General features: G+C 51.6%; 49 protein-coding genes (2 of these 49 running past the window's edge). 43 read left to right on the top strand and 6 right to left on the bottom strand.

What is annotated here, in order from left to right; translation table 11 throughout:
• Positions 1-2044, top strand: the 3' portion of a protein-coding gene (locus tag AC0LWM_RS19290) for a LuxR C-terminal-related transcriptional regulator (protein WP_474676615.1). Its footprint begins 104 nt before the window's first position; only the last 2044 of its 2148 coding nucleotides appear in the window; its start codon lies beyond the left edge, outside the window; it ends in the stop codon at positions 2042-2044.
• Between the two features lie 178 nt (positions 2045-2222).
• Entirely contained in the window at positions 2223-2480 is a 258-nt protein-coding gene (locus tag AC0LWM_RS19285; protein WP_474676614.1) for a response regulator transcription factor, read from the top strand.
• A gap of 169 nt (positions 2481-2649) precedes the next feature.
• Here AC0LWM_RS19285 and AC0LWM_RS19280 read toward each other — a convergent pair whose 3' ends face one another.
• From AC0LWM_RS19280 to AC0LWM_RS19270, 3 genes are all read right to left on the bottom strand, one after another.
• A complete protein-coding gene (locus tag AC0LWM_RS19280; RefSeq protein WP_474676613.1) occupies positions 2650-3054 on the bottom strand; it encodes a hypothetical protein in 405 nt (134 codons plus the stop codon).
• Positions 3047-3661, bottom strand: coding sequence for an ImmA/IrrE family metallo-endopeptidase (locus AC0LWM_RS19275; protein WP_474676612.1), 615 nt, complete (start codon positions 3659-3661; stop codon positions 3047-3049). The genes AC0LWM_RS19280 and AC0LWM_RS19275 overlap by 8 nt, the downstream gene beginning before the upstream one ends.
• A 164-nt stretch (positions 3662-3825) precedes the next feature.
• On the bottom strand, positions 3826-4275 hold the full coding sequence (locus tag AC0LWM_RS19270; protein WP_474676611.1) for a helix-turn-helix domain-containing protein: 450 nt from the start codon (positions 4273-4275) through the stop codon (positions 3826-3828).
• A gap of 278 nt (positions 4276-4553) precedes the next feature.
• Between AC0LWM_RS19270 and AC0LWM_RS19265 the strand changes: the two genes are divergently transcribed.
• The 23 genes from AC0LWM_RS19265 (at position 4554) to AC0LWM_RS19155 (ending at position 26880) form a co-directional block, all read left to right on the top strand.
• Positions 4554-5036, top strand: coding sequence for a sigma-70 family RNA polymerase sigma factor (locus AC0LWM_RS19265; RefSeq protein ID WP_474676610.1), 483 nt, complete (start codon positions 4554-4556; stop codon positions 5034-5036).
• Positions 5037-5218: 182 nt separating this feature from the next.
• Complete coding sequence (locus tag AC0LWM_RS19260; RefSeq protein WP_474676609.1) at positions 5219-5665, top strand: phage tail terminator family protein; 447 nt, start codon at positions 5219-5221, stop codon at positions 5663-5665.
• A gap of 3 nt (positions 5666-5668) precedes the next feature.
• A complete protein-coding gene (locus AC0LWM_RS19255) occupies positions 5669-6736 on the top strand; it encodes a phage tail sheath subtilisin-like domain-containing protein (protein ID WP_474676608.1) in 1068 nt (355 codons plus the stop codon).
• A gap of 57 nt (positions 6737-6793) precedes the next feature.
• On the top strand, positions 6794-7240 hold the full coding sequence (locus AC0LWM_RS19250) for a phage tail tube protein (RefSeq protein ID WP_474676607.1): 447 nt from the start codon (positions 6794-6796) through the stop codon (positions 7238-7240).
• Between the two features lie 80 nt (positions 7241-7320).
• On the top strand, positions 7321-7743 hold the full coding sequence (locus AC0LWM_RS19245; protein ID WP_474676606.1) for a phage tail assembly chaperone: 423 nt from the start codon (positions 7321-7323) through the stop codon (positions 7741-7743).
• 20 nt (positions 7744-7763) lie between these two features.
• Positions 7764-7928 carry a hypothetical protein gene (locus AC0LWM_RS19240; protein WP_474676605.1) on the top strand — a complete coding sequence of 55 codons (165 nt, stop codon included), beginning with the start codon at positions 7764-7766 and terminating at the stop codon, positions 7926-7928.
• A 12-nt stretch (positions 7929-7940) separates the two neighbouring features.
• Positions 7941-9980 (top strand): phage tail protein, encoded by a 2040-nt coding sequence (locus AC0LWM_RS19235; RefSeq protein ID WP_474676604.1) that lies wholly within the window; start codon positions 7941-7943, stop codon positions 9978-9980.
• Positions 9981-10004: 24 nt separating this feature from the next.
• Positions 10005-10628 (top strand): LysM peptidoglycan-binding domain-containing protein, encoded by a 624-nt coding sequence (locus tag AC0LWM_RS19230; protein WP_474676603.1) that lies wholly within the window; start codon positions 10005-10007, stop codon positions 10626-10628.
• Between the two features lie 10 nt (positions 10629-10638).
• On the top strand, positions 10639-12021 hold the full coding sequence (locus AC0LWM_RS19225) for an XkdQ/YqbQ family protein (protein ID WP_474676602.1): 1383 nt from the start codon (positions 10639-10641) through the stop codon (positions 12019-12021).
• Between the two features lie 4 nt (positions 12022-12025).
• Positions 12026-12292, top strand: coding sequence for a hypothetical protein (locus AC0LWM_RS19220; protein WP_474676601.1), 267 nt, complete (start codon positions 12026-12028; stop codon positions 12290-12292).
• The gene (locus tag AC0LWM_RS19215; protein ID WP_474676600.1) at positions 12285-12713 is read left to right on the top strand and encodes a DUF2634 domain-containing protein; all 429 of its coding nucleotides are present in this window, start codon (positions 12285-12287) and stop codon (positions 12711-12713) included. The genes AC0LWM_RS19220 and AC0LWM_RS19215 overlap by 8 nt, the downstream gene beginning before the upstream one ends.
• Positions 12706-13758, top strand: a complete 1053-nt coding sequence (locus AC0LWM_RS19210; RefSeq protein WP_474676599.1) for a baseplate J/gp47 family protein — start codon at positions 12706-12708, stop codon at positions 13756-13758. The genes AC0LWM_RS19215 and AC0LWM_RS19210 overlap by 8 nt, the downstream gene beginning before the upstream one ends.
• Positions 13755-14315 (top strand): YmfQ family protein, encoded by a 561-nt coding sequence (locus AC0LWM_RS19205; RefSeq protein ID WP_474676598.1) that lies wholly within the window; start codon positions 13755-13757, stop codon positions 14313-14315. The genes AC0LWM_RS19210 and AC0LWM_RS19205 overlap by 4 nt, the downstream gene beginning before the upstream one ends.
• A 12-nt stretch (positions 14316-14327) precedes the next feature.
• Positions 14328-15836 (top strand): hypothetical protein, encoded by a 1509-nt coding sequence (locus AC0LWM_RS19200; RefSeq protein WP_474676597.1) that lies wholly within the window; start codon positions 14328-14330, stop codon positions 15834-15836.
• A gap of 543 nt (positions 15837-16379) precedes the next feature.
• The gene (locus tag AC0LWM_RS19195; RefSeq protein ID WP_474676596.1) at positions 16380-16820 is read left to right on the top strand and encodes a phage holin family protein; all 441 of its coding nucleotides are present in this window, start codon (positions 16380-16382) and stop codon (positions 16818-16820) included.
• Complete coding sequence (locus tag AC0LWM_RS19190) at positions 16820-17455, top strand: glycoside hydrolase family 73 protein (protein ID WP_474676595.1); 636 nt, start codon at positions 16820-16822, stop codon at positions 17453-17455. The genes AC0LWM_RS19195 and AC0LWM_RS19190 overlap by 1 nt, the downstream gene beginning before the upstream one ends.
• Positions 17456-18036: 581 nt before the next feature.
• Positions 18037-19608 carry a methyl-accepting chemotaxis protein gene (locus AC0LWM_RS19185; protein WP_474676594.1) on the top strand — a complete coding sequence of 524 codons (1572 nt, stop codon included), beginning with the start codon at positions 18037-18039 and terminating at the stop codon, positions 19606-19608.
• Between the two features lie 271 nt (positions 19609-19879).
• Positions 19880-21634 carry a glycoside hydrolase family 35 protein gene (locus tag AC0LWM_RS19180; protein ID WP_474676593.1) on the top strand — a complete coding sequence of 585 codons (1755 nt, stop codon included), beginning with the start codon at positions 19880-19882 and terminating at the stop codon, positions 21632-21634.
• 257 nt (positions 21635-21891) lie between these two features.
• The gene (locus AC0LWM_RS19175; protein WP_474676592.1) at positions 21892-22950 is read left to right on the top strand and encodes a Gfo/Idh/MocA family protein; all 1059 of its coding nucleotides are present in this window, start codon (positions 21892-21894) and stop codon (positions 22948-22950) included.
• Positions 22951-22992: 42 nt separating this feature from the next.
• Positions 22993-23844, top strand: a complete 852-nt coding sequence (locus tag AC0LWM_RS19170; RefSeq protein WP_474676591.1) for a sugar phosphate isomerase/epimerase family protein — start codon at positions 22993-22995, stop codon at positions 23842-23844.
• Between the two features lie 4 nt (positions 23845-23848).
• Positions 23849-25309 carry an arylsulfatase gene (locus AC0LWM_RS19165; protein ID WP_474676590.1) on the top strand — a complete coding sequence of 487 codons (1461 nt, stop codon included), beginning with the start codon at positions 23849-23851 and terminating at the stop codon, positions 25307-25309.
• 389 nt (positions 25310-25698) lie between these two features.
• On the top strand, positions 25699-26109 hold the full coding sequence (locus tag AC0LWM_RS19160) for a hypothetical protein (protein WP_474676589.1): 411 nt from the start codon (positions 25699-25701) through the stop codon (positions 26107-26109).
• Between the two features lie 384 nt (positions 26110-26493).
• Positions 26494-26880, top strand: coding sequence for an AAA family ATPase (locus AC0LWM_RS19155; RefSeq protein ID WP_474676588.1), 387 nt, complete (start codon positions 26494-26496; stop codon positions 26878-26880).
• Between the two features lie 961 nt (positions 26881-27841).
• Here the strand turns inward: AC0LWM_RS19155 and AC0LWM_RS19150 are convergent.
• Positions 27842-29284, bottom strand: coding sequence for an amino acid permease (locus AC0LWM_RS19150; protein ID WP_474676587.1), 1443 nt, complete (start codon positions 29282-29284; stop codon positions 27842-27844).
• Positions 29285-29555: 271 nt separating this feature from the next.
• On the opposite strand from AC0LWM_RS19150, the gene AC0LWM_RS19145 reads away from it, so the two are divergent.
• The 3 genes from AC0LWM_RS19145 to alr all read left to right on the top strand — a co-directional run bounded on the left by AC0LWM_RS19145 (position 29556) and on the right by alr (position 33254).
• Positions 29556-30803 (top strand): PucR family transcriptional regulator, encoded by a 1248-nt coding sequence (locus AC0LWM_RS19145; RefSeq protein WP_474676586.1) that lies wholly within the window; start codon positions 29556-29558, stop codon positions 30801-30803.
• Between the two features lie 110 nt (positions 30804-30913).
• Positions 30914-32047, top strand: coding sequence for an alanine dehydrogenase (gene ald / locus AC0LWM_RS19140; protein ID WP_474676585.1), 1134 nt, complete (start codon positions 30914-30916; stop codon positions 32045-32047).
• Positions 32001-33254, top strand: coding sequence for an alanine racemase (gene alr / locus AC0LWM_RS19135; protein ID WP_474676584.1), 1254 nt, complete (start codon positions 32001-32003; stop codon positions 33252-33254). The genes ald and alr overlap by 47 nt, the downstream gene beginning before the upstream one ends.
• Positions 33255-33308: 54 nt before the next feature.
• On the opposite strand, the gene AC0LWM_RS19130 is transcribed toward alr, so the two are convergent.
• Entirely contained in the window at positions 33309-33863 is a 555-nt protein-coding gene (locus AC0LWM_RS19130) for a helix-turn-helix domain-containing protein (protein ID WP_474676583.1), read from the bottom strand.
• A gap of 275 nt (positions 33864-34138) precedes the next feature.
• On the opposite strand from AC0LWM_RS19130, the gene tdh reads away from it, so the two are divergent.
• From tdh to AC0LWM_RS19095, 7 genes are all read left to right on the top strand, one after another.
• The gene (tdh, locus tag AC0LWM_RS19125; RefSeq protein WP_474676582.1) at positions 34139-35185 is read left to right on the top strand and encodes an L-threonine 3-dehydrogenase; all 1047 of its coding nucleotides are present in this window, start codon (positions 34139-34141) and stop codon (positions 35183-35185) included.
• Positions 35186-35210: 25 nt separating this feature from the next.
• A complete protein-coding gene (locus AC0LWM_RS19120; protein ID WP_474676581.1) occupies positions 35211-36386 on the top strand; it encodes a glycine C-acetyltransferase in 1176 nt (391 codons plus the stop codon).
• Between the two features lie 325 nt (positions 36387-36711).
• Positions 36712-37761, top strand: a complete 1050-nt coding sequence (locus tag AC0LWM_RS19115) for a LacI family DNA-binding transcriptional regulator (protein ID WP_474676580.1) — start codon at positions 36712-36714, stop codon at positions 37759-37761.
• Between the two features lie 265 nt (positions 37762-38026).
• Positions 38027-39322, top strand: coding sequence for an ABC transporter substrate-binding protein (locus AC0LWM_RS19110; protein WP_474676579.1), 1296 nt, complete (start codon positions 38027-38029; stop codon positions 39320-39322).
• A 127-nt stretch (positions 39323-39449) separates the two neighbouring features.
• Positions 39450-40319: a carbohydrate ABC transporter permease gene (locus AC0LWM_RS19105; protein WP_474676635.1), complete on the top strand. Its 870-nt coding sequence runs from the start codon at positions 39450-39452 to the stop codon at positions 40317-40319.
• 12 nt (positions 40320-40331) lie between these two features.
• Positions 40332-41168, top strand: a complete 837-nt coding sequence (locus tag AC0LWM_RS19100) for a carbohydrate ABC transporter permease (protein WP_474676578.1) — start codon at positions 40332-40334, stop codon at positions 41166-41168.
• A 42-nt stretch (positions 41169-41210) separates the two neighbouring features.
• Positions 41211-42482 carry a Gfo/Idh/MocA family protein gene (locus tag AC0LWM_RS19095; RefSeq protein WP_474676577.1) on the top strand — a complete coding sequence of 424 codons (1272 nt, stop codon included), beginning with the start codon at positions 41211-41213 and terminating at the stop codon, positions 42480-42482.
• Positions 42483-42905: 423 nt separating this feature from the next.
• Here the strand turns inward: AC0LWM_RS19095 and AC0LWM_RS19090 are convergent, their stop codons facing one another.
• Positions 42906-43790, bottom strand: coding sequence for a transposase (locus tag AC0LWM_RS19090; RefSeq protein ID WP_474676634.1), 885 nt, complete (start codon positions 43788-43790; stop codon positions 42906-42908).
• 786 nt (positions 43791-44576) lie between these two features.
• On the opposite strand from AC0LWM_RS19090, the gene AC0LWM_RS19085 reads away from it, so the two are divergent.
• From AC0LWM_RS19085 to AC0LWM_RS19050, 8 genes are all read left to right on the top strand, one after another.
• Positions 44577-45725, top strand: coding sequence for a GntR family transcriptional regulator (locus AC0LWM_RS19085; protein WP_474676633.1), 1149 nt, complete (start codon positions 44577-44579; stop codon positions 45723-45725).
• 296 nt (positions 45726-46021) lie between these two features.
• A complete protein-coding gene (locus AC0LWM_RS19080; RefSeq protein ID WP_474676576.1) occupies positions 46022-47428 on the top strand; it encodes an ABC transporter substrate-binding protein in 1407 nt (468 codons plus the stop codon).
• A 99-nt stretch (positions 47429-47527) separates the two neighbouring features.
• Entirely contained in the window at positions 47528-50479 is a 2952-nt protein-coding gene (locus AC0LWM_RS19075; RefSeq protein WP_474676575.1) for an extracellular solute-binding protein, read from the top strand.
• Between the two features lie 11 nt (positions 50480-50490).
• Complete coding sequence (locus AC0LWM_RS19070; RefSeq protein ID WP_474676574.1) at positions 50491-51408, top strand: carbohydrate ABC transporter permease; 918 nt, start codon at positions 50491-50493, stop codon at positions 51406-51408.
• A 5-nt stretch (positions 51409-51413) separates the two neighbouring features.
• Complete coding sequence (locus tag AC0LWM_RS19065) at positions 51414-52280, top strand: carbohydrate ABC transporter permease (RefSeq protein WP_474676573.1); 867 nt, start codon at positions 51414-51416, stop codon at positions 52278-52280.
• A 16-nt stretch (positions 52281-52296) separates the two neighbouring features.
• Entirely contained in the window at positions 52297-54360 is a 2064-nt protein-coding gene (locus tag AC0LWM_RS19060; protein WP_474676572.1) for a YIP1 family protein, read from the top strand.
• 27 nt (positions 54361-54387) lie between these two features.
• A complete protein-coding gene (locus AC0LWM_RS19055; protein WP_474676571.1) occupies positions 54388-56988 on the top strand; it encodes a DUF5696 domain-containing protein in 2601 nt (866 codons plus the stop codon).
• Between the two features lies 1 nt (position 56989).
• Positions 56990-57671, top strand: the 5' portion of a protein-coding gene (locus tag AC0LWM_RS19050; RefSeq protein WP_474676570.1) for a carbohydrate ABC transporter permease. The gene runs 218 nt beyond the window's last position; only the first 682 of its 900 coding nucleotides appear in the window; the start codon lies at positions 56990-56992; its stop codon lies off the right edge, out of view.

Below are 57671 nucleotides of genomic sequence, written 5' to 3'. Positions count from 1 at the left end.
GGAGCGTTCGGGATATCGAGACTTAAAGGAAGCTCTGTTCGATGCGAACGCCGTCAATGACAGCATGATGAAGCTGCTGGGGCAGCTTCGCGAATACCCCAGAATGGTGTTGTACGAAGGCAGATTCGGGATGAAATATATTGTGTCGCCGATCTGGATTGAAGGCAAACCGCAATATTACATATGGTCCGGTGTTGTGATCGAAAAATGGACAAGGCCGCTTATGAAACGGAATGCTCAGAGCTCTATGCCGTCTGAAGAATTTGATCGGTGGGAGCAAGCCGCCGAGTTGATTGCCGACACAACGGAAGAGCAAAAACGCAGTTTAATGGATCAGATCGCCCATTTGTCGGAAATCACGGCTTCCGTCATTATGGAGAAGAAGCTGGAAGGGAAGCTTGTATCGGCCTTCGGCATTCTGAACGAGCATTCGGCTTCAAGCAAATCGAACGAAAATGTTGTTGCTTCATTGACCTTGTTCTCCGAGGCGGTTGGACTCGATATCGCGGGGCTTGCCATACAGACGAAATCGGATTCGTTCGTGATCCGCTACACCGTCGGCAAGCAAGGGCATGAGCAGCTTGTCGATTCGCTCGTGATGGCGGGGGAAGGTTTTCTCGGCCAGGTTCGACTAACGGAACAGATCGGATATTGGGAGCATGTCGGCAATGATCCCCGGTCGGCTTTCTTTAACCAGTTCGGTTTGTTTCCGAAAACCGTCGTCGTTTATCCCGTTAAGTTCAAGGACAAGATGACGGGAATTTTATTCGGACTGTCGGAAGCCGAAAGCTTGCCTCCGTTGTATGTGGAATTCGGTAAGCTGATCGCAACGATGAGCGGAACGCACATCGGAGTCAGCGAGCTGGATGAGCTGAGCCAGAAGCAATCGTTTCGCTTGATTACATTGCTTGAGGTTTGCCAGGTCATGAAGGATATGAAGGACTTGCTCGGGATCGCCATCACGCTCGTCGACTTCGCCTACAACTCCTCGAGCGCCGTTTTCTCCTATGCGGTCGTCAAACGACCGGGCGAGGACGCACAAGCCTTCTACCGGGGACTCGCCGAAGAGGAAATGGATGATTTTGTGGAAGAAGTGAACGCCAGAGTATTCGAGGGCTCTACGGCTCGCGCCTCATCTCCGCAGCAGCCTTATATGCACATGACGGAAGATGGAATCACCATAATGGAGTTTCCGATGAATGTTCGGGAGAGGGTCGTTGCCGTACTTGGCGTCGCCGTGCGAGGAGAAGCGAAGGCCGCCGAATTCCGGCATTTCCTCAGCGCGCTTGCCTCAATCGGGGAAATGCGCATTCAATATTTGCACGAGCTGCAGCTGTCGCAAACGATCGAAAGCGTCGATATGCTGCATCAGATCGTGCTGGAGCGCAATCGGGACGAATTCGTCTATGCGGCCCGTGCCAAAGGACTCGCCGTTCAGTTCGCAAGACGGCTTGACCTTCCCGCCGAGGACATTGAGCAGCTTGGCATGGCCTGCCTGCTGTTCAAATATAGCGACGATTTCATCGAGCGTAAGCTGCGTTTGCCTCGGGTGGCTCAATTGCTGGGCAGTGCCAGGCAGCTGATGAACAGCAAAGATAACCCCGGACTAGGAACAAATTCCTATGACATGATCACCCTCATTTTTTGTATCGTCACGCATTATGTTCTTCAATATGAAACGATCGAATCGCTTGAGGACTATAGACCCGTACATGAGCAATTGGTCGGACAATTCATCGAATTCGTCGGAAAGAATGAACCGGCGGCGGATGAAGGCCCGTCTCCGCTCCTGAAGTGGACGGTCGAACCGATGCAGTCCGAACCGCCGCTTGAACTCGGTGCGCTCACCCCTCGCGAGAGAGAAGTATTCGATTTAATTATCCTCGGATTAAGCAACCAGGACATTGCCGCAAAGCTTCACATCAGCGTACATACGGTGAAAAACCACTCGACGAAAATATACGAAAAGCTTGGCGTCAGTGACCGGACACAGGTGATGGCCAAAATGTATTTTGGGGACTTTTACGCGAAACACAGAAATTAACTGTCGGTTCAGAACTTGTATAGGAAGCATATCCTATACTTGTGCTCGGAAAAAAGTCTGAGGAAATAGGAAACGCAGGTGATAGGAAAAATTACCTCAATGCTGCAAAATGGAAGTAACCAAACGGACAAATCGTTTCGTTATGAGAGAAATTTTGGACAGCCAGGGGTGTGGGACATTGATCGCAGATCAAAAGACAAATGAAATCAATGGGGCGTGCATGCGGATGGCGCGTGAATTTCATCTCACAACAAGAGAATTGGAATTGATCATGCATCTTACGATGTATGGTTCCAGCAACAAAGAGCTGGCCAACGCATTAGTCGTGACGGAAAAAACGGTGAAAACGCACATGTCCAACATTCAGCGGAAAACGAACACAACTTCGACAAGAGAGCTGTTGTCTCTTGTGATCAAGTCGGCATTGCACGCGTAACGAAGCTTGTAGGATCGGTCATGAATCGGGGGCACAATACGAACGGATGAAAAACTTTCCTTCAGCAGAAGAAGGAAAGTTTTTTCGCATTTCTAACGCGCATGAAGTTATGCGGCAAGGGGTTTAAAGGCTTAATTGAAAATTATTGTAAAGACGTAAACGATCAAGCCTAGTGCTCCAGAATCATCGTTTTATTTCGTTTCGGCGCATTCCAGGCAAATCGATCCGTAAGCTCCACCTGCAGCACCTCCTCGATGTCCTCCATACGGATCATCAAACGGCAGACATCGGTAAGATCCAGCCCGGTTTCTTCGTAACGACGCTTCATCGAGCTTATATCGATTCCGATCGTATGCGGCAGGTCGCGGCACACCGTCAAATCCTCCAGCAGCACGGAAGCATGCAGCGATCCATCCATATAATCGTCCCTGCACATCGGGCGGAAAGGCGCCGTCAGCGGAAGCCGGAGCATGCGACGATTCCAATCGAGCTCCCCTCTTCGGCAGAACAGCACCAGCGTTTCCGCCTTCATCCTATCTTCATAAAAATCGTACAGCACCGTCAAATTAGCCACGCTTGCGGCTCCCCCTCGCTTGAAGCTGATGATACAGCTTCTCCATAATCGATTTTGTTTCCTCGCTCCAATTGGCTGGGTCAAATTTCCTACGCTTGTTGCGGGCGACCTTGGCCGTCTCTTCCGATACGATGCACTGCAAAACGCGCCGCTGAATCCCTTCAAGCCTTCGCCGGGCCAAGTCCGGCGTTACTTTGAACTCCTGCGTCAGCAAATCGATGATTTCGCTCTGCTGCCGGGGCAGTTCCAGCTTGCGGAGCATGGAATACGGGATGGCCGCGTACAGCTGAAAGTTATTTGCCTCCAGCTCCTGCATTTGCGTGTAGGCCGCCGGCATTTGCATCTGGTTGCCCGCATGGCGAAGCACGTGGCACAGTTCGTGCAGGAAATCCTCCCACTGTCTCTCGGGGCTTTGCCTGCTGTCGATGTTCATGCTGAACATGCCGTTGCGTTCAATGACCTGGCTTCCGATTTCGAGATAATACACCCAAATGTTCAGCCTTGCCGCAAGCTCGGTGATGGTCAATTGATTCGGCTCCTTGATGCCGATGTTCCGGTACAACCGCTCGATCCATTCTTCCAACGGCGTCAAAGGATAATTTTGCATGACAACACCCCTACGATTACGAATATATGTTTGGTTACTCGCGAAAAAGAAAAGCCCTACATAAAGGGCGTACATATTGAGTCCGTTCTATGATATGCTGCATTGGCCGAATATCCGAGCCTTGGATCCAGCGTGCCTTGCCCGGCTTTCGTGCGGATAAAGCATTATTGTGGGTCTTCCGGCTTGCGGCCGGACTCCTGAAGCTTCAGAAACTCCCAGAACTGCCGCAGTTCGCGGCGCCTTTGCTCAGGTGCTTCCTTATACTCCTTGAAAAAAACGTTCATCTCCGGATCGTCCCACTCGTGGCCGCTTTCGTCTTCAGCCTTATTGTTCTCCGGACTCTCGGCGGCTTCTTTTTCGCTCGTGCTCAACTGAGCGGCCAACACGTGAACGGGCCGGGGCTCGTCCGTCTTGCCGAGCAAATAGTCGATCGAAACCTGGAACAAATCCGCCATTCGATGCAATGTTTCTTCTCGGGGAATGCGGTTCTTCTCTTCCGACTCATAACCTGCGATCGTCGACCGCGATACGCCAAGCGCTTCGGCTGCTTGGTCTTGTGTCCAATGTTTACTGTCTTCTCTAAGCTGCTTGAAGCGTTGCGCGAATGCAGTCACTTGATCACCACCGGAATGTGCTGTTCCTATTTTACATCAAGTATTGGAAAAAAGAAATAACAAAACAGAACTTATGTTCCTTAAAAAAAATTCGAAAAATAGGAACAAACGTTCTTGACATTCCATTTGTTAGAGGGTATATTGTTAGCACAAAATGTTCCTAAACGGAACAATCGTGCAACTTTTGATAACTTTAAACCATCGAATTATTTCTAATACCGTTTATTTATAGTCCGAATGTTCCTTTTAGGAACAAAAATCATGAATGGAGGGATTACATGTTCGATTTATGGATTCAATATCAGCAATCGAAAAAAACGTTGGACGAGCTTCTCCCGAACGTGGCGGAAGCGGGCGAACGGCAAATCGTTGCCGGCATGGTCCGCGAAGTCGAATGGGTCATGCAGTGGATTTCGACCGGACGGCAGCCGGGCAACCGGCGCGGTGTCGAGCGAAGATCCAGCGTGCAGCGGGAGCTGCTGACAGACCCGATTATTTTGCAGGCGGTAATGGAATCGCCCTCGTATTCGGGACAACGGGACGTAGTGCTATCCAAGCAGCAGTTGGACAAGCTGGAAGCGGCGTTATCGCTGCTGAGCGCGAGGGAACGAGAGTGCTTCGAGCTCGCCCATGGCCGAGGATTTACGCTTTCGCAAATCGCGGAGCTGCTCTCGGTTAGCAAGGGGACGGTCAGTATTTATGTTCGTAGGGCGAACAAGAAGCTTGCCGTACTCCGAACGGAAAACGCATCGCAGCGCTGATTTCCGGCCTTGTCTTCCGATTGCCACCTATAGATGATAGGAACATATGTTCCTGTAATGAGGAGGCGATATCAAAATGAAGGCAAGCTTACGCTGCGTCGACCGCACCTCCCGCGTATTTGGAGAGTCTGTTCGATCGTCGATCGGATTGCCGGAAGAAGCGGGTCGAGGGGGCGAATCGGATGTTAATCGAAAGCTTAGGCGGCATTCATGAACAGCTCCAGGCATTATTTCCTGAAGTCAGCACGATTTCGATCAATGTCGTGCCCGATCCTATGGTAAGGCCGTCCTGTTCCGTTGTTCTTGCGGAATGCGGCGACACGCATGAAGGCAGCTCCGGTTATTCGTCCCAAGTGAAATGGGACATCGTCTATTACGCCACGCTTGGCGAGGACGGAAAGCCGTCCGCCATGGAGCAGCTGGCTGCGGCGGATCGCATTCGGCAAGCCTTTATGGATTTGCTCGTTCTGCCGTGTCCCGGCGGGGACAAGTTCCGAATCGCCGGTGCCGAAGGCGGCTACCGTGACGGACAAGCCTACATCAGGGTTACGCTTGAGAACGAATACGGACGTGCCGCCGTGACACATGAAAAGGTGCAATGGATCAACATGAAAATGAAGGAGGTTTAAGGGATGGGATTACCAAGTGTAAACATCGTATTTAAACAAAAAGCGGCTGCTGCGGTGCAGCAGGGAGCTGTTGGCGTGCTAGCGCTCGTATTGAAGGACACTTCCGTTACCGAGCTGAAAGAATATGCGCTGGACAGCGTCGCCGAAATTCCGGCTGCTCTCGCGGAAAACAACCGCGGATATATCGAGATGGCGTTTATGGGGGCGCCGCGCCAAATTCAGGCGGTCGTCATCCCGGCCTCGGCGTCGGATTACGTCGCAGCACTCAATTATCTCGAAACGATTCGCTTCAATATCGTTGCGTTCCCAGGCGTGGCAACGGCGGACGTCGCGGCCTTGTCCTCGTGGGCGAAAACGATGTTCACGGCGAAGGATCGCAAAGTGATGGCGGTTCTGCCGAATTCGGCAGCCGATCATCCGGCGGTCGTCAATTTTACGACGGAAGGGGTCGTCGTCGGAAATAAAACGTATACGGCCAGCCAATTTACGGCGCGTATCGCCGGGCTGATCGCCGGCCTTCCGCTGACGGTCGCCCCGACGTTCCAGGTGCTGCCCGAGGTGACGGATGTGCCGAAGCTGACGAAAGCGGAAGCGGACGCGGCCATCGACGCCGGCAAGCTCGTGCTGTACCACGACGGCGAAAAGGTTAAGATCGCCCGGGGCGTCACCTCGCTAGTGACAGTTACCGAAGACATGGGTGCTGATTGGAAGAAAATCAAAGTGGTGCGTATCCTGAACAAAACGTATCACGACATCAAGGAAACAATCGAAGATCTGTATATCGGTAAAGTGCAGAACAGCTACGTCAACAAGCTGCTGCTCGTTTCCGCGATCAACGCCTATTTCGAATCGCTCGAGCAGGACGGCATTTTGGATCCGGGCAAAAACACGATGTCCATCGATGTGAATGCGCAGCGCATCTACCTGAAGTCGATTCTCGGCAGCGAGGAAGTCGCCAAGATGAACGAGCAGCAACTGAAGGAAGCGAATACGCGCGATCAGGTGTTCCTCGTGGCGACCGAACGTCCGCTGGATGCGATCGAAGACGTAAAGCTGACGGTGAATCTGTAATCTTTTGGCGGAATGGTTGGACATGGAAGAAATCGATATAACGGGAGGTACTAACGAATGACAATGAATAAGCTTAGCGGTGAAAAAGTCATTTCCGGCTCGTTCGGCGAGGTGTGGCTCGACAACGAATTCGTAGGCGAAGCGATCGCGATGGAGGCAAAAATCGAAATCGAGAAGGAAGACGTTACACTCGTCGGCAACCTCGGAACGGACAGCAAATTTATCGGCTACAAAGGCAGCGGCACGCTGCGCATGCATAAAGCGAACTCGCGCATGATTTCGAAGATCAGCGACATGATCCGGATGGGCTACAACCCGCGGTTCAAAATTTTGTCCGAACTGAAGGACCCGGCGGCTTACGGCTCGGAGCGGATTATCATCCTGGACGCCAACTTCAACGATTTGACGCTCGTGAACTGGGAGCTGAAGAAAAAGGGCGAGATCGAAGCGCCGTTTACGTTCACGAAGTGGGAGCATCCGGATTTGATCCATCACAATCAATAAGCGGGAGCGGGGCGGTAATGCCCCCTTCTTTTTTCCCTTTTTGCATTTAAATTTTACCGAAAAAATGGAGGGCTTCACTCATGGCGAAAAATACGTTGGATTTGCTGCTCGCAATCGACAAAAGCAAAATCGAAAGGCCCAGAAAGAAGCTTCAGCTAAACCGTCTGTCCGAACTCGCGGGCGAGCCGGTTGTGTTCACGTGCCAAGCGCTGACGATGGAGGAGCAGGAAGAAATCCAGGATATGGCGATTTCGTTCGGCAAACGCGGCGAGCTGGAGGATTTCAGCGCTAAGGCGGTGCAAATTTTCACCCTGCTGAAGGGCGTTGTCGACCCCGAGCTGAAAAACGCCAAGCTGCTCGAAGCGTACGGCGCCAAAACGCCGAAGGAGCTGCTGGAGCAGTCCAAGTTCCTGCTGCCGGGCGAGGTGACGCAGCTGTACAACGCAATCTCGGAGCTGTCCGGCTTCGGCGGCAGCTCGGTGGAAGAGCTAAAAAACGGATAAGGTCGGATGGCTATGTGGAGATGCTCTATTATTACTGGAGCCGCAAAGGCATTCGGCCAAGCGAGATTTACGGCATGTCGCCGGGTGAGCAACTGCTAATCCGGGCGTTCTACGAAGCCGAGCTGGAGGAGCGGGACCGGCTCGCCCGCACGGGCAAGCTGTGGTTCACGCTGCCGGCGATGTAGGGAGGTGAGGGTGTGGGGATGTTTGAGGAAGAGCTTGATGATTTGAAAAATAAAACGACGTACGCTTCGCAGCTGATGAGAAACTATAAAAACAACTACCTTGGCATTTTGCGACAAATGTCTAAACAGCATGGCGATTTCCAGCAGCAGTTGAAACAGGCGCGAGAGAAACAAGCGCGCGATCAAGAAAAGAAACATAAAGCGGAACAAAAACGCCGCAAAGAGATGGAAAAAGCAATAACGACGACGATCAACAATACGAAAGCGTACAAGAAGCTTGGCGAATTGGCCACCAAATTTATGCCTTACCGATTCATGATCAGCACGATTCTGCTCAAAGACCGAACGGTGAAAGGGATTCAGTCGATTTATTCCAGAGTCGTGGGAATCGTGCGGAAACCATTTGCAATTGCGGTAAAAATCAAAGATTTTGCCTTTGCCGGGCTAAGCAAAATATTCGGTTTGCTCGGCAAGCTGGCCAAAGGTGTCGTCATCGGCGCTAAGTTTGTTGCAGGCGGTGCAATCTCCGCCGCTGGGGCGGCATTGAATCTTATGGGATCGGGAATCAGCGGCGCAATGGGTCAAGAGCGGCAGCAGATGTTGATCGAACATGCGGTCGGCGGGGGCAAGAAAGGCGCAAGCGGTGATCAGGCCAAGGCGGATTCGCGCGCGTACATCGAACAGTTGAAAAAAAACGCGTACGGCGGACCGTTTGATACGAGCGAAATGCTGTCGGCCGGCATGAAAGCGGTCCAAGGGACGAACGGCAACACGAAGCAAGCGATGGAACTGATGAAGCTTGCCCAGAATGTGGCCGCGCTCAACCCGGAGAAATCGCTGGCTGACGCCGTTGACGCGATCGTCAAACTTCGATCCGGAGAAGAGGGCTCCAAGGATGCATTAAGCGAATTCGGGTTTGCGGCTTCCAAAGATTATAAAGGAGCGTCGCTTGGTCAAATCAAAAACGCGGATGGCGTTAGCGTCAAAGATATGTTCAAAGGCGGAACCGAGAAGTATGCGGCAACCGGCGAAGGACTCGTGAAGACGATCAAAGGCAAGCTGCAATCGGGCCTGGAGGATGCCGGTCTGAAAATGCTGCAGGCCTTAAAGCCTGCGCTTCAACAGCTCGTTCCGCTGCTGGATAAGCTGCAGCCGATGTTTGCGGCGATTGGATCGGCATTGGCCCAAGGCATTGGCACGGCCGTTTCGTTCCTGAACGATAACCGCGGAGCGATCGATGGGTTTACGGACACATTCGCCCAGCTGTTCACGAAAGTGGCGACGGGGGCAGGTCAATTTTTGACAACGATTAAGCCGTTGCTTCAAGCAACCGTGCAGCATATCCAAAACGTGGTCGTCATGGTGGCGCAATTTATCGAACCTTTGCTAGCTCCTTTGATGACGTTATTTCAAAGCATTATCGGGTGGCTCGTGCAGAATATGCCCGTCTTTGAAGCGGCTATTGGCGAAGTGTTCAAAGCTTTGGCGCCGATAATACAGGCGGTTGTTAATGTGTTCACTTATTTATGGTCCATTTGGGAGCAATATTGGCCGCTTATTCAAGAGGTCATAACGACGGTCTGGAATGCCGTATCTCCTTTGTTCCAAGCCTTGGCGGATATTATTGAAGTTGTCTTTTTCGTTCTTATGAAGGTCTATGAGAGGATTAAGCCCGTATTAGAAATGTTATGGGATAAACTGTTGAAACCGATCATCGACGGCATCGGCAAAGTTGCGGGATGGATCGGAGATGGCATCGGCTGGTTTAAAGATATGATCATGGGCAGCGACGACAACGGCAACAGCAACGGCACCTCTGCCAAAACGCATGCAGCAGGGCTGCACACCGTGCCGAGAGACAACTACCCCGCATTGCTTCATAAGAATGAAGCGGTGCTGACGGCGCAAGAAGCGAACAACTACCGCAATGGCGGCGGCAGAGCCGTTACGATCAACCTGAACAATCCGGTGGCGCGGGAAGAGGCTGATTTCACGAAGTGGGCGCGCATTCTGAAGAGCGAGCTGGAGTCGGCCAGCTTCAACATGGCGTAGTGCCATGGTCATGGAGGTGACGGCATGATTGAATTTATGCTTACGTTCAACAACGGGGAGGAGCAGCTCAAGCTGCCCGTGCCCCCGCAATCGTTCGATATCCAGACGGGCAGCATGAACTCGACCGTCAACATCAACGGATTGGGCGAAGCGAACCTGTTCGGCAAAAGACGGCTGACCTCGGTTTCGCTGAGTTCCTATTTTCCTTGCGAATACGATCCGCTTGCCCAATTTTCGGATTACCCGGAGCCGAAGTTTTACGTCCGAACGATCGAGCGCTGGCGGGATAGCGGGCGTCCGGTCCGGCTGCTCATTCTGGGCGACAAGCTCAATTACAACGGTCCGATGGCGATCGAAACGTTTACGTATTCGCAGAAGCACGGTCCCGAGGATATTTATTATACATTGGAACTGAAGGAATACCGGTTCCTGCATGCGGCGAAACCCGCATCATCCCAAGCGGCCCAGGCGACGTCGCGTCCAGCGGAAAAAACGGTGCCCAAAACATACACCGTCAAACCCAAAGACACGTTATGGGGCATTGCCAAACAGCTTTACGGCGATGGGTCCAAATATACGCAATTAAAGCAGAAAAACGGCATCAAGGACGAGCAAAAACTAGCGGTTGGCACCGTGCTGAAGCTGTAGGAGGCGGATTATGAAGTTACTTCACATCTCCCGTACCGGCAAGCAAACGGACTTGACCGAGCTGTGCATCCGCATGACGTGGAGCGGGGACAACTCGCAGGCCGCCCGCAAAATCGACGTATCGCTCGTCGTTTCCCCTCTCGATGCGAACATTCCGCGTCCTTATCTTGGCTTAGGCGAAATGCTCAAGTTAACGGATGACGACGGGACGGAGCTGTTTCGCGGGTATATTTTTCACAAAGGCAAATCTCTTAGCGGTACTGAACTGTCGGTTACGGCTTACGACGGCCTGATCTATCTAACGAAATCGAAGCTGGCGAAAAAGTTCAGGAAGCTGTCGCCGGAAGCTGTCACGAAGCTGGTGTGTACTGAACTCGGCGTTCCCGTAGGCAAGCTTGCGGAAACCGGTATCGAAGTAAGCTTCATTCATATGGACAAGACGGGGTATGAGGCGATCATGACGGCCTATACAAGCGCGGCCAAGCATAAAAACGCCGACAAGGCGGAAAAAGATTATGTCCTGTATATGCCCAGAATGCGCGAAGGCAAGCTGGATGTGATCGTGAAAGGGGCGCTTGCCGCCAAAATGCCGCTGACCGCATCCCGTGATCTAACCGAGGCTTCCTACGCGGAGGACATCGAGTCGATGGTGAACAAAGTGCTCATCACGAATGACAAAGGGGAAGTCGTCGGCTCCGTCGAGGAAAGCGAATGGGTGACGAACTACGGTTTGCTGCAGTCGACGTACCGGCAGGAGGAAGGCAAAGACGCCAAGGCGATGGCCAAAGCATTGCTCGCCGACGTTGCCCGCAGCGCCGACGTCCAACTGGTTGGGGGACCGGGGACATACGATTTGATCGCCGGGAACTCGGTGTTGATCGAGGAGAGCTATACCGGTTTGACCGGGCGTTTTTATATCGATTCGGATACGCATACGTTCGAGAACAATCAGCATTCGATCAGTTTGCAGTTGAAATATAAAAATACGATGGACGAGTTCGAGGCCGAGCAAGAGCAGGAAGAAGCTGCCCCTTCGCCGGGGAGCAAGCCGGGCGGAGCGCCGAGGGCACCTAATCCGAAACCGCCTGCAAGCGGTGATTCGGGCAGCTCTCGCCCGCGTCCGGTCAACCTGATCAACCAAGCTTCACGGGAGTATGTGCAATATGTCGACATGCAACCGGGATCGCAATATGAGCTGGAAGCCCCGGCATCGGCTGGTTTGGCGGTAATGGTCATCGATACAAATTCGCGGGCGGCGGTTCAGGATTGGGGCGGCTTCGGGCATCGGTATATTTTTACGGAAGGCAAGCGTTGGACCGCGATGGTAAAGGTTATGAATCCAGGACTGCCGGAAGCAGGCTTTCGCCATGCGACGATGTACAAGGTGAGGTGATCCGGTGGGGGAATTGTCATGGTTCGTCGATTTTATTCGCAGCCAAGGAGGCCGGGCAAGCTCGCCAGCGATCATGCTTGGTGTCGTGACAGCCGCGGCACCGCTGCAAGTGAAGGTCGGCGGGATCGAGCTAGACGGCGGAGATTTGTACTTGGCCGATCAGGTTAGGCAGCCGGGCGCGGTTCAAGCGGGCGATACGGTGGCGGTAATGCCGATGAGCGGCGGCCAGACGTTTATTGTACTAAGCAAGGTGGTGAAGCCGGGTGGCTAATATTTTTCCTTTTTTGGACGTTCCGCCGGAGACGGAGCAGGAGGTTGCCGGTGAGTTGCCGCTGTTCCGGGAATATGGATGGGACGCGGTGAAGGGCGATTTTACGATGAAAGACGGCAATCCGGTCGAGCTCGAAGGCCAGGAAGCGCTCCGGGTTTGGATTTACAAGGCGCTCGTTACCGAACGGTTTCGGTATTTGGCGTATACGTGGGATTACGGCAGCGAGCTGGAGCCGCTGATCGGCAGCACGTTTTCGGCTCGGGCGAAGCAGAGCGAGGCGGAACGGTATGTTCGCGAAGCGCTGCTCGTGAATCCGTACATCGTGGATATTAAGGACATGGAAGTGAGCTTCGAGGGGGATACGCTGCAGGTGCAATTTACGGCGGCGACCGTGTACGGGGAGGTGAATGTCGTTGTTTGAGCAGATGACATGGGAAAATATATTGCGGCGATTGCTTGATCAGGTTGCGACGCCCGGCATTGCCAAGCAGGAGGGCACGTTTGTTTACGATGCGTTGTCTCCGGCGGCGATTGAGCTGGCGGTGGCGTATACGCAGCTTGACCGCGTGCTGGCGATGGGGTTCGCGCAAACGGCCGCAGGGGAGTATCTAGACATGCGCGCGGAGGAGCACGGCGTTATTCGCAAGCCGGCTGTGGCCGCAACCGGGGAAGTTCGCTTGTTGGGCGAAGCCGGGACGGTTGTCCCGAAGGAAACGGTGCTGTCGACGCGGAGCGGGACGTTGTTCCGTACCGTCGAGCAAGCTGTCGTTCCATCTGCGGGAGAAGTGAAAGTGGCCGTGCGCGCAGTCGAAGCCGGGAGTGCAGGCAACGTGCCTGCCGGACTCATCACGGAGCTGCCGCAAGGGTTGAGCGGCATCACCGCGGTCGTGCAGGATAAGGCGACCGACGGCGGCTACGACGGCGAGACCGACGAAGCGCTGCTGGAGCGGCTGCTAGCGCGTGTCCGTCAGCCGGCGACAAGCGGTAACGCCAACCACTATATGCAATGGGCGCTCGAAGTGCCGGGAATCGGCGGGGCGAAGGTGTTTCCGCTGTGGAACGGGCCTGGGACGGTGAAGGTCGTCCTGCTGGACGAGCACAAAACCGCGCCCGATGCCGCCGTAGTCGATACGGTAAGGGCACATATCGAGGAACTGCGGCCGATCGGCGCCGCCGTGACTGTCGTTGCGGCGACGGAAGTGCCGATTCATGTTTCGGTGGATGTAACGCTTGCGAGCGGGGCAAATCCGGACACCGTCAAAAAGTTAATCGAAGTAGGCATTCGCGATTATTTGAAGTCGCTTGCTTTTACGGATCCTTTTGTCCGGTATACCCGCATTACGAACGTGTTATCGGACATCTCTTCGGTGGTCGATTATACCGACCTGAAGGTGAACGGCGGAACAACGAACGTACAAATCCAGACGGGTGAAGTAGCCGTGCTAGGGACGGTGAACGTCGTATGAGTGCTGTCGGCGAGCGATTGTTAAGCTCTTTGCCGCGTTTTTACGAGTCGTCTCCCGTGATGAGCGGGCTGATGCAATCGCAGGAGCAGGATGCCGATGCGCTGCAGGCCGCGATCGATTCGGTGCTGGACCAGCAGTTCGTCAACACGGCCACGTGGGGGCTTGACTTGTGGGAGCGGCAGCTCGGGCTGCCGACCGACCCGGCTAAGCCTGCCGACCAGCGGCGCAGCGTGATCAAGTCGAAGCTGCGCGGCGTCGGCACAGTGACGGCAGCGCTGATCAAGAGCGTGGCGGAAGCCTACGACGGCGGCGAGGTCGCCGTGGCGGAGGAGCATGGCACGTACACGATCAAGGTGACGTTTATCGGGAATCGCGGCGTGCCCGCGAATCTCGGCGATTTAGAAAATGCGCTGCGTGATATTATCCCGGCGCATTTGGGGGTTCGGTTTGAGTTTACGTTTTTGACATTTGGCGAGTTGAGTGCGGCAGGACTGACGTTTGCACAGCTGGATGCGGCGAAGCTGACATTCGCTCAACTCGAAATTTGGAAACCGTAGGAGGTTGATTTTATGCAGACATTACCAAATGGTGTAAAGCAGTTTGATCCGTCGGACAATGCGAATACAGCGAATTTTAATTTGGCGTTGAAGTCGGCGGATGATGCGCTTGGAACGAAAGCGCCAAAAGCTTCGCCGCAGTTTACGGGCACACCGACGGCGACAACAGCTGCGGTGGATACGAGTACGACGCAAATTGCAACGACCGCTTTCGTTATCGGTCAAGCGGGAACTGCAACTCCGGCTGCCAACGGAACGGCGGCTGTGGGGGGATCGAAAAAGTATGCGAGAGAGGACCATGTTCATCCGACGGATACTACGCGTGCACCGGTTGCGTCGCCGAGTTTTACAGGTACATTAAACGCACCACGTGTCAATGCTACTAATACGACAGGGCGGCAATTGAATGGGTACCAATGGGCCGATTTGTCTTCCAATGCAAGTGGACAAGCCCTTTATGCAAACAATGCTTATACTGATGGATCGGGCAATTGGAAGTATGCCAATACTCACGCATCACTCGGTGCGCGAGGGATACGACTTTCTTCGGGAGGCGGGGTTGAATATTTTGATACAGGGCCAGTAGCGACAACTGCGGACGCAACTTTTACGCCGACATGGATGAAGATGAGTCTTGCTAATGATTATGTAAGGCAGCCCGGATACGCTGACGCGTCGGGATCGGCAAACGTATATACCGTCACTCTGAGCCCAGCACCTGCATCATACACTGCTGGTATGGCCGTATCAGTCAAAATCAATACGACCAACACCGGTGCGGCTACGATCAATGTGAACGGGCTTGGCGCGAAGGTGATTAAGAAGGCCAGCGGCAACGACGTCTCGGCAGGTAACCTCAAAGCAGGTGGCATTTACACGGTGAGGTACGACGGCACGGCTTTTATCTTACAGGGTGAAGGAGGTGGTGGAACAGCTCAGCCTGCAGATGTATTAAATGGTCGAACATTCACGAACGATAATGGGGATCAAACAGGAATGATGACAAATCGAGGCGCAGTAAGCCAAGCCATCACAATACAAAACGGGCAGTTCAACATTCCGCAGGGGTATCACGATGGTAACGGCAATGTAACGGCTGCTTTTGCGAATTTGATTTCATCTAATGTTCGTTCTGGCGTAGATATTGGTGGCGTCATTGGGACCTTACAGGTAGGCAAACCTTATGCAACAGGGTTCGCGACATCACCAAGTGACCTAAAGCAATTTATTGATATGCAGGGTTTTAGCCAAAGCTTTCCATATGTGCAAGTCGCCGGGCTCAATTTACCTACTGAGCCGCAGATGATTTTTATAGTTGGTAATGGTTATGACAGTAGCGGTTACTCAGGATATACATGGTATTGTACTCAAAGTGTTTATTTTAACTTCAACACCTTTAAAATAAACTCTAGCAGAGGAGCAATACAGATGGGAGGTTCGGTCATCATCTCAAAAACTCATATTTTACTTCCGGTCGATAGAACTAGTTATCAGTATACTTATTACGTATGGGGGCAATGACAAATGAAGAAGATTAGAAAAGATATATTATGAGAAGCAAACTGGACAAAAGATTGTTGAGGTAGTCGAACGCATGGGAATACGAAGTATATCCGTGAACAACACTGGAGGAAGACTTCGCAGCGGACATCGCACTTGCCGAACGTGTACCTGAAACCGCCGGGGTCATCCAACTGGAGTACGGTCAGCGTAAGACTTTGTGGAACGCAACAGCTGTCGCGTCAATACGGAAACGTTGCAACCTGAATTTTCGTACCCAGACCCTTACGGCACGCCACCACTGAAGCCCGGTTTATTGTAAGCCGCTCAGCGAGCAAATCGAAGAAACAAAATCAAAAGCTCAGTGACGTCGAAATGGCAGTAGCTGAGCTTTTTGCATATGGAGGAGGTGTATAAGTCCGCGCATGTGTAACGCGGTATGAGCTGGCGAGTGACGTGACCACAATCGTTAACAGTTACTGGAAATTCATGGAAAGTTTTTTGCAGATATAAAGACCCCGAATATCCAAGCGAAGTCTTTCATACAAAGGAGGTGACAAACACATGAACGCTCAATCCCTACTCAACACCGGTGCCGGTGTATTCGGTGCGATAATCACCTATGCGTTCGGCGAATGGTCCGAGCTTTTATCGTTTTTTCTCCTCGCGATCATCGTCGATATCGTTACGGGCGTCGCCGCTTCTTTCAAGGAAGGACGCCGCTTGTCTTCCGCATTGGGATTCAAAGGGCTGACGAAAAAAGGCCTGATGTTTCTGGCCATTTTACTTGCCCACCGGATGGACGAACTTATGGGTACGGACGTTATCATGGTAGGCGCGATATACGCTTATCTTGTGAACGAGCTCGTCTCGATTACGGAAAATTACGGAAGGTTGGACTTGCCGCTGCCTAGTGCAGTTAAACGAATTATCGACTTATTCAAGGACAAAGAACCGGAATCGACGACGATGCCGGAGTCCCGAAAAAGAGGAGGCCCGCACTAATGCCACAAGGCACCAAATACACCGAACGCGCCTTCTTCGCGCTCATCGCGCCTATTGCAGTGAAGCTTCGGCAGGAGGGCTCGCCCCTCCTGCCTTCCGTTCGCATCGCGCAAACGAGGCTCGAAACCGGCTGCGTCGTTCCGCCGTGGAACAACGTCGTCGGCTATAAGGCGACGCCAGCAGCAAGACGTACGCCTTACTGGGACGGCTCCTCTGTCAACGCAACGACGTGGGAGGTCTACGACGGCAAGCGCCTCGACGGGATCATCGCCGGATGGCGGGCTTATCCCTCGATCGAGCATTGCTTGCGCGATCAGGAATTGCTGTTCGCCCGTCCGCGTTATCAACGCGTCCGCGAGGCGCAAACGCCGGAGCAGCAGGCGGCGATGCTGCGTGCTTGCGGATACGCCACCGACCCGCAATACGCGGACAAGCTGGTCCGCATCATCCGGCAGAACGACCTCAGACGCTTCGATAAGGAGACGAATCAACCGATGCTCACCCCAAACGATGCGAACAAGATCATTACGTTCCTATCTGCCGCATGGCAGAAGGCCCAATCGACTGCGGAGAAAAACGAGCTGCACCGGCTCGCCAACGAGCTTCGCAAAGCTTCCGGGCAATCTCTGCAATAGCTGTTCCTTAAACTAGGCTACGTCTAAATCACTTGTCCAAGACCACCCTTGACAACGAATAACTGCGAATGTGCAGTTTTTTTCCACACCATAGCTCCATTTGAGTTATTTACCTGCAAAAGATTGCGCAGGTATTTTCCACGCCAAAGCTCCATTTGAAACGTTTACCTACAATCGTGCAGGTATTTCTCGCAAAACCTCTTTGTCAGGGTGCATTGACCCGAAATTACTGTAGAATTGCAGGTATCACCACCCACTAGATTTTCCAGAAAATTATAACTGCACTTTTGCAGTTATGTGCTATTTGGTGTGCCGGCCACTCCCCAGGACAAAGTCCCGATTATAAGTGACTTCATCATCTCTCTTTCCCAACAAACTTTCCAAATGCCATCCCCGTCCCGCGCCCACAGACACCCACTTCCTATACAAACATATAGGAAGGTACACCATCCATATAGGAATAATCAAATAGGAACGGCTGGTGATTGGAAATGACGCAAATTTGTCGCACTATGATATATAGGCCATCATTGGCTGAATCCGTTCATTTTCATGCGTCAATAGATTAGGGGGATGTCATTATGAAATTTTCGATCCGCACGAAAATGCTGCTTGGTTTTGCCGTTGTTATCGTACTGCTTGTTGTGGTGAGCTGGATGGCGACGACGAATATGAAGACGATGGGCGACAAGGCGAGGGAAATCGACCAGAACTATTTACCCAGCATCCTTCTCGTTGACGATATGACGAAGGAAGCGACGAACGCGCAGCGGCTCGTGCTGCGGGTCATTTCCGAATTGTCGGCAAGCGAGCGGGAACGTCTCAAGGGCGAACTCGCCACATCGATCGACAACATTGAAAAGTATAAAAAAGAGTATATCCCGAAAATATCAAGCGAAGAGGAACGGAAGCTATACAACGATTTCCTTGCCGCGTGGGACGACTATTACGAACATGTCCCCGCGATTTTCGAATCGCTCAAAAAGGACGATTATACCGTTACTTCCGAGATCGTCAAACAACTCACAGAACCGGGCCGGCAAAGCCGTAGCTTGCTGAACCAAATCGTCGAGCTCAAGAAAAAAGCGAGCTACGAGGCAACGGCGGAATCAATCCGCGTATATGAGTCGGGACGTACGTTCATTATCATCATATCGATTATTGCGCTTGTTGTAGCCGTTGCAGTGGCGTATGTCATCGCAACGATGATTTCCAGGCCGCTTACGCGAGTCGTCCAAGTGGTGTCCAAGGTCGCTCACGGCGATTTGCGCGAGCAGGTGGACGTCAAGCAGAAGGACGAGATCGGCCAGCTGGCGCGGTCGGTCAATGACATGGTGGGCCAGCTTCGCGGTTTGATCGCCAAAGTCGTCGAGGCTTCGCAAAATGTCGCTGCGTCGTCGGAGCAAATTTCGGCGAGCACGCAAGAAATCGCGGCGGGCAGCACAAGCCAGTCAGCCTCGGCGCAAACGATGAACGAGCTGTTCATCGAACTGATGCGGGCGATTGACGCCGTCGCGAACAATGCCGAGCACGCGGCGGAACTATCGGACGAAACGCGGGTGCAGGCGCTAGAAGGCGGCAAGGTTGTTAGCGCGTCGATCAATGGCATGAGCCGGTTGAACGAACAGATGCTTCTTCTCCGCGGCGATTCGGAAAAAATCGAAGCGATTATCGAGGTCATCGAGGAAATCGCCGACCAGACGAATTTGCTTGCGCTCAACGCCGCCATCGAAGCGGCGCGGGCGGGCGAGCAGGGCCGCGGCTTTGCAGTTGTCGCCAACGAAGTTCGCAAGCTGGCGGAGCGGAGCGGCTCGGCAACGAAACAAATCGGCACGATCATTAAAGGGATGCAGCAAAATACATACAACAGCATGAAAGCGCTGGATGAAGCTGCTGTACTGTCGAAGGAAACAGGCCAAGCGCTTGAACACATTATTGCCAAAGTCAACGGGAGCGCCCAACAGGCTGCGGAAATCGCGGCGGCAAGCGAAGAGCAAGCGGCGCAAACCGTCGAGGTCCGGCGCTCGATCGAGCTGATCGCGTCTGCGAGCGAGCAATCCGCGGCTGCGGCGCAGGAGACGGCAGCCTCCTCGCAAATGCTGGCTAAACTGGCGGATGAGCTGAACCAATCGGTAACCACTTTCAAAATATAACATCGGGGGTTAGCCGAGCTGGCCGAACAGTTGAACAAAATCGTATCGGCCTTCAAGGCCTGATCAGCATGGCACGAAGATTCGGCGTCCTTCTATTGAGAAGGGCGCCTTTTTTATGTTCCTTTTCAACCCTTTCAAAAAGAAAACAGGAAAAACATCAACAACGTTCATCGAAGATAAAAGAAAATAAATGAAAATAACCGAAAGGCGTGGTATAATCCAAAAGAAGCAATTAAATCATGACTCTTCATAAATGAACGGAGGATTCATTGTGTCCGTATTCGCTGTGGAAGGTAACCAATTTGTTTTTGACGGCAAGCCGGTCAGGCTCATTTCCGGTGCAATCCATTATTTTCGCGTCGTTCCCGAGTATTGGCGGGACCGTTTGCTCAAGCTGAAAGCTTGCGGCTTCAACACGGTAGAAACGTACGTGCCTTGGAACATGCACGAGCCGAACGAAGGACAGTTCAATTTCGAAGGCTTGGCGGACATCGTCAAGTTTATCGAAACGGCCGGCGAAGTCGGATTGCATGTTATCGTTCGTCCAAGCCCATATATTTGCGCGGAGTGGGAATTCGGCGGTTTGCCGGCATGGCTGCTCTCCGACACAAGCATGCGTCTGCGCTGTCTCCATCAGCCGTTCCTCGATAAAGTCGACGCCTATTACGACGTCCTGCTGCCTAAGCTGGTGCCGTTGCTTTGCACGAACGGCGGGCCGATCATCGCGATGCAAATCGAGAACGAATACGGCAGCTACGGCAACGACACGCAATACCTTGATTACTTGCGGCAAAGCATGATCAAGCGCGGCATCAATGTGCTGCTGTTCACATCCGACGGACCGGGGGACTTCATGCTTCAAGGCGGTATGGTGCCAGGCGTCCTGGAGACGGTCAATTTCGGCTCGCGTCCGAAGGAAGCTTTTGCAGAACTGCGCATTTATCAGCCGGAAGGCCCGATCATGTGCATGGAGTTTTGGAACGGCTGGTTCGACCATTGGTTCGAGCAGCATCATACCCGCGACGCGGCCGATGTGGCGAACGTATTCGACGAAATGCTCGCCATCAACGCTTCGGTCAACTTCTACATGTTCCATGGCGGAACGAACTTCGGCTTCTGGAGCGGAGCGAACGATTTCGGCAAATACGAGCCGACGATCACAAGCTACGACTACGACGTGCCGATCAGCGAATCCGGCGATCTGACGGACAAGTTCTACGCCGTGCGCGAGGTCGTATCCAAGTACGTTGACCTCGGACCGCTGGAGCTGCCGGAGCCAATCGCGAAGAAAGCGTACGGCCAAGTGCAAATGACGCAGCAGGCTGCGCTGTTCGATTCGCTTAACAAGCTATCCTCGCCGGTGCAAAGAACCTGCCCGGATCCGATGGAGCTGCTAGGACAAAATTACGGCTTTATTTTATATACGACACGCATTTCCGGACCTCGCGGCGAAACGCAGCTGAATCTGCAGGATGTACACGATCGCGCCATGATCTTCGTCGACGGTGAATACAAAGGTGTTATCGAGCGCTGGAACAAAGACGGCGAGCCGGTCAAGTTCAGCATTCCTCCTGAAGGTGTTACCCTCAGCGTACTGGTCGAAAACATGGGGCGGACCAACTACGGTCCTTACATGCGGGACGTCAAAGGAATTACGGAAGGTATCCGGTTCGGCCAGCAGTTCCTGTACCACTGGACGATCCACACGCTACCGCTCGAAGATTTGTCGAAGCTGGAGTTTAAGACGACGGCTGCAAAATCCGATGGCAAACCGGCCTTCTACAAAGGCACGTTCCAAGTCGACGAAGCTGCGGACACGTTCCTCGAACTGAAAGGCTGGAACAAAGGCGTTGCTTATATTAACGGCTTCAACCTCGGACGTTATTGGGAAACGGCCGGACCACAAAAAACGCTGTACATCCCGGGGCCGCTGCTTCGACAAGGCGAAAACGAACTCGTGCTGTTCGAGCTTCATGGCGCGGAAGAGCCGGTTGTTACGCTTCGCGACAGCGCCATTCTTGGGTAATCGGTAAAGCGATCAAGATAGAGGAATAGGGAAGGATAGAGAGTTGGCCCGTCGGCTGATGCTCTATCCTTTTTTACCATTTGGAGGTTGCCTCCTCTTTTACTTGTTATTTTGGTGTTGTTTTTCTTTGTTGTTTGGTTTGTTATTGTGTGGAATCGGTTGTGAAATACGATCTTTTTTGATGGAATCACATGTGAATGTATTGTATAATAATCTAGTAATTTATTCAGCTTACATAGGAAGAGGAGAGTGCCAGAATGAGCAAAGTGAAAATCGGCGTGATCGGCGTAGGATCCATCTCGGACTCACACTTGCAGGCATACGAAAATAACAAAGACGTAGAGATTTTTGCAATTTGCGATTTAAACAAGGAGCGGGCGGAAGCGAAAGCGAAGCGTTACGGAGCATCCCTTGTATACACGGATTATAACGAGCTTCTCGCTCATCCGGAGATCGACGCGGTCAGCATTTGCACTTGGAACAACACGCATGCTCCGATCAGCATCGCGGCGCTGCGCGCAGGCAAAAACGTACTCGTCGAGAAACCTCTTTGCAAAACAGTTGAGGAAGCGCTTGCGGTTCAAAAAGCCGTTCAAGAAACGGGCAAAATTCTTCAAGTCGGCTTTGTGCGCCGTTATGACGCCAACGCCAAAATGATCAAAGAATTTGCGGAAAAAGGCGAGTTCGGCGAGTTTTATTATGCAAAAACGTCCAGCATCCGTCGTTTCGGCAACCCAGGCGGCTGGTTCTCCGACGTCGAGCGTTCCGGCGGCGGCCCGTTGATCGACATCGGCGTACACGTTATTGACTTGTGCTGGTACTTGATGGGACGTCCGAAGCTGAAATCGATCAGCGCCAACACGTACCGCAAGCTGGGCAACCGTTCCAACATTAAGCATTTGTCCGCTTATCAAGCGGCTGATTTTGACCCGACGAAAAATACCGTCGAAGATATGGCGAACGCAATCATCCGTTTCCAAAACGGCGCATCCCTTGTCGTAGACGTCAGCTTCACGCTGCACGCGAAGCAAGACGAAACGACGATCAAACTGTTCGGCGACAAAGGCGGCGTTGAGTTGGAGCCGGCAACGATCATCGTGACGGAGAAAAACGATACGATCCTGAACATCACGCCTCAAACGGACAGCCCTGCATTTTCGTTCGGTGGCGCGTTCCAGAACGAAATCAACCATTTCGTGAGCTGCGTGCAAACCGGCAGCCAGCCGATCAGCCCGGTTGAAGACGGCGTCGAAATCATGAAAATTCTTTGCGGCATTTACGAATCCGCTGAAAAAGGCCAAGAAATTCATTTCTAATATTCTTTTAAAAATAATCTCATTCAAAGGAGTGTCCACGCAATGAAATTGGGAGTTAGTTCTTACAGTTTGCATCGTGCGATCGAATCGAAGGAGCTTTCGATTCTGGAAGCAATCGAGTGGGTTGCGGCTAACGGCGGGGAGCACGTCGAAATCGTGCCGATCGGCTACGATTTGACGAAAGATACGGAGCTTGCGGCTGCAATTCGGAACAAAGCGAAAGAAGTCGGCATCGACATTTCCAACTATGCGATCGGCGCCAACTTCCTGACGGAAACGCAAGAGCAATATGATGCGGAAATCGCCCGCGTGAAGCGCGAAGTCGACGCAGCAAACGCCCTCGGCGTGAAGCTGATGCGCCATGACGTCGCTTGGAATGCGGACACTTCGATCAAAGCGTTCAACGACAACTTGGAAAAAATGGCGGAAGCTTGCCGCCAAATCGCCGATTATGCGGCACAATACGGCATTACGACGAGCGTCGAGAACCACGGTTATTTCGTTCAGCACGCCGACCGCGTGCAAGCGCTGATCAATGCCGTTAACCGCCCGAACTTCAAAACGACGATTGATATCGGCAACTTCATGTGCGCCGACGAAAACTCCGTCATCGCCGTGAAGAAGAACATCGGCTTCGCTTCGATGGTTCACGTGAAAGACTTTTATCTGCGTCACCGCAATCCGGGTGCAGGCTGGTTCACGACGATCAGCGGCAACTACCTGCGCGGCGCGATCGCGGGGCAAGGCGATATCGACATGCACGAAGTTATTCGCGTCGTGAAGCAATCGGGCTACGACGGATACTTGTCGATCGAATTCGAAGGCATGGAAGAATGCAAGCAAGGGACGAAAATCGCGCTGGATAACATCCGTCGCATCTGGGACGAGGTATAAAAACATGGCGTCACGAACGGATGAACGTCCCAACATATTGCTTATTTCCGTCGACCAAATGCGGTTCGACTGCTTAAGCTATCTGGGCCATCCTGTCGTGGAGACGCCGTATCTCGATTCTATAGCAAGCCGGGGCGTTTGTTTTACAAACGCCTATTCGGCTGTTCCGGTATGCATACCGGCGAGAGCGGCGATGATGACAGGCATGTCGCAGCGTTCGCACGGTCGGGTCGGCTACGCCGACAGAGTGCCGTGGAACTATGAGCATATGCTGGCGGGCGAGCTGGCGAATGCGGGCTATCACACGCAAAACGTCGGCAAAATGCACGTATACCCGACGCGCAATTTATGCGGCTTCCATAACGTCGTGCTGCATGACGGATACATGCATTACAATCGGAACAAGTCGACGCCGGTTAAAGAATCGTGGGAAAACACCGACGATTATTTCGTCTGGCTGCGCGAGCGAGCCGGAGCGAGCGTTGACGTGATCGATAACGGGCTCGACTGCAACGCGTCGGCGATGGAACGCGTCTGGCATTTGCCGGAAGCGCTTCATCCGACGAATTGGGTCGTCACCCAATCGATCGACTTCCTGCGTCGCCGCGATCCGCGCAAGCCGTTTTTCCTGCACATGGGCTTCGTGCGGCCGCACCCGCCGTTTGATCCGCCGCAAGCGTATTTCGATCGTTATATGAGCGAGGACTTTCCGATGCCGGTCGTCGGCGATTGGGCGAATACGGTCGATGCGGAACGGAACGGCCTGCTGCCGACCTCGCGCCACGGCATCGTGCCGCCGAAGCGTCTCAAGCGGGCGATGGCGGCATATTACGCGCTGATCAGCCACATCGACGATCAGATCGGCCGGTTTACGCAGGCGATGTACGAATATGGCGTTGACTCGAATACGATCGTGCTGTTTACGTCCGATCACGGCGAGCTGCTTGGCGATCATAACCTGCTTGCGAAAAGCTTACCGTATGAAGGCAGCGCCAAGATCCCGTTCCTGCTCATGGATCCGGGAAATTACCTTGGCCTGAAGCGCGGGAGCTATTGCGACAAAGTGATCGAGCTGCGCGACATTATGCCGACGCTGCTCGAAATCGCCGGCACGCCGATCCCGTCCACCGTAGACGGGGAAAGCTTGCTGCCGCTAGCTCGGGGCGAAAATGGCGACGGCTGGCGTTCGTACATTCACGGCGAGCATTTCAACGTGCACTATATCGCAACCGGAACGGAGAAGTATGTATGGTACGGACAAACGGGCGTCGAGCAATACTTCGACCTCGTGGCCGACCCGCAAGAATTGCATAATTTAATTGAAGCTCCCGAGTATGCGGAGCGAATCGGGCATTGCCGGCGCCGGCTTATCTCCGAGCTGGATGGCCGGGAGGAAGGTTATTCCGACGGCAAGCAGTTGTTCGCGGGCAAGCCGATGCGCGCGTCGCTCAGCCATATTTTATAGGTAAAACATCGCCTACGTTGCAGCGATCTGAATCTCGAGGAACAGGCGCGCAATCAGGCGGACATGAAAGCTTGGAACGCCAGAGTACCGGTGCTCCGAGCTTTTTTTTTTGCTGTAAACTTTTTTATTGCATCTTCCAAGAATCGCATCGGCATTTATCGATTACTTCCCTATACTCCCCTATAAATAGTAACCGATCAATGCAGTCCTATAAAGTGACAACTCAGCATTCATCGAACTAACGACGCTTGTATAACCCCAGCACACTTCAATCCGATCGGATAGCTAAAACAATGTACATTGCCGATATCCCCGCTCATCAAGGCGGAATCAACTCTTTTATGGTATGATAGTAGCAGTATCGACTTGTACATGGAAGGGGTAAGACCATGCAAAGCATTGAAGTGAAGCCGGTGCTGCCGAATTTTATCGTCGTCGGTTTCTTAGTTCTGGTTGCCGTCGGCATCGCGCTAATTACTTCGTTTCGGAGCGGCAGCATTTTGTCTTCGATTTTATTTATCGCCATAGCGGCCGTGACGGTTGCACTCGTCATTATTGCGATCATCGATGCCGTTCGCAAAGATTACCGCACGATCCAAGGGAAGCTCATTTCGTTTCACCCGGGACGCTTTGGCGGAGACTCCAATAAAGCAACGCTCCTTCAAGCGGACGGCAGCAAAGTGTCCGTGCGACTTTCGGGGATTTTTCGTTCGGAGCTGCTGAACCTGCTGGGCAAAGAAATCGAAATCGTACACTCGCGCCGAATGAAGATGACGGTTGCTTGCAAATATCACGAATAAATCCGTATTTCGGAGGGATGTAACGTGTATTTGAGAGAAATTAAGATTCTCCGGGAAAATATGCCGTCTCATAACGCGTATCCTTTCAACGTTCCAGCTCTTCGAGATACCGAAAGGATTACATTTCGCGGTAACGTCGCTTTTTCGTTGGGGAGAACGGTTCGGGAAAGTCTACGCTGCTCGAAGCGATCGCTTATCAATGTGATTTCAACACGGCGGGCGGGAGCGTAAACAATAAATACGAGGTACGTTCAGCAGGGGCTGCACTAGGCGATCATCTACGCCTTTCCTGGTTGCCCCGCATGAAGCATGGTTTCTTTTTGAGGGCAGAATCGTTTTATAGTTTTGCGTCGTATTTGGATCAAATGGCGGAAGATATGCCGGGTGAACGATACAACATTTATCGGCCGTATGGCGGAAAGTCGCTGCATGAGCAATCGCACGGCGAATCGTTCCTGTCGCTGTTCAAGCATCGTTTCGGCGGCAAAGGCATCTACTTTGCTGGACGAGCCGGAAGCGGCTTTATCTCCTGCAAGACAGCTGGCGTTGTTAAGCATCCTACACGAATTGCGGCATGAAGCGCAATTCATCATCGCGACGCATTCTCCGATTCTACTCGGATACCCGGATGCGCAAATATTCAATTTTGACGAATCGCCGGTGTCCGAAATTCGGTATGAGGAAACGTCCCACTACCAAATTACCCGCAGATTTTTAGAGAACCGCCAATTCTTTCTCCGCGAGTTGATGGACGATGGATCGGATGAATAGTTGAATCCGTGAAAGTGATTCCCTGATCAAGGGTATTCTACAAACTCCCGTTTAGTAAGATTATTTCAACCCTCCTGGCTGCCTCCCGTGTAGTTGTTGTTTTCCGGTCCATTTGCTTTTGTCGAAATCCCCTTCGCTCAGGAGGGAGAAAAATTGTCGCGAGAAATCCTGATCCTGAAAATCATGCTTGTGGTGCAGAATCCCCTTTTCAAGAAGTCGACATCTATTGTATAGTTTCATATCCATAGTGGTGATATCCTTTACTAGGTGATCAGATGCTAAGCAGGAATAGACTTCAGTAATGATTTATATCTTAAAAATTCTCGATCTCCATAACAATTTTTAAAGGACCGGTAAGCAATAATTTAGGAAGTTGGCGATTATTCAGATTAGATCTGATGAAACGATATATTCCATAATTGATAAATCAATACCGTACTTTCCTCACCTGAGCGAAGGGGATATCGACAAAAGAGGCGTATCCAAAACTGAGCGAAAGGGATATCGACAAAAGAGGCGTATCCAAACTGAGCGAAGGGGATATCGACAAAAGAGGCGTATCCTCAACTGAGCGAAAGGGATAACGGCAAAAGAGACATCCCAAACTGAGCGAAGGGGATAACGGCAAAAGAGACATCCCAAACTAAGCAAAAGGGTATCGATATAAGAGGCGTATCCAAACTGAGCGAAGGGGATATCGACAAAAGAGGCGTATCCTCAACTGAGCGAAAGGGATAACGGCAAAAGAGACATCCCAAACTAAGCAAAAGGGTATCGATATAAGAGGCGTATCCAAACTGAGCGAAGGGAATATCGACAGAATAAAAAAGAGCCTGAGTTAAGAGATATCGACTAAATTCAGCCGATATCCCCATAACCCGAGGCTCAATGATCCCGCGATTTAAAGCTGCCATGACATTGTCGCGGCAATTCCTCTATATTATTTTAACCTCTCGAAATGTTACACTGCAGAACGTTCGGAGTGGAGCGAGCCGCGATCCGAATGATCCGGGGATTCCGGCGTAACCGGGTCGACCAGCTTACCTTTGCGGTGTAATCCTTTGCCATAGTAGAAGGCGATCAGAATCCCGTACCACACCGGACCAACGATCAGCGCAATGCGCGTATCCGGGAAGTAGGCCATCAGTCCGATGACAAGCACCAGGAATGCAAGCGTTGCGTAAGAGCTGTAAGGCGCCCAAGGCATTTTGTAGACGAGCGATTTTTTTTCGCCGGCCGACAAGCCTTTGCGGTAGCGGATTTGGGAGATGAGGATAACCGCCCACGTCCAAATCGCGCCGAATGTAGCGATGCTTGTTACCCAGGTAAATACTTTGCCCGGAACAAAATAGTTCAGTACGACGCCAACGAGCAGTGCTGCTGCGGAAACAATGACTGCTTTGCCCGGCACGCCTCTGCGGCTGATTTTGCCAAGGTCGGCAGGTGCTTCGCCTTGCTGCGCCAGATTGTACAGCATCCGTCCGGTGCTGAAGATCCCGCTGTTGCACGAAGATAATGCGGCGGTCAGCACGACAAAGTTGATAATGCCCGCTGCGCCGGGAATGCCGATTTTTTCGAATGTCATGACGAACGGACTGCCGGTTTGGCCGATTTCCGTCCAAGGATAGATCGACATGATCACGAACAATGCGCCGACATAGAAAATCAGAATGCGCCAGAATACGGAATCGATCGCTCTTGCCAACGTTTTCTTCGGATTTTGCACCTCGCCGGCGGTTACGCCGATCATTTCGATGCCTAGGTAGGCGAACATGACCATTTGAAGTGACATGAGCACACCGCTGTAACCGTTTGCAAAGAAACCGCCATGCGACCACAAGTTGCTGATCCCTACCGCTACGCCGCCGTTGCCGAAACCGAAGACGATCATTGCGATGCCTACGACAAGCATAAGGACGATGGTTACGATTTTGATAAGCGCAAACCAGAACTCCAATTCACCATAAGCTTTGACGGCCATCAGATTGACGAGGCTCATGATGACCAGCGCTGCGAGCGCCCACATCCAACGTGGCGATCCGGGGAACCAATATTCCATATAAATTCCGACGGCCGTAATTTCCGCCATGCAGGTGACGACCCATAAGAACCAATAATTCCAACCTGTTAAATAACCGAAGACCGGCCCCATATGATTGCGTGCGTAACGACTGAACGAACCGGCTACCGGATTTTGCACGGCCATTTCGCCTAGTGCGCGCATAATAAAGAAGATAGCGACGCCCCCGAGCAAATAGGCGAGCAGAATTGCAGGGCCAGCCATCTTGATGGCCGAAGCGGAGCCGAGAAACAAACCTACGCCAATCGCAGCGCCAAGAGACATTAATGAAATGTGACGTTGACTAAGCCCTCGTTGCAATTCGACTTGTTCCGTTTTTTTCATCTTGCATGTTCCCCCTTGTGAAGTTAGATGAAATCGCTTTCTTTTTAAACGGCGAAAATTGCATAAGATTCATGAGACGGCATACGATAAGGTAATCAAAAACTTGTGGAACGATCGTATCACATTTTTTTGCCTATCGTTTTGTTGAAATCTCTAAAAGTTTGGGGCTCGTTTCGTATATTTTCACAATTCAGTCACGATGGACGGCAAACGTGGTAAAATATATATGAATTTTGCAGCAAGGAACGAACCGTCCGAGGAGCACGTACCCATGAATATGGAAAAAAATCCGTTCGAACGCCATTTCGACAGCTTGGAGACACTCGCCGATACGATCAGCGAAGTGTTGAAATGCCCGGTTACGATTGAGGACGCCAGCCACAAGCTGGTCGCCTACAGTACCCACGATCCGCAAACCGACCCGGCCCGCATCGCAACCATAATCGGACGGCGCGTTCCGGAGAAGGTGATCAGCGCATTGTGGCGCGACGGCATCATTCAGCAACTGGTGGAAAAAAACGAGCCGCTGCGCATTTCGGCAATACATGACGTCGGTCTTGGAGACAGAGTGGCTGTTGCCATTCGTAAACAAACCGACATTCTCGGCTACATCTGGGTCTTGGAAGAACATAACCGGCTGGACGATCATGCGATCGGTTATTTGAATAAAGCGGCGGAAGCGGCCAAAACGATGCTGCTCCAGCTGCAAATGCAAAAGCGCAAGGAAGAGCAGGGCTATTCGGATTTTTTCTGGCAGCTGCTGACCGGACACTTGAAAACAAATGAAGCGATACGAGATAAAGCGGACAAACTGGGAATGCAATTTCCTTCCGTGTTTCAAGTTATCGTGATGCAATTTGATGAAGAAATCAGCGTAAAGCTGTATCAGCAAATTCAATATACGATTAAAACAGCTCAGCATGTTCGCATCGTTCTGACCGTCACCGACCGCAACCGGCTCATTCTCCTGGCGGCGCCTCTGGCCGGACGGGGGACGAAGGACGAATACCGCGAGGAATTCGCCAAGCTGGTCCGCCAAATGAAGAGCAGGTTCGGGGCGGCTCCGGCATTGGAGGGCGGCGGCAGCCCGTACACCGACTATACTATGGTGGAAAGAAGCTATCAGGAAGCACTCGCTGTGCTGTCGATCAAAAAAAGCTTTCCAGAGGAGACGCATTCCGCTTTCGATTATACGGAGCTGGGGTACTACCGCTATATGCCGGCCATCGCCGAGGAGAAGCGTCATCATCCTTACGAAAACCGCAGCTTGCAAAAGCTGCGTGAGTATGATGCGGAGCATAGCGGCGATTTGCTGCACACGCTTGACGTGTTTCTTCGCTGCGACAGCAACATGAAGGCAGCTGCCGAAGCGCTGCATGTTCATACGAATACGCTCAATTATCGGCTGAAGCGGATCGCCGAAATCGGCGGCATAGATATTAACGATATGGATCAGAAAGTTACGCTGTACCTTGAATTCAAGGTGGCGCAGTACGCTCTCGCAACCCCCCGTTTGTGAAATTTCACAAGGGCGGGTTGTTTTTTTCTGGATTCCGGACAAAGCGAAAAAGCGTTTTCACCCTTATAATTTGGAATATGATTTACGACGAAACCAAGGGGGAAACCGCAATGTTAATCGGAGTACCAAAGGAAATCAAAAACAATGAGAACCGCGTTGCCATTACGCCTGCAGGCGTTGTCGCTTTTGTAAAAGCAGGACATCAGGTACTGGTTGAAACGAACGCCGGCGGCGGCAGCGGATTTACGAATGAAGATTATGCCAAAGCGGGAGCGGAGATCGTCGAACAAGCATCGGAAGTATGGGCAAGAGCCGAGATGGTCATGAAGGTAAAGGAGCCGCTTGAGTCGGAATATGGATATTTTCGCGAAGGTATGATTCTGTTCACTTATTTGCATCTTGCGGCGGAGCCGGAGCTGGCACGCGCGTTAACGCAAAAAGGCGTAACCGCAATTGCTTATGAAACGGTTGAGGTCAACCGTACGCTGCCATTGCTCACGCCAATGAGCGAAGTGGCTGGCCGGATGTCGGCGCAGATCGGCGCGCAGTTCCTGGAAAAGCCGCATGGCGGCAAAGGTATTTTGCTGGCCGGCGTTCCCGGAGTCAGACGTGCCAAAGTTACGATTGTCGGCGGCGGCGTTGTCGGCACGAATGCGGCGAAAATCGCCGTAGGGCTTGGCGCGGACGTTACGATCGTGGACTTGAGCGCAGAGCGGCTTCGTCAGCTGGACGATATTTTCGGATCCCAAGTGAACACGCTTGTGTCCAATCCTTATAATATCGCCGAAGCGGTTGCCGAATCCGATCTCGTTATCGGCGCGGTATTGATTCCTGGCGCCAAAGCGCCGAAGCTCGTAACGGAGCAAATGATCCAATCGATGCAGCCGGGTTCGGTCATCATCGACGTCGCCATTGACCAAGGCGGTATTTTCGAAACGGTCGACCGGATTACGACGCACGATAATCCGACGTATGTGAAGCATGGCGTCGTGCATTATGCGGTAGCCAACATGCCTGGGGCGGTTCCGCGCACCTCGACGATCGCACTGACGAACGCGACTGTTCCATATGCGCTGCAAATCGCGAACCAAGGCGTGCGCCAAGCGGTTCGGAACAATCGCGCGCTTGCGCTCGGCGTCAACGTTGCCGGTGGCGAGATCACGTACGAAGCGGTTGCCCGCGACTTAGGCTACAACTATGTTCTGGTTGAACAGGCGATGGAGAAAATCGCCGTCGGTTCATAAAATCAAGCCGATGCATGCGGTAGGTTATCGCAATACATGGGCGGAAATTTCGCTGGACGCGATCGAGCATAACACGCGATGGTTTCTCGGGCAATTGGCTGACTCCACCCGGATGATGGCCGTCGTGAAAGCCGACGGCTACGGGCATGGCGCGGTTGAGGTTGCCCGGACGGCTATCGGCGCCGGAGCGGGTATGCTGGGCGTCGCATTTCTGGACGAAGCGGTGCAGCTGAGAGAGGCCGGGATTACGAGCCCGATCCTTCTGCTTGGCTACACCCCGCCACAGTCCGTGGAAGCCGCGATTCGGCACAATGTTACGTTGACGGTGTTTACCGATGACGTCATGAAAGAAATTATCGAATGCGCAGAACGATTGAAACGCCAGGCTCGCATTCATTTAAAAATCGACACGGGCATGTCGCGGGTCGGCGTTACTTCGGAAGAAGAGGCGATATCGCTTACCATGAAAGCCAAAGCGTCATCCTACGTCGTCGTCGAAGGCATATTCACGCACTTCGCCGATGCCGACAATGAAGACGCGAAGTTTACCGAGCTGCAGTTCGAACGGTTTATGCAGGTAGTTCGCTCGCTGGATGAGCATGGGATCACATTCCCGATCCGGCATTGCTGTAACAGCGCGGGGACGCTTCGATATCCGCATATGCACCTCGATATGGTGCGCGTCGGCATCAGCTTATACGGGCTTTCGCCGTCGCCGGCGATGAGCGAGCGGGTAAAGCCGCTCCGCCAGGCGATGCAATTCTGTTCGCGCATTGCGTCGCTTAAGCGGCTTAGCCCGAACACGCCGATCGGGTACGGCTGCACGTATACGACGGAACGCGACAGCTTGATCGCGACGATTCCGGTCGGATACGCGGACGGATTGCCGCGGCTGTTGTCGAACAGAGGCTGCGCGCTGATCCGCGGCCGCAAAGTGCCGCTCGTGGGCAACGTATGCATGGATCAGGTGATGCTTGACGTAACGGGCGTGCCCGACATCGAGCCAGGCGAAGAAGTCGTCTTGTTCGGTCAATCGGCAGGCATAGTATTGTCCGCCGATGACCTGGCTTCGTTGACCGGGACGATCGGATACGAGATCGTTTGCCAAGTCGGCAAGCGAGTACCGCGGCTATACACGAACGCCGAGACGTATGTTTCAGGCAGGAACGAGCTGCTGCGGATTTCGGATTCTTTTGCACATGCTTGATTTGAATCAAAAAACAGCCTTGGCTCTGCATTTGCAGAATCAAGGCTGTTCGTTTTATCCCGGATAATGGATCAGAGTCGTATATGAGATGACATCATCCGTGCCGTTATGATACGAGTGAGGCTGATCGGCCGAGAAGTGTATGGCATTGCCCGCTTTGATGCTGTACACTTCGCCGTTAATCGTAATGTCCAGCAGGCCGCTGTTGACGATAATATATTCTTCGACCCCTTCGTTGTGCGGCTCGGACGTATGGCTGCAGCCGGGATCCATTTGCACGGTATAAATTTCGAAGCCCTTGCGCTGGTCGAACGGAAACATCGGGTAAACGCGATAATTGCCTTCTTGCTCCAAGAAAGGCTCCAACTGATCCGCCTCGATAACCGAAATTTTCGGTTCGTCCTCTTCGATCAGCGAGGTGAAGGATATCCGCAGCCCGTTGACGATTTTCCACAATACCGAAATGGTCGGATTGGAATCGCCCCGTTCGATTTGGCCCAGCATCGCTTTGCTGACGCCGGTCAGCTCGGCGACTTGGTCCAGGCTGAGTCCGCGGGCTTTGCGGATCGATTGCATGTTTTTTCCGACTTTTTTATGAATGTGTTCCATTGCTCCTCCTTGACTTAACCTTTCCTTCAACCATTATACCGAACGGAACGATTTTCGTGTACGAAAATAAACGAATGCTATGTACAATAAGATGTACTTTTGTATAATATATTATATACGGCATAGTTGGGAGGCAGATGGGTAACCTAAACATCGGGATTTTGATGGAATTGTACCGGAAAAGAAGAAAATAAGCAACCTATTGTGCGATATAACATACATATGTATAATATGACGTATAAACATAATCTTCTTTGTTAAAGGTGGTCCTTTTCATGGAACAAAAAACGATGTTAGGTCTTGTCAAAGCTAACCGGGGACCGGGAGCCGAGTATCGCGAAGTTCCTGTGCCGGTCATTAAGCCGCACGAAGTGCTCGTTCGCGTGAAAGCGACTTCGATTTGCGGAACCGATCTGCATATTTATAATTGGGATGCCTGGGCGGAATCCGCCGTCGTGACCCCGAACGTATTCGGGCACGAATTTGCCGGCATCGTTGAAGCCGTCGGTTCGGACGTGGCGAACGTGAAGGTAGGCGACCATGTCTCCGGCGAAGGCCACATCGTTTGCGGATATTGCCGCGCATGCCGGACCGGAAACGCCCACGTATGCCCGAACACGCGCAGCTTCGGCATTTCGGCGCCAGGCTGCTTCGCCGAATTCGCCGTATTGCCGGCGAGCAACGTCATCCATAACCGGCCGGATATGCCGTTCGAGCTCGCCTGTCTGCAGGATCCGCTCGGCAATGCCGTGCAGACGGTGCTGTCCGGCGACATCGTCGGCAAATCCGTTGCCGTCATCGGCACCGGAGCCATCGGGCTGATGGCGATCGCAGTTGCGAAGGCATGCGGGGCCGGCACGATTATCGCCGTCGACATTAATCCGTACCGCCTTGAGTTGGCGAAACATTTCGGAGCGGACGTGCTCATCAACAGCGCGGAGACGCCGATGGTCGAAGCGGTGCGCTCGCACACGAACGGAGAAGGCGTGGAAGTCGTGCTGGAAATGTCCGGACATCCGGCTGCCATTCGCGACGGCTTCGAAGCGGCAGCCAATGCGGCTCGCGTATCCCTGCTCGGCATCCCGACGAAAGAAGTTTCGCTCGACCTTGCCCGTCACATCATCTTCAAGGGCATTCGCGTCGAAGGGATTACCGGCCGCCGCATGTATCAGACCTGGTACCAGATGAAAGGGTTGCTGGACTCCGGAAGATTAAATCTGGACGGACTTGTCACGCACAAATTCACTTTAGACAAATTCGAAGAAGCATTCGAGCTGATGAAATCCGGCCAATGCGGCAAAATCGTATTTGTACACGAATAATTCCCGAATAAGCGAGGTATTTATGATGGCGAATTTCGATTATCTCAAGCCGGAGCTGGATCAGCTCAAAGCGGAAGGCAGATACCGGCCGCTGACCGTATGGGACAGCGGATCGGACATTTGGATGGAGCTGAACGGCCGCAAAGTGCTGCAGATGTCGTCAAACAACTATTTGGGTTTGACGAATCATCCCGAGCTGAAAAAAGCAGCGATCGAAGCGATCGAAACTTACGGTGTCGGCAGCGGTTCTGTCCGTACGATTACCGGTACGCTTCGTATCCACGATGAGCTGGAACGCGAGCTCGCCGCGTTCAAAGGAACGGAAGCGACGCTGGTGTTCCAGTCCGGCTTTACGACGAACCAAGGGATTCTTGGTTCCATTCTTGGTCCGGACGACGTCGTCATCAGCGACGAATTGAACCATGCGAGCATCATTGACGGGATTCGCCTCACGAAGGCGAACCGCAAAATCTATGCGCACAAGGATCTTGACCAGCTCGAGCAGCGGCTGAAGGAAAGCGGCTCGTTCCGCTCCCGCGTCGTTGTGACGGACGGCGTATTCAGCATGGACGGCGATATCGCACCGCTGCCGCAAATCGTCGAGCTCGCCGAGAAATACGACGCCATCGTTTACGTCGATGACGCCCATGCGAGCGGCGTCCTTGGCCGCAACGGCAAAGGCTCGACCGATCATTTCAACCTGCATGGCCGCGTTCATATCCAAGTCGGCACCCTGTCCAAGGCGATCGGCGCGGTCGGCGGTTACTTTGCAGGCTCGCAGCTGCTGAAAGATGTGATGATTCATAAAGCGCGTTCGTTCCTGTTCAGCACGTCGCAGCCGCCGGCGGTTGCAGCGACTTGCCTTGCTGCGATTCGCGTGCTGAAGAAAAGCCCGGAGCTGACGGAGCGGCTCTGGAGCAACACGAATTATTTCCGCGACAAGCTGCAGAAGCTAGGATTCGATACGGGAGCAAGCGAAACGCCGATTATTCCGATTATCGTCGGCACGCCGGCCCGTTCGATGGAATTTTCCGATAAGCTGCTCGCGGAAGGTATTTTCGCACAAGGTATCGTCTATCCGACTGTTGCGATAGATAAAGGCCGGGTTAGACTGATTATTACGGCGAACCATAGCCAAGACGACCTTGATTTTGCGTTGGATAAGCTAGAACGCGTCGGCAAGCACTTTGCATTAATCTAAGATAATAGGGTAAGGCCCCGTCCTCAAAACGGGGTCTTTTTGCATTTCTGGGAACAGTTTCGTCCTTTATTTGGAATTATGAAAGCGTTGACATTTCAGTTTACGCAGAGTAATATGAAATCAGGATAACGTTTGGATATTCTTTGGACATATGTTTGGATAAAGTTTGGCTAAAGTTTGGACATACATTTGGATAACGCCCAGCATGATGGCGGATGTACAATCTCGTTTATCGGGTTGCCAAGATGTGAAAAGTTGGATACGATTGAATGGCGTTTATCGCTGACGCAGTCATAAACTGATGATTAAAGGGGCTGCACTAGGTTTGCCAACGTTGAAAGATGTCGCACAGCATGTCGGAGTATCCGTTTCAACCGTTTCACGCGTGGTCAACAACGATACGAGCAGACATATCAATGCGGAAACAAAAACGAAAGTATGGCAAGCGGTTCGCGAGTTAGGCTACGAGCCGAACGAATCCGCCCGCCGGCTCGTTCGCAACGAGAAAGAACAGGGCAGAAAAACAACGAAACAAATCGGCTGCATCGTTGCCGGCGCTCATTTGAGAGACGAGCATCCATATTTCTCGCCGATACTTAACGGTTTCAACAAGAAGATGATCGAGGCGGGCTATTCCATCTCCTTCATTCATACCGCAGATGAATTGGCTGACGAAGCCGCGCTGCATCGAATCGGGCAAGATATCCGCGTCGACGGCGTCATGATCATCGGCTGGGTGAGTCAATCGATTATCGATTACTTGAAGCAATGCCAAATTGCCGTAGTCGGCATTAGCACAACGGGTGACGGGATTGCCGTGATCGATTACGATCGCATTTCCGGGGCAAAAGCGGCAGTCGAGCATTTGCTCGATCAGGGGCATCGGCAAATCGGCTTTATCGGCGGATTCGGGCATACGAAGAAGCTGGAGAGCGAGGAGCGCTTCCTAGGCTATAAGTTTGCTTTGTACGAAGCGGGAATTCCTCTGAACAAAGCCTGGATTATCGATACGGCCTGGATTGTCGATCAGAGCTACGAGCAAATGACCGCAATGCTGCAGCAATTTCCAGCAGACCAGTTACCGACCGCAATGTTCTCGGCAAGCGATCTGCTAGCGATACCGGCCATGCGCGCCGTCATCGAACAAGGGAAGCGTATTCCTGAAGACATCGCCTTCGTTGCGATGGACAATATCGAACTGGCGCAGTATACGTCTCCGCCATTGTCCTCGGTTCATGTTCCGAAATACGAGATCGGTGCCGTAGCCGCCAAAACGATGTTCGATCAATTGCAGGGGCACTACCCGCTAACGCCCAAAGTACTTTTACCTTACGAGTTAATTGTTCGGCAGTCCTCAACTTTTACAAGAAGCTAATCGGTTTAGAGGGGCTGCCGGGCCCAATTCCTATATTTTTTTCGATTCTTGGATAACGTTGTCCAAAATTGGCGCCAAAGCGAAAGTTGGATGTTGCGATGATGAAGAGTCTTATGAAGAGTCGGATGTTGGATCTTATCGAAGGAGGTGGTTGTACCAGTTGCCGGGGCACACCCCTGGCTATGTAATCGGTCGAATAATGAGGCATTGATTTAGGAATGAATACTGTAGTGGCATGAATTTTGAAATTTAGGGGGAAATGAACATGGCAAAGGCAAAAAAATTAAGCATGATCTCGATGGCTGCGGTCATGACGGTTGCTCTCGCTGCTTGCGGAGGCGCTAAAGATAACGCAACTGACAATAGCTCCACGGATGGCGGCAAAGGCGGCTCCACAGAAAAAGTAACGATCACTTATGGCGGTTGGGGCTTGAATACGATGGAGCCGGTTGTCAAAGCATTTAACGACTCCCATCCGAACATCGAGGTCAAACTGGAGAATACGCCGTACAAGCAATATTGGACCAAGCTGGAAACAGCCGCAACCGGCGATACGCTGCCGGACGTGTTCTGGATGAACGGGCCTCATATCGTTAAATACGCGGCAAACGACATGTTGGCAGACTTGACCGAAAATATTAAAACCGACAACGTCGACATGAACAATTACCCTAAAGCGCTTGTCGATTTGTACAGCCTTAACGGCAAAAACTACGGCATTCCAAAAGATTATGACACGATCGGACTCTGGTACAACAAAAAATTGTTCGATGAAAAAGGCGTAAAATATCCGGATGGAACATGGGATTGGAATACGCTTGTCGATGCGGCGAAAAAGCTGACCGACTCTTCCAAAGGCGTATACGGCTTTGCGGCAATGCAATACGGCCAAGAATACTACTATAATACGATTCTGCAAGCAGGCGGATTTATTATTTCCGATGACAAGAAAACATCCGGTTATGACAAACCGGAAGCGATAGAAGGCATTAAATTCCTGACCGACATGATCAACGTGCACAAAGTATCGCCGACACTCGCGCAGCTCACGGAAACAAGCGCGGCCGACCTGTTCAAATCCGGCAAATTGGCGATGTACTATGACGGATCCTGGGCCGCTGGCGACTTGATGCAGGTTGACACGATCAAAGACAGCGTCGGTGTAGCAGCTCTGCCAAAAGGTAAAAAACAAGGTGTCGTGCTTCACGGTTTAGGCCATGTCATGTCCGCAAAATCGAAGCATCCGAAAGAAGCTTGGGAGTTCATTAAATACCTTGGCTCCAAAGAAGCGGCTGAAATTGCCGGCAAAGCGGGCGGAGCGATTCCGGCATACAAAGGTGGCGAAACAAGCTGGCTTGCGGCTTTTCCTACATTAGACGCTAAAGTATTTATCGATCAACTGGCTTACGCTTCTCCTTATCCGGTATCCAAAGATACTTCCGTATGGAATACCTACGAGGAAGAAGAACTGAAAAAAGCTTGGACAGGCGAGGCGAAAGTCGAAGACGTCATGAAAGAGCTAGGACGTAAAATGAACGAGGCGCTAGCTGCCGAGCAGTAAACCAGAACGAAATGCGGCCCTCTCTAATCGAGCAGGGCCGATCTCTTTTATGAACATCGGATAGAAACACGCGAGAGGGTGAATAAAGGTGAGCACAGTAGCGGGCAAAAGAGCGAAGAGCAGCAAAATGCGACGCTCGGATATGATGTGGGGCTACTTGATGATCGCGCCTCTGATGCTGGGGCTAATCATATTTTATGTGTGGCCGGTATTTCAGACGTTTTTTTATTCGTTTACCGAATGGGGCGCGTTCGGCAATTACAAATGGTCCGGGATAAACAACTACGAGAAGCTGCTGACGGATACGAACCTGCTCAAAGCATTTCGAAATACGTTGATCTATATTATTTTCACCGTGCCGGTCGGCATATTTATTTCGATACTCGTCGCTGTGCTGCTGAATCAGCGAATTCGCGGCTTGACCGTTTATCGTACGTTGTACTTTTTGCCCGTCGTTACGATGCCAGCGGCTGTGGCGATGGTTTGGAAATGGCTTTATAACTCCGATTACGGGTTGTTGAACTACGGTTTGAGCAAAATCGGCATTAGCGGCCCACATTGGCTTACCGATCCTAAGTTTGCTTTGTACTCGGTGATCATCGTTGCGATTTGGAGCTCGATTGGGCACAACATGATTATTTTATTGTCCGGTCTGCAAGGTATTTCTTCGTCGTATTACGAGGCGGCTTCGATTGACGGAGCGGGCGCGTTTTATAAGTTTTTCCGCATCACGCTGCCGCTGCTTACGCCGACGATTTTCTTCGTAGCGGTCATGTCGCTGATCGGTGCGTTCCAAGTGTTTGACCTGATTTTCATGATGGTCGGCAACATCGTTATCGATTCTACGCAATCGGTTGTTTATCTGTTCTATAAATATGCGTTCATGCAAAATATGAAGGGCTACGCTTCGGCCATCGCCGTCGTATTGTTCGTCATCATTCTTGCGGTAACGTATGTGCAAATGAAGCTTCAGAAAAGATGGGTTCACTATGAATAAGGAGGCAGCCGTATGAGTGCGAATGTGCATAAAAATACGCCGGGCAAGGCGGCGGTTATTCATATATTGTTAATCATTGGCGCCGCCATCATGGTTGTGCCGTTTATATGGATGTTTCTGACCTCGGTCAAAACGTTGGGAGAATCGACGGCAATTCCCCCGGTCATCTTCCCGGAATCGTTCAAATGGTCCAACTATTCGAAGGTTTTCGTGAACCTGCCGTTTTACACGTTTTATTGGAATACGATCATTACGACCATTTTCAAGACGATAGGTCAAGTCGTAATATGCTCGCTGGCGGCTTATGCCTTTGCTCGCATTGAGTTTCCTGGACGCAATTTCTTCTTCCTTCTTGCGCTGTCGGTATTGATGGTGCCAGGCCAAGTGTTTCTTATTCCGCAGTATATGATCATGAAAAATCTGGGTTGGCTCAACTCACTGCAAGCGCTCATCGTTCCTGGATTGTTCAGCGCATTCGGCACATTCCTGCTCCGGCAATTTTTTATGACGCTGCCGAAAGAGCTTGAGGAATCCGCTAAACTAGACGGATGCAGTACGTTCCGCACGTTCTGGCAGATCATGCTGCCACTCGCAAAACCGGGCTTGATCGCACTGGCGATCTTCACGATCCTTTGGTCCTGGAATGATTTGATGTGGCCGCTCATTGTCAATACATCGCCTGACAAAATGGTGCTTTCCGCAGGTCTCGCTTCGCTGCAAGGGGAACACGGCACGGACTACACGATCCTGATGGCGGGCTCGATCCTGGCGATTTGGCCGATGATCGTCATATTCCTCGTGTTCCAACGTTCGTTTATTGAAGGCATTGCGCTTACCGGTTCGAAATAATCGCTAGACAGAGATAACATCTATACATGGGGAGAGAGAAATATGGATAAAATAACCGCCATTCTGCTGGGAGCAGGCGACCGTGGCGCACGCGCTTATGCGCCTTATGCGGTCAATTACCCGCACGAGCTTGAGTTTGTCGCGCTCGCAGAGCCGAATGAGGAACGCCGCGAAGCGTTCATCCAGTCGCAAGGTCTTAGCAGGGACAAAGCTTATGCCAACTGGGAAGATGTGCTTTCCCAGCCGAAGCTCGCGGATATCGCGATCATTTGCACGCAGGACCGGATGCACTACGAGCCAACGTTAAAAGCATTGGAGCTGGGCTACCACGTGCTGCTGGAGAAGCCGATGTCTCCTGATCCGAAGGAATGCGTGGAGATGGAGCTGGCCGCGAAAAAGCATAACCGCATGCTTACGATTTGCCATGTTCTTCGCTATACGGCGTTCTGGTCGGCGGTGAAACGCGTTATTAATGAAGACCGTATCGGTAAAATCGTATCGATCCAGCTGAACGAAAATGTCGGCAACATGCATATGTCGCACAGCTTCGTGCGCGGAAACTGGAACAATTCCGACGAATCGAGCCCGATGATCTTGGCAAAGTCGTGCCATGACATGGACATTCTCGCCTACATCATGGACGAGCCGTGCAAGCGGATCAGCTCCTTCGGATCGCTCATGCATTTCAACGAGCAAAATGCGCCGAAAGGCGCGCCGGCCCGCTGTCTGGACGGTTGCCCTGCGGAAGCTTCGTGCCAATATTATGCGCCGCGCTATTATTTGGGCGAAGGCCGGGGCTGGGCACGCAAGTTTACGCTAGACAACAGCCGCGAGGGCGTACTGGAGGCGCTGCGCACGAACGACTACGGCCGGTGTGTATACCGCAGCGACAATAACGTCGTCGACCATCAGGTCGTCAACATGGAGTTCGAGAGCGGCGCAACGGCGATGTTCAGCATGTGCGGTTTTACGCGCGACAATACGCGCATCATGCAAATCATGGGCACCAAAGGCGAAATTCGCGGCAACATGGAGCATAACGAGTTTTCGATTTACGACTTCGTGTCGAAAGAGGAAACGACCATCCGCGTGAATGCGCCGATTGACGGCCATGGCGGCGGCGATCAAGAGATCGTCCGCAGCTTCCTGCGGGAGGTGCGCAACTACGACGGTCAAGAAGGCTTATCGTCGGCTTCGGCTTCGGTACGCAGCCATCTGATGGCTTTTGCCGCTGAGGAGTCGCGTTTGAACCAAGGCAAGCCGATTGAGCTTGACGCTTATTACAACGATATCGTCGAAGGACGCAAATCATAGGATTAACGAGGAGAAGAGCCGCTTTTGGCTCTTTTTCACGTTTTGCTGAAGATCCTCGTTATGTCGGTCCGTAGCTTCGTATCGAGCAAATTCCGCCTTTTGTCGGTCCGAAGCTTCGTATCGAGCAAATTCCGCCTTTTGTCAGTCCGAAGCTTCGTATCGCGCAAACTCCGCCTTATGTCAGTCCGAAGCTTCGTATCGAGCGAATTCTGCCTTTTGTCGGTCTGAAGCCTCGTAACGCTCAAAATCCGTCCTTAGTTAGTCCGAAGCTTCGTATCGCGCAAATTCCGCCTTTTGTCGATATCCCGTTCGCTCAGGTTGGGGATGGAGGTAAGTTATATGCATGTAATGAAAGAGTACTTCGAGCTTGAACTGGAAATAACGCATTCACAACATCATACCGGTGATCTGACCGAATATTTGCTATGAGGCAACCGGGAGATGTGAAATATTCGATACTGTGCGACGTCCGATGAGACAAGGATAAGTAATAGTAGGAGAACTGACGCAGCTGCGAAGAAGATCGCCGAACATGGAGTTTTTGTCATGGTTAAACATGAAGCAGTATTGATTTAGATAAGCTTGCAGATGTTTGCTTCCGATGCCTAGGAACAAACGTGCTAACCAGGTTTCGGCGTCTTGGGCAACATAAATAAGCGTACGATTAACGTTGCGTCCGATGCGTCGAGTTACAGAAACGCCAGCCGCAGCCTCGGGCATAACATGGCGACGAATAAACCGATCCACTGTAAAAGCTGCGTAACGGCTCTGCATCGTTTCCTTCGCTTGCTTTTCGATCTTGATTCGAATGATCGCTCCACTCTCGCCTTCCGAAGATCCGATGAGAAGAGGTTGCTCCTGGTCATGCCAATTTAGATGGGGTACTAATCTTTTGGCGTAAATGGCTTCAGAAACTCGAACGAGCCCTGTCAGAAGCTCTGAAGATTCTGTTTGAGTCATGGCAAAGCGAAGCTTATGACATATGAGCCAGGCTGTTTTATAAGTAACGCCAATGATTAAAGATAATTGAGTTGCGTTCACACTGTTCGGCTGAGCATGCAGATATATGGCTTGAAACCACTGGCGTAAGGAGATGCGGCTACCTTCCATCACAGTACCGGATATTATCGAGGTTTGCTTCTTGCAAGCCTTGCATTCAAATAAAGGGACTTTGCGGGTGGAAATGACATAAGCGCATTGATGATGACAGCGGGGGCATTGAAACCCGTTTGGCCATCTCATGGCATATAAAGCCTTCACGCAAGTCTCTTCTGTATCGAAATGAATTACGAAGTCCTCGAAGGTCATTTGATGCAATGGCACACCCCTCCTTTTTCCAAGATAAGAACAAATGTTTGCATTAATTATATCAAACGAGTGTTCCTGTTTCAAGCTTTGTTTTTAAACTCACTGCTTTGGTTTGTGAGCCTATGATTATTTTTTGGAGATAAAATGTTGAACCGCAATCAATACAGCAGTGAAAAATTTTAAGCCTGAATGATAGGAATATCGAACAAAAGGGCGCGTTTTCTAAAACCATTCTGAGTGAAAGGGATATCGACAAAGGGGCACGATTTCCATCATCATTCTGAGCGAAGGGGATATCGACAAAAGAGCACGAATGCCATTACCCTCCTGAGTGAGGGGGATATCGATAAAAGAGCGCGATTTCTACCACCATTCTGAGCGAAAGGGATATCGGCAAAAGGAGAAGACTGTCACCCTCCTGAGTGAGAGGGATATCGACAAAAGGGACGACTGCCACTACTCTCCTGAGCGAGGGGGATATCGACAAAAGGTCGAGAGCGTCCAAAGTAATCATCCCGGAAACGAAACTCATTCTAACGATATACATACGAAAAGCAAACCTCCATGAGGCTTTGGCCTGAAGCGAAAAGAACACACCACACCAAACCGACAAATCGATTCATCCAAAACAGTTAATCCTTAGAAAAAATAGGGGAAATAATTAATACTCAAGCACCACTTGTAACTTTGATATATTTTATTTACAATAGTAGTAAATCGTTTGGCGGGATTGAGTATATCTTAAGTGCCGACAATGACAGAACTGGATGTGAATTTAGGGTGCAAATGGAAAACAAACCGCTTTATGCGGTTATTTTCGATCATTTAAAACAAAAAATCGAAAATGGCGAATACCTTCCAGAGCAGCAAATCCCGACGGAAGTGGAGCTCGCGGAGCAGTTCGGCGTCAGCCGGATCACTTCGAAGCGGGCGCTGATTGAGCTGGAGCGGGACGGTTTGATTTATCGGAAGCGCGGCAGCGGCAGTTTCGTCAAGCGGCGCGAGGAAAGCGACCAAGTGCTTGCGGAAACCTCTGTCCAAGGCGCTCAAAATATTATTTCGATGATACTGCCCTACATGGCTACGAACACACTTCTCGATTACATTCGCGGCGCTTCGGATCTACTGGAGTCCAGAGGGTACTATCTAAGCATTCACTCGACCGATTGGAGCAAAGACAAGGAGAAGGAGCTGCTGACCCGGCTGCCAAAGCAGGGGTTCGTGGGTATCATTTTGTATCCGCTTAGCACGATCGGCAACATCGAGATCATCAATGCGCTGCATCTGAACGACTACCCGCTGGTGACGATCGACCAATATTTTGACAGCATCCGGCTCGATAGCGTCGTTTCGGACAACTTTGCCGGGGGGTACGAGGTAGCAAGCAAGCTGATCGAGCTTGGCCACGAACGAATCGCATTTGTTTCCAGCGTCAGCATCGAATACCGAAGCTCCGTCCGCGACCGATATTTTGGATACTGCAAGGCACTTAGAGATCATGGTTTGCCTATAGATTCCAGTATCGTTGTAACCGATTTCTCTGCTAAAATTTATTCGCCGGAGAAACAGTCGTTCTATCTCAATCTGGTAAAAGATATGCTGCAGCAAGGAGTAACGGCCATTCAGGCCGAACACGATTTACTGGCGGTAGATATTGTGAGAACAGCCTTGGACCTCGGCGTCAGCATCCCTGACGAGCTGTCGATAGCGGGGTTCGACAATCATGAAATATCGCAGCACGTGGAAATTCCGTTAACGACCGTCATACAGAACAACTATGAGATCGGACGTACGGCAGCAGAGCTTATACTAAGCAAAATCGAAACCGGCGAAACGGATCTTCACCGGGTCAAGGTTCCCGTCGAATTGGTCGAGAGACAATCGACCGCTCCGCGCAATGATGAGCTTTCATCCGCTGCGGTAGGGGACGTATAAACATATAGAACAAAATCCGCCCGGGAAGCTTGGCGGATTTTTCCTTCTATTTAGAATGCAGGTATATTCAACTTATGTCGTTTCTAAGAATAAGATATATTCATTATTTACAAAACCGATAATTAAAGATATAATGAAGACGTTAATTCGGATTTATGGTATATCATTATAGTAGGACTTAAGTTTTACATACGATAGGACATTGTGTTGAGCTTTTTCAGTGCCCGTCGTAGTGAACCGAAAATCCAGATAGTGGAATGCCGAATTCGAAAAATAATCAGCAATGGGGGATTGAAATGAAAACGCTTAAGTTGATGTTGATTGCGTTGGTGCTCGTTGTTGTTGCAGCTGGATGCGGCAACAAAGCGAAAACGGAAGAACCGGCAAAGCAAGAAGAAGCTAAAACGGGTGATGCGACCGAACCAGCTAAAGAAGAGCCGGCTAAAGAAGAACCACAAGAGAAGAAATTCGACCTCCAAGGTCAAACGATTAAAATCGGCGTTTGGTGGGACGGTGCTGACCCTCGTACTGTAGCGGAAGCAGACCGCGACCCAGGGACGATCGAATCGATCAAACTGATCGAAGCAGCTGAGAAAAAATACAATGCAAAAATCGAATATGTAAAATTCGGCGATTATAACAAATATGTTGAGAACTTCACAACGACTTCGCTTGCCGGCGAGCCATTTGCCGACATCGTTGTACTTGAGCTGTTCTGGGCATTCCCGCAAATGGTTGACAAAGGTCTGATTGAACCGGTTGACCAATGGCTGGACATGAACAATCCGAAATACAACAACTGGATGAAAGCGGGCGGCAGCTACAACGGCAAGCAATACGGCCTGTACGACGGAGCTCCTTCCCCATACGGTTTCTTTTACAACAAAACACTGATCGACCAAATGGGTCTTGAAGATCCTTACAAGCTGTACAAAGAAGGCAACTGGACTTGGGACAAATTCCGCGAGTACCTGAAAGCCGCAACGAAAGACACGAACGGCGACGGTAAAGTTGACGTATACGGCCTGTCCGGCGCATACGAAAAAACTCCGATGCTGGCTAAACAATTCATCTACACGAACAATGGCGCTGTAGCGAAAAACGACGAAAGCGGCGCTCTGAAATTCACGATGGGCGACGAAAACTCGATCCAAGCTCTGCAATTCCTGTCCGACCTGTACAACACGGACAAATCGATCATGCAACCAGTACCTGAAGATGCAAGCAAAGAGTTCATCGCAGGCAAAAGCATTATGTACGCTGGATTCAGCTGGGAGTTCGGCGGTCTGAAAGACAACATGAAAGACAAAAACATCGGTTATATGTTCTTCCCGAAAGGACCTAAAGCCGACGCTTACAAAACGTATACGGCATACGGCAATATGTACATGATCGCGAAATATTCCAAAAACGCCGAAGCTGCAGCTCACATCATGAGCGACATCATGCTGCCAGACAGCAAGAGCTACTCGGTTCAAGCATGGGAACAAAGCTTGCCGACTCCAGAGTTCCGCGAAGTGCGTTCGGCAATGTATGACACTGTAGACTACATGGGCTCCTACTATGCAGTACCTGATTCCGGTGCGCTGTTCGAAGGCGCAATCAACGAAATCACGGACAAAAAAGTAGCGCCTGCAACTGCTGTCGAAAAAATCAAAAACCAATTTGAAGCGAACATCGGCAAATTGGCGCAAAGCAAATAAGCGTAAAACTTAACAAACTCTTACCAAGTACCCCTAATCCCAGTCCGGGTTTGAAGTCCCATGGCGATTGGGGGTACTGCCTAAGAGGAGGGGGAAGCAATGCGGCGACCATACGTCAAAGTTATATCGATTCTTGTCATTCTGTCTGCGGTTGTCTATTTTGCCGTATCGATGTTCGTTACCGGCTCCGGTCAGACCGTTGCGGCGGAAGACCGTCCGCTGGACAGCTCCGCTCTTGGGAAGATCGAAGGCTCCGTGAAAAAAGGCAGCTACGACGAGTATGCGGTTAAGCACAAATCCGACCCGCGCCCCGACGCCGAGGTGCGCATTGAAGCGGAAAACTACAGCAAAGTTTCCGGCATGGAAGTTTCCGTCCTGGATAACTACGAAGGTGAGCAAGGGAAAGCGGTACAAACGGGAGACGCGGGTTCTGTTTCTTGGGAATTCAATGTCGAACAGGAAGGCATGTATCACCTCGATATGAAGTATTTCACCGTTAAGGGGAAAGACTCGGATATCGAAAGAGAATTGATGATCGACGGGGAGTACCCGTTCGCGGAAGCAAGAAGCTTGACATTCAATCGCGTTTGGACGAACGAAACGGATCAAATCGAGCGCGACGAACGCGGTAACGATCTGGCGCCAACCCAGGTCGAGGTTCCGATGTGGCAGGAAACGCTGCTCAAAGACGCTACGGGATATTATGAAGAACCGTATCTTTTTTATTTTTCCAAAGGAAAACATACTCTTACATTCAATTCCATTAAAGAACCTCTCGTTATCGATTATTTGAAATTGACAAAGCCGGAAAATACGCCGACTTATGACGAGCTGGCGAAACGATATACGCAACAAGGCTATGTGCCTGCAAAGGATGCATTCGTCAAAATTCAGGGCGAGCAAGCAAAGTACAAGTCGTCCGCAATGCTGCTGCCGTATAACGACCGTTCCAATCCGTCTCTCGAGCCATACCACGTTTCCAAAATCCGCAACAACGCCATGGGCGGTTACGCATGGAGAATGCCGGGTCAATGGATCGAGTGGGAAATCGATACGCCTGAGGACGGGTTATATCAAATCGCTGTAAAAAACCGGCAAAACTATTTGACCGGCATGTCGTCGTTGCGCACGTTATACATCGACGGGGAAATTCCGTTCAAAGAAGCGAAGCGGATCGGTTTTGCATATGACAGCCCGTGGCAGATGCGCGTGCTTGGCTCCGATGCGGACCATCCTTATTTGTTTTACTTAACGAAAGGCAAGCACAAAATCCGGTTCGAGGTAACGCTTGGCGAGCTGGCGCCCCTGCTTCGGGCTGCGGAGTCGAGCATACTCGAGCTGAATACGATGTACCGCAAAATCATTAGCTTCACCGGCGCGGTGCCGGATGCGTTCCGCGATTACAATCTGGAGCAGCGCATTCCGGAAATGACGGAAGTGTTCCGCAAGCAAAGCAAGCTCATGTATACGATTGCGGGCATTATCGAGGGACCGACCGGGGGCAGCAACGATCGCTCGGCCTTGCTGAACACGCTGGCCTTCCAATTAAAAGATATGGCGGATCGTCCGGAAACGGTGCCGTCCCGTCTTGACCAATTCAAAAGCAACGTAGGCGGACTCGGTTCGTGGTTGCTTATGATTAACGAACAACCGCTGACGATCGATTATTTAATCGTATCGTCCCCAGGTGCCGATCTTCCGTCACCGAGCGCGACAGGATGGCAGAAGCTGCAATCCGGCGTATCGTCGTTCGCTGCTTCGTTCTATGAGAATTACGACGATTTCAGCAGCGAAGATAAAGGAGACAAAACGATTTCGGTTTGGGTCAACTCCGGACGTGACCAAGCGCAAATCATCAAACGGCTGATCGACGATTCATTCTCGTCGAAAACAGGTATCCAAGTGAACTTGCGGCTTGTAACATCGGATATTTTGCTTCCGGCAACCGTATCCGGCGAAGGTCCGGACATCGCGATTCAGATCGGCAACGAAATGCCCGTTAACTTCGCGACTAGAGGCGCGCTGCAGGATTTGTCCGTCTTCCCTGACTTTGAGCAGGTGAAGAAGCGGTTCAACGAAAGCGCGATGGTGCCGTACGAGTACAACGGCAAATACTACGCGCTGCCGGAGCAGCAGACATTCCCTGTATTGTTCTACCGCAAAGATATTATCGAAGATGAACTGAAACTCAAAGTACCGCAAACGTGGCAAGATGTGTACGCGATGATTCCGGAGCTGCAGAAGCACAATCTGCAATTCGGCCTGCCGCAGCGCCAGTTGAACGCTCAAGGCAACGACGTGGCGACGACGGATATCATCACGCTGCCGCCGAGCCCGGCTTATACGATGCTGCTGTTCCAAAACGACGGCACGCTTTATAAGGATGGAGACAAGGCAAGCAATTTGGATTCGGAGACGGCGATCCAGCAGTTCAAAAAATGGACGGATCTTTACGTCAACTACAAGCTGCCGATCCAAATCGACTTCGCCAACCGGTTCCGGACAGGCGAAATGCCGATCGGTATTACCGATTATACGATGTACAACAAACTGGGCGTGTTCGCGCCGGAAATCAAAGGCTTGTGGAACTTTGTTCCGGTGCCGGGAACCAAAACGGCCGACGGCACGATTCGTCGCGACGTAGGCAGCGGCGGCTCCGGTACGATCATGTTCGAGCATACGAAAAATAAAGATGCGGGCTGGGAGTTCCTGAAGTGGTGGACGAGCAAAGAAACGCAGCTCAAGTTCGGACGGGAAATGGAAGTGCGTCTCGGTTCGTCGGCGCGTTATCCGACCGCCAACATCGAAGCGCTGTCCCAGCTGCCTTGGCCTACCAAAGATTTGAACACGCTGCTGGAACAAATGAAGTGGGTTCACGGCATTCCGGAAGTACCGGGCGGCTATTTGACAGGACGCCACATCGACAATGCTTTCCGTAAGGTAGTCGTCAGCGGCGACGATCCACGGGAGACAATGGATTATTACATCCGCTATATTAATGACGAAATTACTCAAAAACGGAAAGAGTTTAATCTTCCCTATGAGAAATGAGGGGGACTTACATGACACACGCTCTTCGCAGAAAGCTAGGTTATTTGTCGACAGAGATCAAAAAGAATAAGCACATGTACATCTTGATGGCTCCTTATTTCTTGATTTTCGGCATATTTACCGTGTTGCCGGTGCTTATGTCCGTTGTTCTCAGCTTTACTTATTTCAATATGCTCGAGCCTCCGCGCTGGGTCGGATGGCAGAACTATGCAAGACTATTCGTTCAAGACGACGTGTTTTTGATCGCCCTCAAAAACACGTTCCTATTCGCAGTCATCACAGGCCCGATCAGCTATATGGCTTGTTTCCTGTTCGCGTGGCTGATCAACGAGCTTCCGTCGAAGCTCAGGGCGCTGTTGACGCTTATTCTGTATGCCCCGTCGATCGCGGGCAATACGTATCTGATTTGGCAGACGTTGTTCGCAAGCGATTCTTACGGTTACGTGAACTCGTTTCTCATGCAGTGGGGCATTATTCTGGAGCCGATTCAATGGCTTCAAGATCCGAAGTACATGCTCGCCATTCTGATTCTTGTCCAGCTGTGGCTCAGTCTTGGCACGTCGTTCCTTGCCTTTATCGCAGGCCTTCAGAACGTAGACCGCACGCTGTACGAAGCAGGAGCGATTGACGGGATTCGCAACCGCTGGCAAGAGCTATGGTTCATAACATTGCCTTCGATGCGGCCGCAGCTCATGTTCGGTGCCGTCATCCAAATCACATCAGCGTTTGCGATCGCGGAAATATCGATTTATTTGATCGGTTTCCCAAGCGTCGATTACGCAGCGCATACGATCGTTACCCATTTGATCGACTACGGAACGATTCGTTTCGAGATGGGCTATGCTTCCGCCATTGCAACGATATTGTTTGCGATTATGCTGGCGACGAATATGATCACGCAGAAGCTGCTGAAAAAAGTGGGTGAATAGCAACAATGAAGCTGAAGTTTTTGAAAAAGCGGCTGAACCGGTCATGGACGGTCGATATCCTGCTCTTCTTGCTGCTGGGAGCGGTCGCCGCATTTATGGCTATTCCGCTGATTTATACGATTAACCGGGCGTTTATGCCGATCGATGAAATTTTTGCGTTTCCACCGCGCTTTATCGTGCGGAACCCGACGTTCAAAAACTTCACCGATCTGGTCAACATATTTTCCGATTCGTGGGTGCCATTCTCGCGGTACGTATTCAATACATTCTTTATCGCGATTATCGGGACTGCAGGACACGTCATCCTGGCATCCGCAGCGGCTTATCCGCTGGCGAAGGGTAAGTTTCCGGGCCGGAACCTCTTGTTCAGCATCGTTGTCATGTCGCTGATGTTCACGGCTTATGTCACGCAAGTGCCGAACTACATGACGGTTTCCTGGCTTGGTTTAATCAACACATACTGGGCGGTTCTTATACCGGCATTTGGAGCAACGCTGGGACTTTACCTCATGAAGCAATTTATGGAGGGAATTCCCGATGCGCTGATTGAAGCGGCGAAAATTGACGGTGCCAGCGAATATCGCATTTTCTGGCAAATCATTATGCCGAACGTTAAGCCGGCATGGCTGACTTTGATTATTTTCTCATTGCAAGGCTTGTGGAGCGGATCCGTTACGAGCCATAAATTTATTTACAGCGAGCAGCTGCGGACGGTAGACGCCGTATTCGGGCAAATCGCTAGCGGCGGTATCGCCAGAACAGGCCCGGTAGCGGCCGTGACGCTGCTCATGATGGTTGTGCCGATTACCGTGTTTATCGTCACACAAAGCAACGTCATTCAAACGATGTCTACATCGGGCTTGAAAGACTAACGAGGGGGAGCCGCACTTGATTGCAAAAAGAACGATTGTCACGCTGTTTGCGCTGCTGCTGCTGATCGGTTCGGCGGCCCCTGCCGCTGCAGCCTCAAGCGAAGGGTACAACTATTCGTATTGGGGCGAGTCCGTTCCCGCACCGCAGCCCTATGCGCCGGCAGGCGTTGTGTATGGCAACGATTTAGGCATTGGGTCGTTTGCATCGCCTCAGGACTTGTATGTCGGAAAGGACGGCATGATTTATGTCGTCGATACCGGCAACAGCCGGATCGTGGCGCTGGACGACCAGTTCCGCGTTAAGCGGATCATCACGGAGTTCGACAACAACGGAAAAAAAGATACGTTCAACCAGCCTGAAGGCATTTATGTTGACGCCGACGGTCTTATGATTGTCGCGGACACGCAAAACCGCCGGCTCGTCGAATTGAAGAGCGACGGCACGTTCGTGCGCGAAATCGGCGAACCGAAATCGACTTTGATCCGTTCCGGCTTCCAATATACGCCGATCAAAGTCACCGTTGATTTCGCCAAACGGATTTACGTCATCAGCCGAGGTTCTTACGAGGGCGTCATCGAGTTTGACGCGGACGGCACGTTTACCGGATTCATCGGCACGAACCGGGTTAAATTCAACCCGATCGACCTGTTCTGGAAACGCATTTCGACGAAAGCGCAACGCGAGCAAATGCAGCAGTTCGTACCGATCGAGTTCAACAACCTGGATCTCGACGACGACGGCTTCATTTACACGACGACTTCCGAAGAGAATTCGGACACCCCGATGAAACGGCTGAACCCGTCCGGGGTTGATATTTTGCGGAGCAAAGGCTACTTCCCGCCTAAAGGCGACGTGAAAACGGCGGAAGTGGGAAGCAGGCCGGGCAGTTCGATCTTCATCGACATCACTTCCGACGTCGGAGGCATGTACAGCGCGCTGGATTCGAAGCGCGGCCGCATCTTTACGTATGACAAAGACGGCAACCTGCTGTACGTCTTCGGCGGACTCGGTAGCCAGCAAGGCAAGTTCCGTACGCCATCGGCGATCGAAATGCTGGGCGAGCGGATGCTTGTGCTCGATAAGGATAACAACCGTATTACGGTTTTCGAGCCGACGCGTTACGGCAGCTTGATCCGCGAAGCGGTTACGTCGCTCTACAACGGCAAGATCGAGCAATCGACCGCCGCATGGCATAACGTGCTGAAGCTGAACAGCAATTTCGAGGTCGCTTATATCGGCATCGGCAAAGCGCTCATGAAGCAAGGCGACAACAAAGCGGCGATGGATTATTTCCAAAACGGCAACAATCGCGAATATTATTCCGAGGCTTTCAAACGATACCGCAAAGAAATCGTCATGGAATCGTTCGGATGGATCGTCCTTGGCATCGTCGTTGTAGTCGGACTTATCGTCGCGGTCGTGAAGCTAAGCCGCAGAAGAATGGCGGGCAAGCATTATGAGGAAATCGGCGTACTGAAAAATCCGTTTTATACGATGATGCATCCGTTCAACGGCTTCTGGGAAATGAAGTTCGAGAAGAAGGGACGGGTCAAAGTCGCCATCGGCATTTTGCTGCTGTTCGTGCTCGTTACGATCATCAAGCGCCAGTTCAGCGGATTTGTCGTGAACTATAACAACTTGGCCGACTTGAACAGCATCAACGAGCTCAAGTTTATCATTTTGCCGTTTTTGCTATGGTGTATCGCCAACTGGTCGTTGACCACATTGATGGACGGGGAAGGCAAGTTCAAAGAAATCGTAATGGCTACGGGGTATGCGCTGCTGCCATTCGTCATCATCTATGTGCCGCAAACGCTGTACAGCCGAATTATTACCGTCGACGAAAGCCCGTTTTATTATTTGCTTGACGCGATTGCCCTTATATGGTTCGTATGGCTTCTGTTCATAGGCACGATGACGGTGCATCAATATACGGCTGGGAAAACCGTCGTGACGATATTGCTGACGCTGGTCGTCATCGGCATCATTTTATTCCTGGGCGTATTGTTCTTCAGCATGATCCAGCAAATTATCAATTTTGCCACATCGATTTACCAGGAACTTTCATTCCGGTTCTAATACGTCACATCATAAGGAGGGATCGCAGTGACCGGCAAACGAAAAATAGCCTATGGGGCGCTTGGCGCCTGCGTTCTTGCGGCAGGCATCGGCTTTAGCGGCATCGGTTATTCCGAGAGCGGAGACGCGGTTCATGTTGCGGGGTCGGGGAAAACGACCGGCGCGGCAAAAGAGGCAACATCCGGGGAAGTGCGGACGCTGGCGGCCGGCATGGGCGATACGAAAGGCGTTCGGACAGCCAATACGGCAGAAGAGCTTCAGGCGCTTGCGGCAATGGAGCTTGCGGCGGAAAACGATTCGCTGATGTTATATATGAATAAAGCGACGGCGGAAATCGCCGTGAAGGACAAACGGGACGGCTACGTCTGGTTCTCGAATCCGGTTGGACGCGACAACGACTCGGTTGCAACGCCTCTGTATAAATCGGAGATGGCGTCTCAAATCGCGATTACGTATTACAATGAAAAAGGTCAAGTACAGACGACGAACAGCTTCGACGACAGCGTAAAGAAAAAGCAGTTCGAAATGCAAAAAACCGATAAAGGCGTAAAAATCGTCTTTAAGTTCGGCGAAGCGGCTGATCCGGCAAGCGGTATACCGAAGGCGATCAGCAAGGAACGGTTTGAAGAACGGATTTTAAATAAAATTACGGACGAAAAGCTGAAAAAAGACGTTAATTTTAAATTCATTTTTAACGAAGAAAAAAACGTCTACACGCTGCGGAAGCTGCAGCCTGACATCTTGGAAAAACTTCAGCAAACGCTCGAATCGATCGGTTACACGAAAGAGGATGCCGCTCAGGACAATGCTGCGGCAAGCGGCGGCGAAGGAGCTGCCGTTGAGGCCAAGCCGGTATTCACCATTCCGGTCGAATACTCGCTGGACGGCGATCAACTTGTCGCGAAGGTACCGGTTGCCGAGATTCAGGATACGAAAGAATTCCCGCTCGCGACCATCACGCTGATGAAATATTTCGGCGCGGCCGGCACGAGCAAAGAAGGCTATATCTTCGTGCCTGACGGTTCCGGAGCTCTTATTCGGTTGAATAACAAAAAGCTGAACGCCGAGCCTTACAACCTTCCGGTATACGGTACGGATGAAACGTTCGACGTTAAGGAAAAGGTGCAATTCAACGAAACGACGCGTCTTCCGGTATTCGGCTTAAAACAAAACGACCATGCGTTCGTCGGCATCATCGAAAACGGCGACGCGATGGCGAACATTACGGCCGATATTAGCGGACGATTCGATTCGTTCAATACGGTGGGCGGCAAGTTCCAAATGACGGCGATGGATTTCTACTCGCTTTCGTCCGGAACGAAAACAAGCTCGGTGCCGATGTTCCAGAAAAATACGTACAAGGGCGATTTGCAAATCCGCTATGCGTTCTTGTCCGGCGACAAAGCCGACTATACCGGTATGGCGGCCGAATACCGCGATTACCTGGTCGGCAAGTACAGCTTGAAGCCGCTTGAGGCTTCCGCTGCGGCGCCTTTCGTCCTCGAAGTCGAAGGCGCGTTCCGCAAGCAAAAATCGTTCCTCGGCATCCCTTACGAGTCGATTGAACCTTTGACCCGTTACGAGGAAGCTGTAAGTCTCGTCGAGCTGTTGAAGAAGCGCGGCGTGAAAAACGTCGACCTTCGTTACGTCGGCTGGTTTAACGACGGCATTCGCCATAGCGCGCCGGACGATATCAGCCTGGTGGGCAAGCTCGGCGGCAAAGGCGATTTCAACGATTTGATCGACTATGCGAAGAAGAACGGCATCGGCTTGTATCCCGATGTGGCGTTCCTTCAAAAATATAAAGGCGCGAAGGGCGGAGCTTATTTCCTCGACAGACGCAGAGCGGAAATCGATGATTACGATCCGGTCATGAACGTCAAAGATACGACGAAATTCTCTCATTACGTTTTGTCCGCGGCTGCACTGCCAAAAATGGTCGACGGATTCTTGAACGATTACGCCGACTTCGGCGTAGGCGGAGTGTCCTTGCGCGATCTTGGCGACGAAGTGAATTCGGACTTTGACGCCGACCATCCGATCAGCCGTCAGGATGCGCTAACCGCAGTCGTAGGCGAAGCGGCCAAGCTGAAGGAAAAGGCGGGCAAGATCATGGTGAACGGCGGCAACGCTTATGCATTGCCGTATGCAAGCTCGATCGTGGGCGCACCGACCAAAAGCTCGCGCATGAACATTACCGATGCGGATATTCCGTTCTACCAAATCGCGCTTCACGGGTACTACGATGTGGCAGGGTCTCCATTCAACATGGACGAATATCAAAATCCGCGTTTGTCGATGCTCAAAGCGTTGGAAACGGGCTCTAACGTTTATTTCGAATGGTATTACAACGAGCCTTCGTCGGTTAAAGATACGGCGTATAACGATTTGTACGCGCTCCATTACGAGGATTGGCTCGAGGAAGCGGCAAGCGTGTATAAGGAAGCGGAAGCCGTACTGGGCAAGGTGCGGAATCAACCGATCGTCGGACATCGGGCTTTGGCCGATCAAGTGGTTCAAACGACGTTCGCGGACGGCACCAAGGTTACGGTCAATTACGGCAATGCGCCCGCTGATGTAGACGGCGTCCGTATCGAAGCTCAAAGCTACAAAGTAGGCGGTGAATGATTTGTTTAAAAAACGACTGACGTTGGAAAATAAAAAAGCGTGGTACGGCGTTTTGTTTGCGACACCGCTAATGATCGGCCTGATCATGCTGTTCATTTTGCCGCTCATCCAATCGTTCCGTTATAGCTTAAGCTCGCTGAGCTTGATTCCCGGCGGCTTTTCGATCGATTACGAAGGGTTTGGAAACTATACGAGCCTGTTCACGACGAATCCGGACTTTACGCGCCGGCTCGTGGAATCGGTTGTCAATATGGTCGTCAACGTGCCGATTATTATCATCTTCAGCTTGTTCGCGGCGGTGCTGCTGAACCAGAAGTTCAAAGGGCGCGCTTTTGCCCGGGCGATTTTCTTCTTGCCCGTCATCCTGGCATCCAGCGCGATTGCCAATCTGGACGTCAGCACCTTCGTCGGCAGCACGGTTTCGACAGCGAGCTCTTCGTCGGGCGGCGGCGGCAACATGCTGCAAAGCTTCGAGCTGAAGAAAATGATGCTCGAGGCGGGCATGGCCGAGTTCCTCGTTGATTATATCACCGGGGCGGTCGACCGGATTTATGAGATCATCAGCTCGTCCGGCGTACAAATTCTAATCTTCCTTGCAGGTCTTCAGTCGATTTCGCCGTCGCTCTACGAAGCGTCCAAAATCGAAGGAGCAACCGGCTACGAAATTTTCTGGAAAGTAACTT

This window comes from Paenibacillus sp. sgz302148 (genome assembly GCF_056120465.1).
Note: the sequence above shows the minus strand (reverse complement) of the source record. Positions and strands in the feature narration are given on the sequence as shown.

Coding starts and splice junctions, on each gene's coding strand:
- AC0LWM_RS19275 (WP_474676612.1), bottom strand. CDS start 3,661: ATGCAAAATTATCCTTTGACGCCGTTGGAAGAATGGATCGAGCGGTTG.
- AC0LWM_RS19265 (WP_474676610.1), top strand. CDS start 4,554: ATGTTCGATTTATGGATTCAATATCAGCAATCGAAAAAAACGTTGGAC.
- AC0LWM_RS19260 (WP_474676609.1), top strand. CDS start 5,219: ATGTTAATCGAAAGCTTAGGCGGCATTCATGAACAGCTCCAGGCATTA.
- AC0LWM_RS19255 (WP_474676608.1), top strand. CDS start 5,669: ATGGGATTACCAAGTGTAAACATCGTATTTAAACAAAAAGCGGCTGCT.
- AC0LWM_RS19250 (WP_474676607.1), top strand. CDS start 6,794: ATGACAATGAATAAGCTTAGCGGTGAAAAAGTCATTTCCGGCTCGTTC.
- AC0LWM_RS19245 (WP_474676606.1), top strand. CDS start 7,321: ATGGCGAAAAATACGTTGGATTTGCTGCTCGCAATCGACAAAAGCAAA.
- AC0LWM_RS19240 (WP_474676605.1), top strand. CDS start 7,764: ATGCTCTATTATTACTGGAGCCGCAAAGGCATTCGGCCAAGCGAGATT.
- AC0LWM_RS19230 (WP_474676603.1), top strand. CDS start 10,005: ATGATTGAATTTATGCTTACGTTCAACAACGGGGAGGAGCAGCTCAAG.
- AC0LWM_RS19225 (WP_474676602.1), top strand. CDS start 10,639: ATGAAGTTACTTCACATCTCCCGTACCGGCAAGCAAACGGACTTGACC.
- AC0LWM_RS19205 (WP_474676598.1), top strand. CDS start 13,755: ATGAGTGCTGTCGGCGAGCGATTGTTAAGCTCTTTGCCGCGTTTTTAC.
- AC0LWM_RS19200 (WP_474676597.1), top strand. CDS start 14,328: ATGCAGACATTACCAAATGGTGTAAAGCAGTTTGATCCGTCGGACAAT.
- AC0LWM_RS19195 (WP_474676596.1), top strand. CDS start 16,380: ATGAACGCTCAATCCCTACTCAACACCGGTGCCGGTGTATTCGGTGCG.
- AC0LWM_RS19190 (WP_474676595.1), top strand. CDS start 16,820: ATGCCACAAGGCACCAAATACACCGAACGCGCCTTCTTCGCGCTCATC.
- AC0LWM_RS19185 (WP_474676594.1), top strand. CDS start 18,037: ATGAAATTTTCGATCCGCACGAAAATGCTGCTTGGTTTTGCCGTTGTT.
- AC0LWM_RS19175 (WP_474676592.1), top strand. CDS start 21,892: ATGAGCAAAGTGAAAATCGGCGTGATCGGCGTAGGATCCATCTCGGAC.
- AC0LWM_RS19170 (WP_474676591.1), top strand. CDS start 22,993: ATGAAATTGGGAGTTAGTTCTTACAGTTTGCATCGTGCGATCGAATCG.
- AC0LWM_RS19165 (WP_474676590.1), top strand. CDS start 23,849: ATGGCGTCACGAACGGATGAACGTCCCAACATATTGCTTATTTCCGTC.
- AC0LWM_RS19160 (WP_474676589.1), top strand. CDS start 25,699: ATGCAAAGCATTGAAGTGAAGCCGGTGCTGCCGAATTTTATCGTCGTC.
- AC0LWM_RS19150 (WP_474676587.1), bottom strand. CDS start 29,284: ATGAAAAAAACGGAACAAGTCGAATTGCAACGAGGGCTTAGTCAACGT.
- AC0LWM_RS19145 (WP_474676586.1), top strand. CDS start 29,556: ATGAATATGGAAAAAAATCCGTTCGAACGCCATTTCGACAGCTTGGAG.
- ald (WP_474676585.1), top strand. CDS start 30,914: ATGTTAATCGGAGTACCAAAGGAAATCAAAAACAATGAGAACCGCGTT.
- alr (WP_474676584.1), top strand. CDS start 32,001: ATGTTCTGGTTGAACAGGCGATGGAGAAAATCGCCGTCGGTTCATAAA.
- AC0LWM_RS19130 (WP_474676583.1), bottom strand. CDS start 33,863: ATGGAACACATTCATAAAAAAGTCGGAAAAAACATGCAATCGATCCGC.
- tdh (WP_474676582.1), top strand. CDS start 34,139: ATGGAACAAAAAACGATGTTAGGTCTTGTCAAAGCTAACCGGGGACCG.
- AC0LWM_RS19120 (WP_474676581.1), top strand. CDS start 35,211: ATGGCGAATTTCGATTATCTCAAGCCGGAGCTGGATCAGCTCAAAGCG.
- AC0LWM_RS19110 (WP_474676579.1), top strand. CDS start 38,027: ATGGCAAAGGCAAAAAAATTAAGCATGATCTCGATGGCTGCGGTCATG.
- AC0LWM_RS19105 (WP_474676635.1), top strand. CDS start 39,450: ATGCGACGCTCGGATATGATGTGGGGCTACTTGATGATCGCGCCTCTG.
- AC0LWM_RS19100 (WP_474676578.1), top strand. CDS start 40,332: ATGAGTGCGAATGTGCATAAAAATACGCCGGGCAAGGCGGCGGTTATT.
- AC0LWM_RS19095 (WP_474676577.1), top strand. CDS start 41,211: ATGGATAAAATAACCGCCATTCTGCTGGGAGCAGGCGACCGTGGCGCA.
- AC0LWM_RS19090 (WP_474676634.1), bottom strand. CDS start 43,790: ATGACCTTCGAGGACTTCGTAATTCATTTCGATACAGAAGAGACTTGC.
- AC0LWM_RS19085 (WP_474676633.1), top strand. CDS start 44,577: ATGGAAAACAAACCGCTTTATGCGGTTATTTTCGATCATTTAAAACAA.
- AC0LWM_RS19080 (WP_474676576.1), top strand. CDS start 46,022: ATGAAAACGCTTAAGTTGATGTTGATTGCGTTGGTGCTCGTTGTTGTT.
- AC0LWM_RS19075 (WP_474676575.1), top strand. CDS start 47,528: ATGCGGCGACCATACGTCAAAGTTATATCGATTCTTGTCATTCTGTCT.
- AC0LWM_RS19070 (WP_474676574.1), top strand. CDS start 50,491: ATGACACACGCTCTTCGCAGAAAGCTAGGTTATTTGTCGACAGAGATC.
- AC0LWM_RS19065 (WP_474676573.1), top strand. CDS start 51,414: ATGAAGCTGAAGTTTTTGAAAAAGCGGCTGAACCGGTCATGGACGGTC.